Raw genomic sequence first — 57,671 nt, 5'->3', positions numbered from 1 at the left:
TCGATCATCGGCGAGCGAGAGGGTTCGCGCCCGGTGACCATGCTGCATACATACATGCCACGTGGGACCTCGCACCGGACGTCAATGTCTACATTGAGGCCTTGCATCGGCTCAGCGCCGTGGGAGCGCTCTTCACGTATGTGCTTAGGGGGTCTTCGCAAGGCGGGTTCAATGCCGAATGGCGAGAGATCGGACTAGTGACTGTCGAAGGGCAACTGATCAACCGCTTCGAACTCTTCGACGAGTCAGACCTCGACGCCGCACTCGCGCGTTTCGACGAGCTGCAGCCGCAACAGCCGCGGCTGCAGAATGCGGCAAGCCAAGTAAACGATCGCTATCTCAAACGACAGACGGCTCGTGACTGGGACGCCGCGGCGAAGATCCTGGCCGACGACTATTACACCGACGATCGCCGTCGTATGGTCGGCGGCGGGATTCATGGCCGCGATACCGAGATCGCCAACGGGCGGGCGGCAACCGCGCTAGGTGTCACCGACGCGACCTCGGATGCCATCGCGGTCCGTGGGGAGCGCCTCATGCTCACCCGTGTCCGCTATTGGGGCCGTGACCAACGGCAAGAGCTGTTGACAGCCATTCTCGCCGTTATCGAACTCAAAGCAGACGACCGGATCGCGGCTGCGATCGTATTTGATCCCGATGACGTCGACGCCGCCTTTGAGGAACTCGAAAGTCGGTACCGCGCAGGCGGAGCAGCAGCGCAGACGCATACGTGGGCGGTGCTTGCCGGAGCTTATGCAGCGCTCAACCGACATGAACTGCCTTCGACGACTCGAGACTGGGCGACTGTCGACCGCCGACGACTTGGCGTAATGAATGAGGGCGATACAGCTGCATTTATGCGCACCTGGTGGGATCAAGCCCCAGACATAAAGATCTTCATCCAAGCCGTACACCGGCTGAACAACCTTGGAGCAGTCATCACCACCGCGGCGCACGGGACAACCCAGGATGGCCTCGCTGCGGAGTGGAGAGATGTCGCCATCCTGATGGTCCAGGGTGACCAGCTCAGCCGCTGCGAACTTTTCGATGAAGCCGACCTCGACACCGCGCTGGCGCGGTTCGACGAGCTCAATCACCAAGTGCAGCAGCCCGACAACACCGCGATCCGCGCGTGGGCACGTGTCGTTGATGCAATCAACCGGCGAAACGTGGATGCCTTTCTTGCCGAAGCGGCGCCGAACGCGCGATATGAAGACCGTCGAAAGTTGTTGCGCAATGAGGGCCTTGCAGAGCCTGAGGTCGTGCGCGGTGTGTTCGACATGGCCGCGGGCTGGCGACTGGAGACAGAACCGGTTGCCGTCCGCGGTGACCACCTCTCTTTGACACGCGAGACGTACAGGGATACGAGCGACCCCGAGCACCCGATCACGTTGGAGAATCTGACGCTTTATGAGATCTGCGACGACAACATCGGACGCTACATGGTGCTGTTCGAACCTGATGACATCAACGGCGCGTTCGCCGAGTTGACATCACGCTGGATCGCGTCCGGCGAGGTAACCCATCCCGAGCCGGTTCAGTCGGTGCAGCGGGTGACGGAGGCCGTGAACCGTCATGACTGGGACGCGTACTCGTCGCTGACCTCCGGTGCCGCCTACCTCAGTCACCGGCAGCTGTCGAGCTCCAACATCCTCACGGCGGCCGATCAAGTGTCCTCAATGCAGGCGATGGTTTCGCTCGTACCGAACCTGTGGATTGAACAGACCGACATTCTTGCGCAATCGGCAAGGGGATTGGTGAGCCAGGCAATGCTGAGGGGGACAACAACCGACGGCTCCAACGTCGAGGTTCCGGTGGTTCAAATAAGCCTCTTCGACCGCGGGCACTGCACCCGTATGGAGGCTTTCGACCCGGACCAACGCGACGCCGCCCTTGCCAGATTCGATGAACTCAATCATCAAGTGCCACAGCTGGAAAACGCCGCGATTCGCGCCTGGGCGCGGGTCGTTGATGCGATCAATCGCCGCCACATCGACGACTTCCTAGCACAAGCTGCACCAGGCGCTCGTTTTGAGGACCGACGAAGAGGACTGCGTGACGAGCAATTTGCGCGACCAGAGGCCGTGCGCGCGCTCTTCGAAATGACGAAGGGTTGGCACTTAACTACGGAGCCCGTCGCCATCCGCGGGTCTCGACTTGCGCTGATTAGGAACACCTGGCGCGACACGAGTGATCCCGAGCGAGCGGTCACCATGGAGTTGTTGGCGTTTTATGAGGTCGGCGACAACAGCATCGGCAGCTACATGGTGCTGTTCGATCCTGAAGACATCAACGGCGCGTTCGCCGAGCTGACGTCACGTTGGATCGCGTCGGAAGAGGTCGAGCATCCAGGCGTCATCGAAGCGGCTACCCGTCACGCCGAGGCCGTCAACCGGCATGACTGGCAGGCATACGATGAAGCCACCCGCGACGCCACATACGTCAATCACCGACAGTTGCCGGCCGGCGGGAACTCGATAGCCGATCACAGGGCGTCGACCCGCATGATGGCGACACTCATTCCCGACATCCGCTTCGAATTCGCCGAGGTCCTCGCGGCAACACCCTTGGGCGTACTAGGCCATATCGCCATGAAGGGCACATCGGCTGAGGGTGCCGCAGTCGAGATTGGCGTCCTCAACCTCCTGCTCTTAGACGGCGACCGCATTACCCGCATCGAAACCTTTGACGAGGACCAACGCGACGAGGCACTCGCCCGCTTCCGAGATCTCAACGGCACCTAACCCCGGCCAATAGAACCGGCCAACGCGCCGTTTGCTGTGGCGGGTCACTTCCGGTCGCGTGGAGGACCGGTGGAGGATTTTGGCCGTGTCGATACCCCTTTGGGGTATACCAAAAACACCGAAGGTCAGGCAAACTCCGCCTGACCTCGGGTTTTGGAGAGTGCGCCGTCAGGGTTTCGAACCCCGGACCCGCTGATTAAGAGTCAGCTGCTCTACCAACTGAGCTAACGGCGCGCGTCAGCGACAATAACAGGCGGCGAGGCACAGGGTGAAATCTCTTTGGTCGACGGCTCCGTAGAGGGCTCTGTCAGCGCGTTCGCGCGAGGCAGCGGTTGCCCTTAGAATATTGCCAGAATTCTCAGAAGTCGGTTCTCCTACGAGTTGGAGCAAATTATGTGGCAGGTCAAAAAGTTGGCCCGTCCGCGCCGTTTTTATCTCTGGCTGACGGCCATCGCCGTCGTGCCGGCCCTTGTGGTCGGGCTCAGTGCCTGCGGCGGAAGCTCCCAGCCGGCTCAGCCTCAGACGATCACCGACAAGGGGACGCCCTTCGGTGACCTGCTGGTGCCCAAGCTCACCGCATCTGTGAAGGACGGCGCGGTCGGCGTCGCCGTGGACCAGCCCGTGACGGTAGCCGCCGAGGACGGCGTCCTCGGCGCGATCACGATGGTCAACGACGACGAGGGCACCCCGGTCGCCGGCGAGCTCAGCGCCGACGGTTTGACGTGGCGCACCACCGAGCCACTGGACTACAACACGCGCTACACGCTGAACGCGCAATCGCTGGGGCTCGGCGGTGCTGCCAATCAGCGAATGACATTCCAGACGCATTCGCCTGAGAACCTGACGGTGCCCTACGTGCTGCCGAACGACGGTGAGGTCGTCGGCATCGGGCAGCCCGTCGCCGTGCGCTTCGATGAGAACATTCCGAATCGGCTCGCGGCGCAGCAGGCGATCACGGTGAAAACCAACCCGCCTGTCGAAGGCGCTTTCTACTGGCTGAGTAATCGCGAAGTACGTTGGCGCCCAGCGCAATACTGGAAACCCGGCACGACCGTGGATGTGGCCGTCAACACCTACGGTGTCGATCTCGGGGACGGCCTGTTCGGCGCGCAGAACGTCACCACACACTTCACCATCGGTGACGAGGTGATCGCGACCGCTGACGACAACACGAAGACGTTGACGGTCCGGCGCAACGGCGAGGTCATCAAGACGATGCCGATCTCCATGGGCAAGAATAGTTCTCCGACGAACAACGGCATCTTCATCGTCGGTGACCGGTTCGGCCACATGGTGATGGATTCGTCGACCTATGGCGTTCCGTCGAACTCGCCCAACGGATATCGCACCGAGGTGGACTACGCCACCCAGATCTCCTACAGCGGCATCTTCGTGCACGCTGCGCCATGGTCGGTCGGAAGCCAGGGCTACAGCAATGTCAGCCATGGCTGCCTCAACGTCAGCACCAGCAATGCCGTTTGGTTCTTCGAGAACACCAAGCGTGGCGACATCGTCGAGATCTCCAATACCGTCGGCTCAGTGCTTCCCGGCACCGACGGCCTCGGCGACTGGAACATTCCGTGGGAACAGTGGCGGGAAGGTAACGCCAATATCTGACGGCGTAGCGGCCCGTCACTTCGTCATCGGGGTTGGCGTCGGCGGGATCGGTGTCAAACACACTGCGCGACTTGATGATCAGGGTCAGGGATAGAGTTTGAGGACCGGGGTTCTCATTCGCTAAAGGGGGTGCCCGGCGGGTGTGGACCAACTCAGCTGCAGAGCAACCTGACGGGCAAACGCGTCGGCCCACGCAGCGAGCTGTTGGTCGACCAAGTTGTGGGGCCGACGACGGTGATACGGGCGACGCGGTCGACGAGTTCACGCAGCACCGCCTGCGCCTCCATGCGTGCCAGAGGAGCGCCGACGCACATGTGTGCGCCATAGCCGAAACCGATATGCATGCGCGGGTTGCGGTCTGCGCGGTATTCGTCAGGATCGTCGAAGACGAGTGGGTCGCGGTTGGCTGCACCGAAGGACAGGAGCACGCGTGCGCCGGCGGGAATGGTTACCTCGCCGACCTGATAGTCCGCCCGCGTATAGCGGTAGAGGTTTTGGATAGGGCTGGAGATCCGCAGCTGTTCCTCGACGGCGATGGGAATGAGATCGGGGTTGGCGCGGATGAGATCGTACTGGTCGGGGTTGTGGGCCAAAGTTTCGAACATGCCACCGAGCAGGTTGGTAGTCGTCTCGTTACCGGCGATGAGCAGCAAGAGGGCAACGTAGAACAACTGATCGTCGCTGAGGTCGCCTTCGGTGTTGTGTTCCAGCAGCCGCCCAAGCATGGTGTCCGAATCTTTGAGCTCACCGGAGGCGAGGTGACGCAGGAAGTAGCGTCGTAGCGCGAGGACTGCGCGCATCGAGTTTGCGGTATCGACAACACCTTTGGGTGTCGGTGAGAAATCGATGATTCGAACACTGTTTTCCGACCATCGTCGAAAGTCGGCGACGTCGGTGTCTGGTACCCCAAGGATCGCTGCGATGATACGGATCGGCATCGGTATCGCAAGCCGTTCTACCACGTCGCAACCCGGCTCATTGATCACGTTTTCTACGAGTTCGGCTGCAAGCTTGTCTGTTATCTCCTGCCAGTTTTCCAGCGCGCGGCGGGTGAAGCCGGGCTGGACCTGCTTGCGTAGTCGGGCGTGCTGGTCGCCGTCGGTGAGCACTAGGAGGTCCGCCGCCATTCTGACCCGCGTTACCCCCCGGGCGCTGGTGACCTGATCCGTATCGCGTAACGCCGCACGGACGTCATTGAGTCGGCTGAGGATCCAGGTGGCGCGTTTAGGGTTGTAGTGCACGCGCCCGCTGCGATGAAGCGCTCGGTAGGCTTCGTGCGGCTGAGCCGCAGTGGCGGCGTCCAAGGGGTCGTAGTCGGTGTTGACCGCGCCGGTCCAACCTCGATAGCCCAGCCGGTGCGTGCGGATCGCCCCGGTGAGATTCATTTGGACAGCGCTGCCAAGCGGTTTGAGTAATGTAGCGATGCCGCGCGGGTTGTTCACCGCCATGACCATTGCACCTTTCGCCCGTTAGTAAAGGACGCAAAGGTCTCTCGGGCCGGCGAGGCGGCACCGTGCGGGTCGGGGTGGAAAGCGTTGTGCGCCAAAGCAAGCGTCTCCTCAAGCCGCCGATGGGCCGGCATGCAGGACGGGTGGGCGCATGCCGACCGCAGGTGATGGCGCTGCACCCTCATGCCCTCAGGTTCGGCGCTGGTGCACCTATCGTCAACGGTGCGACACGAAGTTGAAAGGCCCGTTCTGATGCTACGCAGGAAGCGTTTCGCACCAGAGCCGTCTGACCAGCGCGTTCTGCGATAGAATCCTGTCCAAAATTCTCACAACGATAAAGCCGTTTTGGCCTTGTCGCTGAGAACGGCCGCATGTGCACCAGCTTATTCTGCAGAACTCGGATCCCCGGGACGTGCCCTTGCCGAAGGGGTGTCGGGCTCGGTGTGCCCAGCCCTGAGCTCGTCTGATGTCGTCAATGCGTCGTGGGAACCGGTGAACATCACAGCCGTCAAGTGCGCGGGTCGAGGTCGCGGCACCCAGTGGCGGGGTAGTGTGATGACTTCTCACGACAGGCATGTGAGCCGGGTGAAGCACTCAAAATAATTCTCAACGCGAGAACGCGAATTTATCTGTCGGCTGGACGGGGACAAGGTGTGATGACACGTGAGGATTGGTTGGTCGGCCGCGACCGAAGCAGCGAAGCCGCCGACCGAATTTACGACGCGGCGGCAGAGCTGGTCTCGCGCAAAGGATTTGAGGCGTTCACGATTGAGGCACTGGCCGCCATAGTGCATTGTTCACCGGCAACGATCTATCGTCACGCCGGCGGCAAGGCCGCGATCCGTGAAGCCGTCACCATGCGCACCTCCGCACGAATCGTCGGGTTAGTGCGTGAGGCGATCAAGGACTTACACGGCACTGAGCGTGTAGTCACGGCGATCTTGGTTGCGCTAGAGCACATCCGCGCCGAGCCGCTCGGTGACCTGATGATGGGTTCGATCCGGCCGAGCCACGAAGGCGAATGGTTGACAGCATCGCCGGGCGTGGCCCGGCTGGCCCAGGAAGTGATCGGTTCCGACGACCCCCTGGCCGCGCAGTGGTTGCTGCGGGTAACCCTGGCGCTGTGGTACTGGCCAGCCGAGGACCGCGAAGTCGAGCACGCGCTCGTCAGACGCTTCGTCGGCCCATCGTTTAGCTAGCGCAAGCAGCTGCAATCGGGGTTCTTCGCGTTTCGCGCACTCGGTAGATCCAATTGCGTCTGCCAGTCCTAAACTTGCGTTTCGCAGCACGAGAGAAAACCATACGGATCTCTCACCCATCACTGCAGGTGCAGCCCGTACGAGCTGTCGGGCAGGTGGCTGACCGGGTTCGACCCCCCTTTCAACCTCGTGGCGCCTCGTTGACTGTGTCATCAGGTGTTCACCAAGCTGATCTGGTGATGACAGCGCAGCGTTCACGCGAAGCTGGCGCCGGCGGTCGGTGGCTGCCGTCGATCGTCGCAGTGGGTAGCTACGCCGTGACGACTCGACCGTGGCGGCAGAGTGGGCAGATAGACCTGCAGGCATCGGCCTGCCCGAGATCAGGGTCCCCGCTGTGGCTTTCGTGATCACCCAGAGATGCTGCAACGATGCCAGCTGCGTGTCGGTGTGCCCAGTCGATTGCATCCGCCCCTCGCCGGATGACCCCGAATTCAACACGGCCGAGATGCTGCACATCGATCCGGAAGCCTGCGTCGACTGCGGCGCATGCGTACCTGTCTGCCCGACCAGCGCGATCGACTACGAGGTCGATCTACCTGAACCGTTGAAACGATACAAAGACATCAACGCTGCCTACTTCGAGCGGCACCCGCTGCACGCAGATCCTCGACGATTAGACGAGCGGCCCTCACGTCCACCTAAGGAACTGGGGACTCTGCGGGTCGCGATCGTCGGCGGGGGGCCGGCCGCATGCTATGCCGCCGACGAGCTGTTGGCCCGCGCCGACGTCGAGATCGAGTTGCTGGACAGGCTGCCTACGCCCTACGGGCTAATTCGCGGCGGTGTGGCGCCGGATCACTCCGCGACCAAGGAGGTGGGCCTGACCTTCGGGGCGAGGTTCGTCACAGACGCTGTGGGTTTGCACCTCAACGTCGAAGTCGGTAAGCACATCACGCATGAAGAGCTGATGCGCCACCACCACGCCGTCATCTACGCCGTCGGCGCATTCGATGAGCGCCGGCTCGACATACCGGGTGAGGATCTGCCCGGAAGCCATCCCGCATCCGAGTTCGTCGCCTGGTACAACGGGCATCCCGATTACGCCGATATGACATTCGATCTGTCCGGACAGCGCGCCGTGGTGGTCGGAAACGGCAACGTCGCCTTGGATGTGGCGCGAATCTTGCTCCTCGACCCCAACGAATTGCAGAACACCGACATCGCAGAATATGCGCTGGAGAACCTACGGCGCAGCAACATTCGGGAGGTCGTGCTTCTGGGACGACGCGGGCCACTGCAGGCGGCCTACTCATCATCGGAGTTTCTGGCCTTCAACCACCTGCCGGGGGTGGACGTCGTGCTCGATGAGCGCGAGCTCAACCTCGACCCAACCAGCCGAGCCCAGATCGAAGATCCCGCGCTGGAACCGGCGCTCGCTCTAAAGGTGAGGCTTGCCGAGGAGTTCGCGCACCGTCCGCTGGACCCGCACAACAAGCGGGCCGTATTCCGCTACTGCGTTTCCCCGGTCGAAATTCAAGGGACCGACCGCGTTGAGGGGGTACGGATCACCGCCAACGAGCTCGTCGACATTGACGGCACAATCAAGGCCGTCGCGACCGACCAGACCGAGGATATCGAGGCATCATTGGTATTGCGCTCAGTGGGCTTCCGGGGCCGGCCACTGCCCGGCCTGCCGTTCGATGAGCATCGCGGAATCATCCCCAATGACCGCGGCCGGGTGATCGCCGAAGACGGGCAGCCGATCACAGGCGTCTACGTCGCCGGATGGATCAAGCGCGGAGCCAATGGCACGATCGGTACCAATAAGCACTGTGCCCGCGAGACGGTCGCAAACATCATGGAGGACTTCATCTCCGGCAGGCTCTGCCGCCCCGACGGAGATCGACCTTCGCTTGAGCGACTTCTCGCTGTTCGTCAGCCGGACCGAATTTCGGGCGACGGCTGGCACGCCATCGACCAAGCCGAACGCCAGCGTGGTCAATCCTTCGGACGTCCGCGGGTCAAGTTCACCGACCCAGCCAAGATGGTCGAAATCGCCAGGAAGGCTTACGCGCATGCGCGGAGTTGATTGGGCTGCGGGCGTCGTAGCGTCGATCGCCGTGTCGCAAGTGTGGTATCCGCGCCGTCGGCGCTCGCCACGGACTACGGAGTTGCGCTCAATGGCACTTAGCGGGTCTTCTCGAATGGCGAAGGGGCGCAAACCAGCTCGGTTCCGAACGGCGCGGGAGGCTGGGAACGGACTGAGAGCCCCAGTGGCGCATGCGGTTTCAGCAACCCGATTATCACCCAATTGCCAGTGCGATTGGAACTGATTGCCTAGCTGTCGTGACGTGACTAGATGCATGTCAGTCAGCGAGGTGGATGATTGGAGGTCGACCGCCGAGAGCGGAATGGCCTCGTCGAGTGTAGCGGCGAAGGAATTGGTCAAGATTGTGTCTGCGGAAGCTGTTGCTGGTTCGAGGGCGGACGTAGCCCTTTCGTCGAGCGCGGCCGAGGTCGGTATTGGTGCCCTGGAAAGTGTGATCACTCGTACCAACGCGTGGCCAAACCCGCTCCAGGCGTGCACAGCGGCGCGTCCGAGGAGCTGTCTACTCGTTTATGGCCGCGAAGCGAACACAGCCGGCCCCACCGAGGTTGGCAGCGGATCCAGAAGGCAGGACGGTGGCGATGATGACACCTGTAGCGGCTAATACGAAGGGCCAACGCATCCTGTTGTGGACGGTGCCGCCCGCCGGGGCGCTGTTCGCGCTGGCCTGTTTTCTGTTCCCGGTTTTCTCCCCACCACTGTCGCCGACAATGACACCCGAGCAGGTCGCGGCGTTCTTCGCCGAGAATGTGACGGGTATACTCGGCGTCGCGATACTCGGCAATCTCATTGCGTGCTCGCTGGTCCCGCTCTTCGCGGTGACCGCTGTACATATATCAAGAACCGCCACGTCGAGCAGTGTCTTCACCTATGCCTACATCCTCTGCGTTGGGGTGGGACTCACCGCGTTCATCCTCGCCGACTACTGCTGGGGGATTGCTGCCTTCCGACCCGAGCGTGACCCGCAACTGATCAGCCTGCTCAACGACATGGCGTGGTTCTTCTTCATCGCGCCGGTTGGCACGATCATCGTGCAGAATCTCTGCCTCGCCATCAGCATTTACCTCGACGCACGGTCAGACCCGATCTTTCGTCGCTGGGTGGCGCACTTCAACATCGTCATCGCGGCTCTGCTGATTCCGAGCGCGTTCTCGATCCTGCACAAGTCGGGGCCGCTAGCGTTCGATGGCGCCGTGTCATTCACACTGCGGCTCAGCGTTTTTGCAATCTACATCTCGGTGATGTTCGTTGTTCTTCTGGGCGTGGTCAATCGCCAGGGCAGCGAGGGGGAGGCCCTGGCATGACCGAGAGCGTGGCCCCGGCATCCGAATGCGCTACGACGCGTTCCCGACCGTGGCGCCAGTCCAGGAAGCTCGATCAGTGGATCGCGTTCTGGTCGGTGCCGTTCTTCTTCTCCGTGTTCGGGGTGGTTTTCGTCCCGCTGAGCTGGATGATGCCGCCGCGATCGCCGAGCACTGCGCAGGCGCAGATCGTCGATTTCATGCACTCGCACAACCTGCTGATCGCTTGCGCCGTCCTGACTTTGGCGTTCGGTCTGGGGCCGGTGTCCAACGCGGTTTACCTCATGCAGATCAAGCGGATGTCGGTCAGCCCGGTGTTTCGCTACACCGTGATGATGGGTGCGATCACCGGCACGATTGTCGGGATGCTGTTCCCGCTGTTCTGCTTTGGGTTGGGCGCCTTCCGCTCAGGCTACGACCCCGCGATCCTGGCGATGCTCTACGACTTCGGCTACCTGGCGTTCATCGGCTCGCTGGGATGCTTCTGCATCATGTGGATGGCCTTCGGTCTGGCCATCATCCTCGATGAGAACATCATTCTGCCGAAATGGCTCGGCTACTACACCGTCTGGCAGTACGTGAGCGAGCTGATCGCCGCACCGGTGTGGATCGCCAAGTCAGGTCCGTTCGCGTGGAACGGCCTGATGACGTTTTGGTTGGCGATGACGCTGTTCGTGTCATGGCAACTCATCGTCTACGCGTGCATCTTCCGGGCGATCAAGAACCAGCCCGACGACGAGCTTGAGCACAGTTGGATCGGGTCAAACGCCGCGTCAACCGGCACCGCGGCGAGGGCCAGCGCATGACCAAGGTCTCAGAGCAGTTCAGCGCCGCCACACACGATATCGAAGTCCGGAGACACGTCCCCGGTGATCCGAGCATGTGGTTTTTCGTCATCGGTGACCTGCTCATTTTCGGCGTCTACTTCGTGGGCTACATGTTCTATCGCGGCGGAGACCAGGCAGAATTTCTGCACAGCCAGGCACAGCTGAACCTCAACATAGGTGCCGTAAACACCTTCGTGCTGTTGACCAGTTCGCTATTCGTCGCCCTGGGCACGGCAGCGGCGCGCGCCGGAGAGACCGCGGATGCACTGCGGCTGTTCGGCGTCGCTTTGGCCTGCGGTGCGGCCTTTCCGTTGCTCAAGCTGTTCGAGTACATCCCGGAAATCACCGCCGGCATGACCCCGGGAACCAACCTGTTCTTCATGTACTACTACGTGATGACAGGACTGCACCTGTGCCACGTGCTCCTCGGCCTGGTGATCCTCTGCTTTGTCATCCGCAACCTGCGCGGACCAGCAAAACCCCGAATCTCATTCGTGGAAACCGGTGCCACCTATTGGCACATGGTCGACATCCTGTGGTTGATCCTGTTCGCGCTGCTGTATTTAACGAGGTGATAGGTGTGGCGACGTATCTGCGCAACTCGCTGATCTATGTGTGGGCACTGCTCACGGCGGTCACCGTCGTGTCGTGGCTGACCGCCCGCGACGGCGGCGGGACACACCACCTCAACGCCTCTGTCACCGTGGTCGTGCTGCTAATCGCGGCGGTGAAAACACAACTGGTGATCTGGTACTTCATGGAAGTCCAGCGGGCGCCTACGTGGCTTAAGGCGACGACAACGGCATGGCTGATCGCACTCTTCGGCTTCCTGTTGGGCCTCTACTTCGCCGCTCAGTAGATTAGATGTAACGGCGATGCCCTCGAATCTCAATGATCGGTGTTCGGATGATTAAAGGCCCCGGGAACTTTCAGCTTGCGAATGTCTTTCGCAGAACCTCGCACTGGCGGTCGAAGAATGCACGTGATACTCCGGCAGTTGGTGCGACAATGTCGAATCCGTGGAAAGCGCCGATAACGACGTCGATATCACATGGCACGCCAGCGCTTTCCAGGCGGCGTGCATACTCGACACTTTCGTCGTGCAGCGGATCCAGGGTGCCAACGCCGATCCACGCCGGCGGTAGGCCAGAGAGATCGATCTGCCGCGCGGGCACGGCGATTTGCGGATCGGCGCCGCGTAGATAAGCGGTCCATCCCAATCGATTGCTGTTGGGGCTCCAGAGCCGATAACGCCGATCTCTGATGCCGGGGCGATCGCTGGAGCGATCATCCACCATCGGATACACCAAGAGCTGAAATAGCGGCACCAATTCGCCGCGGTCGCGAGCCAGTAGCGCGAGCGCCGCCGTCAGGCCGCCGCCGGCACTTGCGCCGCCGATGGCGACCCGCGCGGGATCGATGCCGGGCAAGCGAGTCAGCCACGCAAACGCTTCATAGCAGTCCTCCAAGGCAGCCGGATAAGGGTGTCTAGGCGCGAGGCGGTAATCGACGGCGGCGACAGGGACGCCTAGCCGGTGCGCGAAGCGGCGGCACAGCCGGTCGTCCTGCGCTGCCGATCCGATGACGTATCCGCCACCGTGGATCCACAGCAGCGCGGCGTCCGTGCTGTCAGTGTTCTGAGGTCGGTGCAGACGAACATTGATCCCGCTGGGCAGGGCCACCACTTCGACATTCTTCGAGAAACGCAATCCCTGTAATCTCGTGAGCGTGCGAATAACGGGCAGAGTGCGGCGAGTGTAGGGTCCGCCGGGCAGCACACGCGAAATCCCCCGCAAGTCGGCATGAAACTCCTGGCTGTTCGGCATCAGACAGGATAGGTGACGCCGGTGAGTTCCTCAGCTACGGTCCACAGTCGCTTCTGGACGGCCTCGTCGCGGGCTTTGGCACTCGCTGTCACCAGCTTCGGATAGCCCTTGAGTTCAAATAGTCCGCGCGGACCCCAGTACTGACCCCCACGCACCTGAGGATCAGTGGCCGCCAACAACTGAGGCAGTGCCCCTTTCGCTGGATCCTGTCCCACAACTGGACCGAACAGCCTCATCAGCGGTACGACCGGTTTCCACACGTGGCGTATCAGCTCGGAATCGGTATACCCAGGATGGGCGGCAACCGCGATGGTGGGCACATCGGCGGCAGCCAACCGCCGCTGCAGTTCATAGCAGAACATCAGGTTGGCCAGCTTCGACTGAGCATAGGCGGCGCCGCGGTTGTACCGGTGCTCCCACTGCAGATCATCGAAATGTATTGCACCGCCGAGCTTGTGAGCATTGCTGCTGATGACGACGACCCGTGAACCATTGACCGGCACTACATTGTTTAGTAGAAGCCCGGTGAGGGCGAAATGACCGAGATAGTTTGTGCCGAACTGCAATTCGAAGCCATCCGGTGTCACCTGCTTCGGCGGAATCATCACCCCGGCGTTATTTATCAGCAGGTCGATGCGTGGGTATGCGGCCGACAACTCCTCAGCAGCGGCGCGCACAGATCGCAGGGAGCCCAGGTCAAGTCGCTGAACAGTAACTTCCGCACGCGGCGCTGTATCCAATATTCGGTCCCGTGCAGCTTTCCCCTTTTCTGTGTCGCGAACTGCGAGCACCACACAGGCTCCACGCTCAGCGAGAACTCGAGAGGTGTCGAAGCCCAGGCCGGTATTGGAGCCTGTGACGATCGCCACCCGCCCTGTCTGGTCGGGCACATCCGCCTCGGTCCACTTCCTTGCTGACATGGGAGATGATCGCTCTCTGTCGTTGAGAGGCAAATATCCTCGTCGTTGATGCTTTCCGATCGGCAGCAATGGACCGCCACCGCAGGTTTCAGGTTGGGGGGTGGCTTATTGCAACGTCAACGATGGGGCAGGAAGTTGAAAGGCCGGCTCAGACGCTGGCCAGGACTTCCTTCGCACGCAAGGCATTTGAACAGCCGGTTTGCCGAACAGTTGAGCCAGAAGTTTCTCATCGTGATAAGACGGGTTTGCAGAGAGCTCGAGAAGCGCTCACTTTGATAGGTGAAGACGGGAATGGTCGGCATTACGACGTAAGCATCTGACTTCCGTTGCAGCCGGCCCCATTCGAGTCTCCGGATTCATACCAAGGGTTAGTTGAATCAGCGCTGATTGTTCAAGCCTCGAGGAGTCGCGCGGGAATCGGGTTATCCAGATTAATCGCAACTACTTGATACTTTGCTGCGAAGAAGCGATGATTACGCGTCAGATGCAGGGCTGCCTGACAGCGACCGGCACGACGGCCAACGCCTCTGCCGCCCGTCGAGAGGTTTGCTTCCGCGCACAATTAGGAGTAGGTAACATGTTGCTACGTAACAACTCTCGGCTCGCCGCGATTCGATCCGATCGGCACTTACGCGGGAAGCCCACCCATCTGGCATCGTCTTCACCGTCGTGATCAGCCTGATAAGGGCGCTTGAGGGACCTCCGACTCTTCCCCCGGGCAGCACGGTCACTGTCGGGCGATCCAGGTTGGAACTTCCCGTCGGAACAGGGCACCTCGTACCTGCGAACTGGTACTTCCCGAGCGGACGCGAAACACCGTCTCGGCTGATCTATCTACAACACGGCTTCCTCGCCAGTGCCCCGCTCTACAGCTACACGGCGGCAGTGCTCGCCCAGCAGACCAATAGCGTCGTCATCACCCCGTCGTTGACGTCGAACCTCTTCGCCAGCGAGGCCGCCTGGTTGGGTGAGATGACGTTGCATCGCGCGGTAGCCGACCTGTTCGCGGGTTGCCGGGCGCCACTCACCGCCAGCGCGACCCTGGCGGCGGGCAGCTCCGTGACGCTGCCGCAACGCTTTGTGCTCGCCGGCCACTCCATGGGCGGTGGCCTCGTCGCAGCCGCCGCCGGGTTCTGCGTCGACAACGGAGCGGTCACGGATTTGGCCGGCGTGATGCTGTTCGACGCGGTCTCGCTTGATAACGCACTGCCGACGGCTCTGACAAAGCTCACTGGCGTCAACAACCGACCGGTGCTGCTGATTACCGAACCCAAGCACTTTTGGAACCAGCTCGGCGACGTCAGCGGCTACCTAGTCCATGCGCGACCCAACCAGTTCGTGGGAATTTCGCTAGTCGGGGGTTCCCACATAGATGCCATGCAAAGTGGAAACGTACTAATTCAGAAGGCAGCTCAACTGTTTACCGGCTTCTCGCTTCCGCAAAACGTCGAAGCAATACAGACAATCTCCGCCGGATGGATCAACGACATGTTCGCGGGCACCCGCGACGGCATCTACGGTGCGCCAGGGACGCCGATCCAGATTTCAACCAGTGCTGGGACTGCTACTGCCTTTGTACTTCCGGCGCCACCCAATCGCACGTCGCCGGCAAGTGTGCTGCTGGAAACACTCCTCGACGCCGCGCCCCGTGCGTTCTTCAGCTACGCGCCACGCCTACGGGCCTCTCGCCGGGATGCGGTGCCCCGCGCGACCAAGCGCGACTAGGGCGATACCACGGCCTCACCGCTGTCAGGCGGTCGCCGACGTCGCGACCCCTATCGCGAGGAGACCGGCGTCGCACTCCTCGACGCCGACGGGCGCGCCTCGCTTGTCGAGCAATTGAGCGGTAGTGGAACGACGTGATCGGCGTTCGTTGTTGGATGGTCCGTTTCATGGACCAGGAGAAGCACAGAGAAGCACACCGCCTCACCTACGGAATGCAGGTGAGGCGGTGTGATCCCTCGGGGTGGCTGACGGGACTCGAACCCGCGACAGCCAGGATCACAACCTGGTGCTCTACCAACTGAACTACAGCCACCATCGCCGCACTGCGGCGTCGTAGATACTAGCCGCTCCCGCGCTCGACAGCCGAATCCATTCCCTCGCCGTTGGTGCTCGCGGGTCCCAGCTCGGCGGCGACCGCGGCGATATCGCTGGTCGACGGCCCCGGCGGCGCCACGAACGCGGTGCGCCGGTAGTACTGCAGTTCGCGGATCGACTCGTGGATGTCGGCCAGCGCGCGATGCGCCAGCCCTTTGTCCGGCTGCCCGAAATAGATCCTCGGATACCAGCGCCGGCACAGCTCCTTGATGGAGCTGACGTCGATCATCCGATAATGCAGATAGTCGTCCAGGGCCGGCATGTCCCGGGCGATGAAGCCGCGGTCGGTGGCAATGGAATTACCGGCCAGCGGGGCCGTCTTCGCCTGCTTGACGTGGCCGCGGATGTAGTCGAGCACCAGCTCCTCGGCGGCGGGCACGTCGACGGTCGACGCCCGGACTTCCTCCGTCAGCCCGGACCGATCGTGCATCTGGGCAACCACGTCGATCATTGAAGACAACGCTTCGTCGGGAGCGTGGATGACCACGTCCATGCCCTCACCGAGGATGTTGAGGTCGGCGTCGGTGACCAGGACCGCGATCTCGATGAGCCGGTCGGATTTGAGGTCCAACCCGGTCATCTCGCAGTCGATCCATACCAATTCGTCACGCACAGCGATCAACAGTAGGCCCACGCCAGCCAATCCGCCGCAAGCGGGAGCACGACCGGTCCCACCGCACGCCTGCCGCGCAGGCGGGTGCCCCAGTAATGTTCGGCGCATGGCTAACGAGTCGACAGCTTCTCCTGCCCAGCAGATCGCAGCCGGATACACAGCCGTCGGCCAAGCACTGGAATTGGGCTCCGTCGTCGTTGACGGTGCCGTAGATTCCGCCGCGCGGGTGCGTATCCCGTTGGCCACCGTCAACCGCCACGGCCTGGTGGCCGGCGCAACCGGCACCGGTAAGACGAAATCGCTGCAGGTTATGGCCGAACAGCTCTCCGCCGCAGGCGTTCCGGTGCTCATGGCCGACGTCAAGGGCGATCTCTCGGGTCTCTCGCGTCCTGGCGAGGCGAACGACAAGACGCAGCAACGCGCCACCGACACCGGCGACGACTGGACGCCGACGGCCTTCCCGGTGGAGTTCCTGTCGCTGGGTACGTCGGGGATCGGGGTGCCCGTGCGCGCAACAATCTCCAGCTTCGGACCTATCCTGTTGTCAAAGGTATTGGGCCTCAACGCCACTCAGGAGTCGACACTCGGACTCATCTTCCACTGGGCCGACCAGAAGGGGCTCTCGCTGCTGGATGTCAAGGATCTGCGCGCGGTCATCCAGTACCTCACCAGCGACGAAGGCAAGCCCGAACTCAAGGCGCTCGGAGCGGTGTCGCCGACGACGGCGGGGGTCATCCTGCGCGCCCTGGTCAATCTGGAAGCCGAAGGCGCCGACACCTTCTTCGGCGAACCGGAACTCGAGCCCAAGGATCTGTTGCGCGTCGACGCGGGCCGCGGCGTCATCAGCCTGCTCGAGCTCGGCGATCAGGCCGCCCGCCCCGTCATGTTCTCCACATTCCTGATGTGGGTGCTGGCCGACCTGTTCACGACGCTGCCCGAGGTCGGCGACCTCGAGAAGCCCAAGCTCGTGTTCTTCTTCGACGAGGCTCATCTGCTGTTCACCGACGCCTCTAAGGCCTTCCTCGAGCAGGTGGAACAAACCGTCAAGCTGATCCGGTCCAAGGGCGTCGGCGTGTTCTTCTGCACCCAGCTGCCCACCGACGTGCCCAACGACGTGCTCAGCCAGCTCGGCGCTCGCATCCAGCACGCCCTGCGCGCCTTCACTCCCGACGACCAGAAGGCGCTCACCAAGACCGTCCGCACGTATCCGAAAACGACTGTTTACGACCTGGAGTCGGCGCTGACGTCGCTGGGCATCGGTGAAGCGGTTGTCACGGTGTTGTCCGAGAAAGGCGCACCGACGCCGGTGGCCTGGACCAGGATGCGCGCCCCGCGGTCGCTGATGGGCGCCATCGGACCCGACGCGATCAAGGCTGCGGCGCAGGCCAGCGCGCTGCAGGCGGAGTATGGCCAGACCGTCGACCGCGAATCTGCCTACGAACGGCTCAACGCCCGGCTCGCGCCGCCGGAGAAGGCGCCATCCGCCGAGTCCCCGCCGGTCGATGCGCCGGGGGAGGCCAGCGCCGAGGGTACGGCGACGGCGAAGAACGCCGCCGAACCCGGCATGTTCGAGAAGATGATGGCCAGCCCGGCGTTCAAGAGCGCCATGCGTTCAGCTGGCACGGTCATCGGCCGCGAGATCACCCGCAGCATCTTCGGCACCGGCCGCCGCCGCTGATCACGGCTGGACTCCGCGAAACGGAATTCCAGCACCGATAGTGCGAGTAGAGGCGTGCTGGAATTCCGTTTAGCGGGAAGAATTAGTCGCCGCCGAGTTTCTTGTAGACCGCGCCGACGATCGGGCTGACGATCGCGCGGGGTGCATAGCCGCTGGCCACCGACATCGCCTTCGATGTCACCCCGGGCACCACCCGCATCTTGTTGCGCTCCAACGCATCCAGCGACAGCTTCGCGGTGTATTCGGTCGAAATCCATAAGAAGTCGGGAATCAGCTTCTCCACCAAGGACTGTTCGTGCTCGGCGGGCAGCGTCTCGCGGACCGGGCCGGGCGCCAGCAGCGTGACGTTCACCCCAGCTTGCTTGAGCTCTCCACGCAGCGACTCGCTGAACGTATTGACGAACGCCTTCGTCGCCGCGTAGGTCGCGTTGTTGGGAATTGGCGAATTGCCTGCGGCCGAACCAGAAATCAGGATTCCGCCAGCCCCGCGCTGCACCATTCCCGGCAGCACCGCCAGGACCAGATCGTGCACACCGAGGACGTTGAGCTGCACCTGCGCCTTCTCATCCGCCGGATCCAATTTGGACACCGGCCCGAACGTCGCCGTTCCGGCGTTGGCGCACAGGATCGAGATGTCGCGGCCGGACAGTTCCTCGGCCAGCTTGGTCCGCTCGGTGGGGTCGGCGAGGTCGACCGGCCGCACCTCGACGACCACGCCGTAGGACTCCGTGAGCCGCTCGGCCAGCGCCCGCAGAACCTCCTCGCGCCGGGCCGTCACGATCAGGTGATGGCCGCGCGCCGCGAGTTCGGTGGCCAGCGCCTCGCCGATGTTCTGCGAAGCGCCGGTGACGACGGCACGGGCATCGGGGCTGGGAGCGGGGACTGCCATGGGCCGGACTATATCGTGGGCGATCGTGAGCGAAACGCGGCCGCCTGAGACCATTCGGCGGTCGCAGGTGCTGTCCTGGGCGCTGTGGGACGTCGGTGCGACGGGCGTCAACGCGGTTGTCGTGACCTTTGTCTTCTCTGTTTATCTGACCAACGCCGTCGGCGATGACCTGCCGAGCGCCACGACGCCGCAGAGCTGGCTGTTCCGGGCACTGGCGTTGTCGGGTCTGGTGGTGGCGTTCCTCGCGCCGGTCACCGGCATCTGGGTCGACGCGCCGTGGCGGCGACGGCGGGTGCTGGCGGCTCTGACCGGGCTAGTGGTGGTGGTGACCGCGGCGATGAGCCTTATCCGAGACGACTACCACTATCTGTGGCCGGGCCTGGCGCTGCTCGCGTTCGCCGCGGCCTGCAGCGAGCTTGCCACCGTGCCGTACAACGCGATGCTGCGGCAGCTGTCCACCCCGCAGACATCCGGCCGGATATCCGGATTCGGCCTGGGGATGGGTTATTTCGGCAGTGTGGCGCTGCTTCTCATCGTCTATCTGATGGTCATCTCAGGTGACGGCGATACCCGCGGGCTGCTCGGCCTGCCCGCGGCCGATGGCCAGAACGTACGCGCGGCGATGCTGATGGCCGCCGCGTGGTTCGTCTTGTTCGCGCTGCCGTTGTTCATCGTCGTGCACCCGACACCGCCGGCCGAGCGGCGCGACGCCATCGGCTTTTTCGGTGCATACCGCAAGTTGTGGGCGGAGGTCGTCGGCGAATGGCGGCGCGACCGCAACGTCGTCTACTACTTGATCGCCAGCGCGGTGTTTCGGGACGGCCTGACGGGTGTGTTCGCATTCGGCGCGGTCCTGGGGGTCAGCGTGTACGGCATCTCGGAGGCCGACGTGCTGCTGTTCGGTGTCAGCGCGAGCGTCATCGCCGCCCTCGGCGCCCTCCTCGGGGGGCTGCTTGACGACAGGTTCGGGTCTAAGCCTGTCATCGTGGGATCGCTGGCCTCGATGATCGCCGTTGCGCTGGTGCTCATGGCGCTGTCGGGCCCCGTCGCGTTCTGGGTCTGCGGGCTGGCCCTGTGCCTGTCGATCGGCCCGACGCTGTCGTCGGCGCGCACGCTCATGCTGCGCTTGTCCGTCGACGGCAAGGAGGGCATCGCCTTCGGCCTCTACACCACTACCGGCCGCGCGGTGTCGTTCCTTGCACCGTCGCTCATCTCACTGTTCATCGACTGGTTCGGCGCGGTGCGGGCCGGCACCGGCGGTCTGATCGTCGTCGTGAGCGTCGGTTTGGCGGCGATGGCGGCGGTGCACGCACCCCACCGGGCTTCAGCGCGTTAACGCGCCGCCGTGCAGATCGTCAGCCCGTTACCGGTGTTCGACTGCACCTGAACGCCGTTGACCGTCACTGTGCATGACACCGCCCTGCCGACGTTGACGATCGTGACGCTCGCTGAATCCTCGGCGGGACTAGGTAATTGCACTTCCTTGCGCCAGGGCAGCACGACGTTGAACTCGGTTTGCAGCAGGCTGCCGGTGTCGACGTAGGTGATGTTGATGGCCCTGCCCGTTCCGGTGACCTCGTACACCACCGACTCGGTGGTGCCGGGTGCGGCAGACGGGCTGGTCGGGCCGGTCGGGCTCGTCGTGGTGGTCGTGCGCGGAGTCGGCACCGGCACGACCGGGGTCAGCGGCCGTTGAGTTGTCGTGGTCGACGGAGTGCGGGTGGTTGTGGGTTCGGGCATCGGCGGCGGCGCCACGACCGTGTCCTGCTTCGAGCTGTTGACGACCACCAAGGCGATCACCAGGGCGACGACCAACAGGACAGCCAGCGCGGCGGCGATCCACAGCCAGCGCGGTGACTTGGGCGGTGGTGGTCCTTCGGGCGGTTCGCCGGGCGGATACGGGGGGCCGTATTGACCGCCCGGGTACTGACCGGTGCCGTAGGGGTCATAGCCGTACGGCGACACCGGCGGCAGTTGGCGGGTCGGGTCGGGCGGCGACTGGTACGCGGGCCCGTACGGGTTCTGGCCGCCGTACGCCGGATCGGGATACCCGGGATAGCTGGGGCCCAACGGCTGCGTCGGATCAGGCCCGTCGCCTCGTGGTGTATTCGTCATACCCACCTCATGGCTGCAGGGTACCTGCGCCGCCGGAGGTGACCCGCCGCCCAGCGGGTAAGCACATCGCTTACGTGCGGCGGCATGGCAAGCTGACGTTGATGAGCCAGATGGTGCGCACGAACTACGGGGCGTCGCTGTCGCCGGACGCGACGGCGTTCGCGCACCTGGTCGACGACGGCGGATATCCGCGGGCCGTTCAACGGTTTCTCCGCGGGTGGCGGGCGAGTTCGTCACGCGACGTCGAACTCCCGGTCGAGGGTCCGGTCTATCGGGTGATGCACTCCGCCGACGGCCACTGGCTGGCGTGCGAAGTGGCGCCCGAGGGCGGCAGCCGCAGTCAGCTATGGGTCGTCACGACCGACCCCGACGACCGCGCCGCCCGGCGCATCGACCGGTGGCCGGCCGGCTTTCCTGAAGGCACAGCGGAGCTGATCGGTTGGGACGGCACACAAGTCGCGGCGATCCTCACTGGCGACGACGGCGTCGGCAGTTCGTGCCTGATCGATCCCAGCGACGGCACGATAACGGTCCTGGACCGACGTTCGGGTGGCCGGCTGGTCGACGCGTGGGCGGGCGCCGCGCTGGTACGCGTGGGCCCGAGAGGGTACCGCGACCTGATCATGCTGCGCGGCCTGACCGAAACGGCGCTGCTGCCTTACGATCCGGGATCGACCACAGATACCGGTGTCATCCTCGACGACCAGCAGCCGCGACGGCTGCGATCCGGTCTGGAGGGGGAGCACTTCGAGCTGTATCACCCCGCAAAGACCTACGGACCCAACAGCACTGAGGGTTATGTGCGCGCGCTGATCCGCAGCGAGAACGGGGCTGAGCACGCCCGACTGCTGGAGGTCACCACGACCGCCGACGGCGTGCACTATCACGTCATCGCCGAACGACCGGGGTATGAGCTCGACGAGTTCGTCGTCAGCGACGACCTGTCCACCGTCGCGATGTTGTGGAACATCAACGGCGCCAGCGAGTTGCAAATCCTCGAATACGCCGACAACACGTTGCACGACCCCATTCCGCTGCCGGGCATGGTGGCCACCGAGCTGTCCATCAGCGCAGGCGGTTCGATGGTGGCGATGACGGTCGAGGGTCCCGACATGCCGCGCACGGTGGAGCTCGTCGACCCGCGTACCAGGGAATGGGAACGCATCGATCGCGAGCCAAGCAGCGGCCCGCTGTCGGCACCTCCCACGCTCGAGATCATCACCGCCCGTGACGGGTTGAAGTTCAGCGGCTGGCTCTTTCGTCCACCCGAGGGCGTCGCCTCGATCGGGGCGATGATGTTTCTCCACGGTGGACCCGAGGGTCAGGGCAGGCCGGGGTATAACGAGTTCTTCCCCGCGCTGCTGGAGTTGGGCATCACGGTCTTCCTGCCAAACGTCCGCGGCTCTGGGGGATTTGGGCGGCACTTCATGCACGCCGACGACCGGGAGAAGCGCTTCGCGGCCATCGATGACGTCGCCGACGCGGCGCTGTTCCTGGTCGACCGCGGGTTCGCGCCGCGCGACCGCATTGCATGCTGCGGCTGGTCGTATGGCGGGTACCTCACCCAGGCGGCGCTGACGTTCCATCCGCAACTGTTCGCCGCGGGTATCAGCATCTGCGGAATGAGCGACCTGAACACGTGGTATCACAACACCGAGCCGTGGATCGCCGCGGCGGCCTACCCGAAATACGGCCATCCGGTCAGCGACAGGGAGTTGCTCGACCAGCTATCGCCTTTGCTGCGGGCGCACGCCCTGACGGCGCCGCTGCTTCTGGTCCACGGCCTCAACGACACCAACGTGCCGCCCAGTGAGTCGCAGCAGATGTACGACGCTTTGCGGATATTGGGCCGCAACGTCGAGCAACTGCTGTTCGCCGATGACGGCCACGAGATCGACAAGCGGGAGAACCGAGCGGTGCTGGTCAAGGCCATGTGCGACTGGCTCACCACGGCGTTCGCCGACTTACAACAGTCCTGAACCGCTCAAGATCAGATTTGAGCGTTTACTGAAATTATCCGCGGGGTAAACCCTCCTGCGCCAACTGGGCGCTCGACAGGAGGAGGCCAGCATGCGTGGTGGCGGAATTCTCGGCGTAATCGTGTTGATTTGGTTGCTGATCGGCGTATTGGCGGCCTACCAGCGCGACTACTTCAAGACCGATTCAAACAACTGCGCCACAGCGGGCACCATCGCGTTGACGGTCGTTGCCGGGCCGTTGAACTACGCGGGGGCCAACCCGAAGGTGGCGGATTGCAACGTCAAACTGCCCGAGCCCAGTCAGTAGTCAACGGGCCCAAAGTAATTCACCGTACAAAGGAGTAGAGCAATGATCGTCCTCGGAGTGATCCTCTTGATACTGGGGATCCTGTTCAGCCTGTCGATCCTGACCTACATCGGTGTCGTACTGATCGTCATCGGCGCCGTGTTCTGGATCCTCGGCGCAACCGGTCGGGCCGTCGGCGGCCGAAAATACTGGTACTAGATACTGACGCCTAGGCGCCGCTTCGGCCGGTCAGGGACAGGGCCGCGATCGTCATCTCTCGCAAGATCGCCCGCGACCCGCGAACCGTTCCTTGGCTGGCCGATTTGGCCGTTGCGGGACGCACGCTGTGCGGCGTCGAGTTCAGCAGTCCGAAGACCGCATGCGCCATGAGCCGAGCGTCGGCGTCACTGTCCGCCCGGCCCAGGCGGAGAAGCACGTCGACCCAAATCTCGACATACTGCCGCTGGGCCTTGCGGACTTGACGTTTCGCTGGCTCGGGAAGGTGTCCGAGGTCGCGGTCCTGAATGCGGATCAGGTCGGACTCGTTGAGCGCGAAGTCGAGATGGAAATCGATGAGACCGTCCAACGCCGTTGCCGCGTCGGATGCCTCGGCGACGACCGATCTCGCTCCGGCGAGCAGTCTGGTACTGATGCCCACCAGCAACTCGACCAGTAGCGCTTCTTTGTTGGGAAAGTGCCGGTAGATCGCGGGGCCGCTGACGCCTGCCGCCGCCCCGATGTCCTCCAGTCGCACGGCGAGAAAGCCACGCTCGGCGACCAGTCTCTCGGCCGCGGCGATCAGCTTGTCGCGGCGATCCGATTTGGCCTTGCTGCGGCTTGTGACGGTGGAATTGGATGCCGGGACCGACAACCGTCACCCCCATCCCGTGGACAATTCGGTTAATCGTGACTAACATCCTACGAGTTAGTCGGCATTAACTCAACCGAAGTGGGCGTATCGATGACAGCAACGCTCCAGGGCAGTCGCGAGCAGCATCTCGCGCTGGTCGCACAGCTGCGGGAGAAGATGGCCGCGGCCGCGCTGGGCGGCCCTGCGAAATCACGCGAGCGCCACGTGGGCCGCGGAAAGCTACTGCCGCGCGACCGCGTCGACGGGTTGCTGGACCCGGGCAGCCCGCTGCTCGAGGTGGCGCCGCTGGCCGCTGATGGCATGTACGACGACGAGTGTCCCGGCGCGGGCATGATCGTCGGCATCGGGCGGGTGTCGGGACGCGAATGCATGATCGTCGCCAATGACGCCACTGTGAAAGGTGGTACTTACTACCCGATTACGGTCAAGAAGCACCTGCGCGCCCAGGAGATCGCGCTGCAGAATCGGCTGCCGTGCATCTATCTCGTCGACTCCGGCGGGGCGTTCCTGCCGCGCCAGGACGAGGTGTTCCCCGACCGCGAGCACTTCGGCCGCATCTTCTACAACCAGGCCACGATGAGCGCCAAGGGAATTCCGCAGATCGCCGCGGTGCTCGGTTCGTGTACGGCGGGCGGGGCGTATGTGCCCGCGATGAGCGACGAAGCCGTCATCGTCCGCAACCAGGGCACGATCTTCCTCGGCGGCCCACCGCTGGTGAAGGCCGCGACGGGTGAGGTGGTGACCGCAGAGGAACTCGGCGGCGGTGACCTTCATTCGAAGACGTCCGGTGTCACCGACCACTTGGCCAGCGACGACCGCGACGCCCTACGGATCGTGCGGCGTATCGTGTCGACGCTCGGGCCGCGCCTTGACCCGCCGTGGGACGTTGTCCCGACCGTCGACGCCGTGGCCGACCAGACCGAGCTCTATGACGTCGTGCCGGTCGATTCGCGGGTGCCCTACGACGTGCACGAGGTCATCACCCGAATCGTCGACGGCGGCTCGTTCGCCGAGTTCAAGGCCGACTACGGGGCCACGTTGGTCACCGGATTCGCCCGCATCCACGGCCATCCCGTCGGCATCGTCGCCAACAACGGCGTGCTGTTCTCCGAATCGGCGCTGAAAGGCGCGCATTTCATCGAGCTGTGCGACAAGCGCACGGTGCCGCTGTTGTTCCTACAGAACATCTCCGGGTTCATGGTCGGACGCGACTACGAGGCCGGCGGCATCGCCAAGCACGGCGCCAAGATGGTTACCGCCGTAGCGTGTGCGCGAGTGCCGAAGCTGACGGTCGTGATCGGCGGCTCGTACGGGGCCGGGAATTATTCGATGTGCGGACGCGCGTATTCGCCTCGCTTTTTATGGATGTGGCCCAACGCCAGGATCTCGGTGATGGGCGGCGAACAAGCGGCATCGGTACTGGCGACCGTTCGCGGTGACATGACGCCGGAACAGGAAGAGGAGTTCAAGGCGCCGATCCGCGCGCAGTACGAGCACCAGGGCAACCCCTTCTATTCCACCGCGCGGCTGTGGGACGACGGGGTGATCGACCCGGCCGACACCAGAACCGTGCTTGGGCTTGCGCTTTCGGTCGTCGGCCAGGCGCCCCTGGAACCGGTCTCCTACGGCGTCTTTCGGATGTGAGCATGACTTTCAACACTGTTCTGGTGGCCAACCGCGGCGAGATCGCCGTGCGGGTCATCCGCACGCTGCGTGAGATGGGTATCCGCTCGGTCGCCGTCTTCAGCGACGCCGACGCCAACGCCCGCCACGTTGCCGAGGCCGACATCGCGGTCGGCATCGGGCCGGCCCCGGCGCGGCAGAGCTACCTCAACATCGCCGCCGTCGTCGATGCCGCCCGCCGCACCGGCGCCCAGGCCGTCCACCCCGGATACGGCTTCCTCTCGGAGAACGCCGAATTCGCCGCCGCGCTGGACGCCGCGGGAGTCGCGTTCGTCGGTCCGCCGGTCAAGGCCATCCAGACGATGGGCGACAAGATCGCGGCCAAGACGACGGTGTCGGCGTTCGGGGTGCCTGTCGTCCCCGGCATAGCCCGGCCAGGACTGACCGACGACGAACTCGTCGCGGCGGCGGGGGATATCGGATACCCCGTGCTGGTCAAGCCCTCGGCCGGCGGCGGCGGCAAGGGCATGCGGGTCGTGCATCAACCATCTGAGTTGCCCGGCGCCCTGGCGAGCGCACGCCGAGAGGCGGGTGCGGCTTTCGGTGACGACACGCTTTTCCTCGAACGTTTCGTGCTGAACCCGCGCCACATCGAGGTGCAGGTGCTCGCCGACGGCTACGGCAACGTCGTGCACCTAGGCGAACGCGAATGCAGCCTGCAGCGGCGTCACCAGAAGGTGATCGAGGAAGCGCCATCCCCGCTGCTGGACGCCGCGACGCGGGCCCGGATCGGCGCGGCTGCATGTGATACCGCCCGCAGCGTCGACTACACCGGTGCGGGCACCGTCGAATTCATCGTGTCCGCCGACCGGCCCGACGAGTTCTTCTTCATGGAGATGAACACGCGCCTTCAGGTCGAGCACCCCGTCACCGAAATGGTCACCGGCATCGACCTCGTCGAGCAGCAGGTACGCGTCGCGGCGGGGGAGAAGCTGTCGATCTCGCAGGACGACATCACGATGACCGGACATGCCATCGAAGCACGGGTCTACGCCGAGGACCCCACGTTGGGCTTCCTGCCGACCGGCGGCGAGGTACTCGGTCTCGTCGAGCCGGAGGGCCGCGGCGTGCGGGTCGACTCCGGACTCGCCGAAGGCACCATTGTCGGCAGCGATTACGACCCGATGCTGGCCAAGGTCATCGCCCATGCCGGCGACCGGTCCGCGGCGCTGCGCACACTGGATCGCGCGTTGGTCGACACCGCAGTGCTGGGCGTGACCACCAACATCGAGTTCCTCCGCTTTCTGCTGGCCGACCCCGACGTCGTCGCCGGTCGACTCGACACAGGGTTGTTGGACCGCAGGACAACGGATTTCACCGCCGCCGAAACCGGCGACGATGAGCTGATCGCCGCGGCTGCATATAAATGGCTGCGCGGCTGGACGGCGCCGACGGGCAACCTCTGGGCGGTGCCGTCGGGCTGGCGCATCGGGACGCACGCTCCCACCGTGGTGCGCCTGCACGCGGGCGAGCGCACCGATCACGTGTACCTCACCGGCACACCAGAGGCGGCGACCGCTGTCGTCGAGGACGGTGAATCACACACGCTGACAGCGACACTCGACGCCGACCGGCTCATCGTGACGCTCGACTGCCTGCGCACCGACTACCTGGTCGCGGCCACCGACGGTCGGATCTGGCTGGCGTGCGCCGGGCACACGACGGCCATCGACGAGGTGCGCGAGGCGCCCGTGCGTCCCGACGACGAACACAGCGGCGACGCCGAACTCGTCAGCCCCATGCCCGGCGCCGTCGTCGCCGTCGGTGTCGAGAACGGCGCAACCGTCGAAGCGGGAGAGGTCGTTGTGGCGGTGGAGGCGATGAAGATGGAGCACGCCTTGACCGCACCGGTCGACGGCGTCGTACAACTACTCGTCGCCGTCGGCGATCAGGTCAAGGTAAGTCAACCGTTGGCCCTTATTACAGCAGTCGAGAAAGAGCAGTCATGAGTGATTTTCTGGCCACCGGCACCCTGCCGGACCACTATGAGCAGCTGGCCAAGACGGTGCGCGACTTTGCACAGAGTGTCGTGGCGCCGGTGGCCGCCAAGCACGACGAGGAGCATTCGTTCCCATACGAGGTGGTGTCGGGGATGGCCGACATGGGCCTGTTCGGTTTGCCGTTCCCCGAGGAGTACGGCGGCATGGGCGGCGACTACTTCGCGCTGTGCCTGGCGCTGGAAGAACTCGGCAAGGTCGACCAGAGCGTGGCGATCACGCTGGAGGCCGGAGTTTCCCTCGGGGCAATGCCGGTTTACCGGTTCGGCAACGAGGAGCAGAAGCGGGAATGGTTGCCGCTCTTGGCAAGCGGCAGGGCGCTCGGTGCCTTCGGCCTGACCGAGGCGGGCGGCGGAACCGACGCCGGCGCCACCAAGACCACAGCCAAGCTCGACGGCGATCACTGGATCATCAACGGCAGCAAGCAGTTCATCACCAACTCGGGTACCGACATCACCAAGCTGGTGACCGTCACCGCGGTCACCGGCGAAGCCAACGGCAAGAAGGAGATCTCGTCGATCCTGGTGCCGGTGCCCATCGAGGGCTTCACCGTCGAACCCGCGTACAACAAGGTGGGCTGGAACGCATCGGACACCCACCCGCTCAGCTTCGACGACGTGCGCGTGCCCGCCGAGAACCTGCTGGGTGAGCGCGGTCGCGGCTATGCCAACTTCCTGCGAATCCTCGATGAGGGTCGCATCGCGATCGCCGCGCTGTCGGTCGGCGCCGCGCAGGGCTGCGTCGACGAATGTGTGCGCTACGCCAAGGAACGTGAAGCGTTCGGCGCCGCGATCGGCACATACCAGGCCATCGCCTTCAAGATCGCGCGCATGGAGGCCCGTGCACATGTTGCGCGCACGGCCTACTACGACGCGGCCGCACTCATGTTGTCGGGCAAGCCGTTCAAGAAAGCCGCCGCCATCGCCAAGATGGTCGCCAGCGAGGCGGCAATGGACAACGCCCGCGACGCCACCCAGGTCTTCGGCGGATACGGCTTCATGAACGAATATCCGGTTGCGCGGCACTACCGCGACAGCAAGATCCTCGAAATCGGCGAAGGGACAACCGAAGTGCAGTTGATGCTGATCGCGCGGGAGTCGGGACTGTGAGTGCCGAAGGCGGTTCGCCGAAAGTCGTAGTTCAGCGGGGATTGTGGTACGAGGAGTTCGAAACCGGTGTGCGCTACCTTCACCGGCCCGGCCGCACCATCACCGAGGCGGACAACGTTCTGTTCACCACGCTGACCATGAACACCCAGGCGCTGCATCTCGACGCCGCCTTCTCCGACGCCTTGCCGCCGTTCAACCAGCGGCTGGTCAACTCGATGTTCACGCTGTCCACGCTCGTCGGCCTGTCGGTAGCCCAGCTGACCCAGGGCACGATCGTCGGCAACCTCGGCTTCGGCGAGGTGGCCTTCCCGAAGCCCCTGTTCCACGGCGACACGCTCTACGCCGAGACAGAAGTGATCGACAAGCGCGAGTCGAAGAGCCGCCCGGGCGAGGGCATCGTCACCTTCGCCCACACCGGCCGCAACCAACATGGCGACATCGTGGCGACGGCGTCACGAAAGACCATGGTGCGCAAGCGTCCTGAGGGAGATGCGCAGTGAGCCTCCAGCAGTCCGGGCCCGGGTGGCTGTTCTGCCCAGCTGACCGTCCGGAGCGATTCGATAAGGCCGCCGCGGCAGCCGACGTGGTGATCCTCGATCTGGAAGACGGTGTGGCAGCGAAGGACAGGGACGCTGCACGCGAGGCGCTTGTGCAGGCGCCGCTGGATCCCGACCGCACCGTGGTGCGAGTCAACCCCGCAGCCACCGACGACCATCAGGCCGACCTCGAGGCGCTGTCGAAGACCAAGTACACGACGGTGATGCTGGCGAAAACCGAGGACCCGCAGCAGATCCGCGACCTCGCACCGCTGGATGTCGTCGTGCTGATCGAGACACCGCTGGGCGCGGTGATGGTCAACGAGCTGGCCCGTATCGACAACGCGTACGCGCTGATGTGGGGTGCGGAGGACTTGTTCGCGGTGACGGGCGGGACGGCCAACCGATGGCCGGACGGCAGCTATCGCGACGTCGCCAAGCACGTCCGGTCACAGACCCTGCTGGCGGCCAAGGCGTATGGGCGGATGGCGCTCGATTCGGTGTACCTCGACATCAAGGATCTCGACGGGTTGCGGGTCGAGGCCGACGATGCGGTCGCCGTCGGATTCGACGCCAAGGTCGCCATCCATCCAACCCAGGTGGCGGTGATACGCGGCGCCTACGCGCCGACCGACGAGCAGGTGGACTGGGCACGGCGGGTGCTCGAGACGGCCCGCAGCGAGCGCGGCGTCTTCCAGTTCGAAGGGCTGATGGTCGATTCTCCCGTTCTTCGCCGGGCGGAGCGCATCATGGGGCTCGCCCCCACCAATCCGCTGTAAGAGATCACGCCTCTCGTGAACCGCCGCGTCGAACCCGTGCACACCTCCCGGGTCGCGGCATAATGGTGGATGCCCCAGTGCTGCGGCGAGCAGAGCGCATCGTCCAGCTGGCGCCTCACCCTGGCGCCTAGCCGGTGGCCCCTCACCAGGGGTTTGCTCTGACCGCCTCCGTGCTGAGCACCTCAGTCGCCTGACGGCGCGACCCGCCGTCAGTGACCCTAGGAGGCGGTATGGCAGGGTCCATTCAGGCACCCCTGGCGTCCTACGATGACGTCGGGCTGGAGCCGATTCAGCTGGTCGCGCCCGACGGGACGCCGACCGCCTCGCGATACCGCAGAGATCTTCCACCCGAGACACTCGCCTGGTTGTACGAGTCCATGGCCGTTACCCGGGCTCTGGACGCGGAGTTTGTCAACCTGCAGCGCCAGGGCGAATTGGCGCTGTTCGCGTCGTGTCGCGGACAGGAAGCCGCACAGGTCGGGTCGGCAGCGTGCCTACGCAAAACCGACTGGCTGTTCCCGCAGTACCGCGAGATCGGTGCATTTCTGTTGCGCGGCATCACCCCGGCGCAGATAGGCGCGGTCTGGCGGGGCCGGTGGCACGGTGGGCTCGGCTTCACCGACAAGCGCGTCGCTCCCATCGCGATTTCCATCGGCACGCACGGTTTGCATGCCGTCGGCGCGGCAATGGCCGCACAGCGCCTCGGCGAGGACTCCATCACGGTCGCGTATCTGGGTGACGGTGCCACCAGCGGGGGCGACGCCCACGAAGCGATGAATTTCGCCGCGGTGTACAAGGCGCCGTGCGTGTTCTTCGTGCAGAACAACCAGTGGGCGATCTCCGTTCCGGTCGGTCAACAGCATGCGGCGCCGTCGATCGCGCACCGGGCGATCGGCTACGGAATGCCCGGCATCCGGGTCGACGGCAACGACGTGCTGGCGTGCTACGCGGTGATGGCCGAGGCCGCAGACCGCGCCCGCGCCGGCGGCGGCCCCACGCTGATCGAAGCGGTGACCTACCGCATGGGTCCGCACACCACGTCCGATGACCCGACCCGCTACCGGTCACAAGACGAGGTCGACGCGTGGGCGGCACTGGACCCGATTTCGCGGTACCGCAACTATTTACAGAACGTCGACGCGTGGAGCGAACGGCTCGAACACCGCGTGCAGACGCGGTCTGCCCGCCTGTGCGCCGAGCTGCGCGACGCGATCATCACCACACCTGACATGGACGTCGGCGAGTTGTTCGACACCGTCTATGCGGAGATCACCCCGACGCTGCAAGCCCAGCGTGACCAGTTGGCGGCCGAGCTGGCGAAGGAGGCGGGGCAATGACACAAATCGTCGAGCGCCCAGCCGGTTTCGGGGACGACGCCCACGAACCGTCGCTGTTCACACCGGTACCCGTCGCCACGAGCCTGACCATGGTGGCGGCCATCAACCGGGCGCTGCACGACGCAATGGCCGCCGACGACCATGTGCTGGTCTTCGGTGAGGATGTCGCCAAGCTCGGCGGCGTCTTCCGCGTCACCGAGGGACTGGCCGAAACCTTCGGCGACGGGCGGTGTTTCGATACACCGCTGGCGGAGTCGGCGATCATCGGCATCGCGATCGGCTTCGCGATCCGCGGCTTTGTCCCGGTGCCCGAGATCCAGTTCGACGGGTTCTCCTACCCGGCCTTCGACCAGATGGTCAGCCACCTGGCGAAGTACCGGCTACGTACCCACGGTGAGGTCGACATGCCCGTCACGATCCGCATCCCGTCCTTCGGCGGAATCGGTGCGGTCGAACACCATTCGGAATCCACCGAAACATATTGGGCGCATACCGCCGGGCTGAAAGTCGTGGTGCCGTCGACGCCGTCGGACGCCTACTGGCTGCTGCGGCATTCGATCGCCAGCCGTGACCCGGTGGTGTTCCTGGAGCCCAAACGGCGGTACTGGCTGCGGGAAGACGTCGACATCAGCCGGCCGGGTCTGCCGATCGGCCGCGCCGCCGTGCGCCGTGTCGGCGACGACGTGACCGTGCTGACCTACGGCGGGCTGGTTCAGACCGCCTTGGCCGCAGCGGATGTCGCGTCGGAGCACTACGGCTGCAACATCGAGATCGTCGACCTACGCTCCCTGAACCCGCTGGATTTCGACACCATCGCGGCATCGGTGCGTAAGACGGGGCGCGCGGTGGTGGCGCATGAAGGAGCCCGCACGCTCGGGTTCGGCGCCGAGTTGGCGGCTCGGCTCCAGGAAGAGCTGTTCTACGACCTGGAGGCTCCGGTATTGAGGGCCACCGGATTCGACACCCCTTACCCGCCGGCGCGGCTGGAGAAATTGTGGCTGCCCGGCGTCGACCGGATCATCGATTGCGTCGAAAAGGCGATGCACGCATGACCGGGGAGGTGCGCGACTTCTTGGTACCCGACCTCGGCGAGGGTCTCGAGGACGCGACGATCACCGGCTGGAGCATCGCCGTCGGCGATGACGTCGCGCTCAACCAGACGCTGTGCAGCGTCGAGACCAATAAGGCCGAAGTCGAGATCCCGAGTCCCTATGCGGGTCGGATCGTGGAACTCGGTGGGGCAGAAGGTGAGACGCTGGCCGTCGGTGCGGTGTTGGTGCGCATCGCCACCGATGCGCCCGTTGCGACAAACGGTGCCAAGCCGACGCGAACGCCGGTGCTTGTGGGTTACGGCGCCGACGACGAGCTGGACCTCAGTCGGCGCGCACCGGCCGACGGGACCAGGCCGCGGGCCAAGCCGGCGGTGCGCAAGCTGGCCGCCGACCTGCACGTCGACCTGTCGTCGTTGATGCCAGGTTCCGGACCGGACGGAATCGTCACCCGAGAGGACGTGCTGGCAGCGGCAGGCAGCTCGGCGCCGGATTCCGGCACAGTCGATGTGCATGGTGTGCAGGCCACGATGGCACAACGGATGACATTGTCCCGAAACAAGATTCCGGATGCGCATGCCGGCGTTGTGGTCGACTGCTCGGCGCTATTGCGCGTACGCGACCGGCTTCGCGACGCCGTCGGCGACGAGGGACCGCCGATAACCCCATTTGTGTTGACGCTACGGCTGGTGACCACGGCGCTGACCCACCACCCGCTGTTCAACTCGACATGGGTGGATACCGCAGGCGGTGCGCACATCCACATTCACTCTGCCGTGCACCTCGGATTCGGTGTGGCCACACCGCGCGGGCTGCTCGTGCCCGTGGTCAAGGATGCGCAGGACAAGACGACCCGCGAGTTGGCGGCGACGGTGTCCCGTCTGGTCGACGAAGCGCGGGCGGGCACGGTGAAACCCGCTGAGCTGCAAGGTTCGACGTTCACCGTGTCGAACTTCGGCGCCCTCGGGCTGGACGAGGGCGTGCCCGTCATCAACTATCCCGAAGCCGCGATCCTGGGCATGGGCTCGTTGAAGCCGCGGCCCGTTGTCATCGATGACGCGGTGGTGGCACGCCCGACGATGACGTTGACATCCGCGTTCGATCACCGCATCGCCGACGGCGCGCAGGTGGCGTTGTTTCTTGGCGAACTGAAGCAGCTCATCGAGTCGCCGGAACTAGCGCTGCTCGACGGCTAGCTACTTGCGTTTGGCGGCCGCCAGGCGCTCGGCGAACTCCGGCGAAAGTATTGACGCCGCTTGGGGTTTGAGCTCGGTATCGACCGCGATGCGGTGCTGATCGATATCCAGGGCGCCGGGATTGGCGGTGGCCCGCATGGATGCCTTGGTGGCCAGCACGACGTCGCGGGGCGCCCCCGCCGGCCCGGCGGCCAGCTCCTTGGCGGCCGCGACGGGGTCGTCGGCGATCTCGAGGGCCAGGCCATAGCGCACCGCGGCCTCGGCGTCGAAGCGCATGCCGAACAGCAGCGACGCCCGTGCGGCCTGCACACCAACGGCGCGCTGCAGCATCCACGTCGCACCACCACCGGGATGGATACCGAGCTTCTGGAAGCGCGCATCGAACAGCGCTGCCGGGCCGGCGATGCGGACGTCGGCGGCCAGCGCGAGGTTGAGCCCCGCTCCGACCGCGGCGCCGTTGACCGCTGCGATCGTCGGCAAGAGGCAGTTGGCCACCGCGAGGAAGCCGTCGTAGATGGTGCGCAGCCCGTCCTCGGTGGCATCTCCGAGGGCGGTCAGGTCCGCGCCTGCGCAGAACGCCTTGCCTGCCCCCGTCACGATGAGGGCATGGACGTCGGTGTTGGCTTCGGCGGCGTCGACTGCCGCGCGCAGACCGGCCGAGATCTCGGCGGTGACGGCGTTGCGGCGATCGGGATCGTTGACGGTGATCAGCGCGACGCGGTTTTCGACCTCTACGAGGACACGATCGGACATCGCTTCAGGCTAGTGATCGCCTACAGGGTCGCGGTGACAGGCCCGAGGATCTGACAGTTGTCCGCGGGCAGCGTGGGAACGATGATGCCGCAGCCCCGACCACGCGATACATATGTCGCGCCCGGTTTGTACGGCCCGTTGAAATAGACCTGCGCGGTGTCGGTGCCCTGCATGCACGAGCCGCCGGGCTGGCCGGCGAGTTCCACGCACGCCACGCTCTGGTACGGGCTTGCCGCGATGCCGCAGACCGTGGACGTGACGGTGGCCGTCACCTTGCTGACACCGTCCACCTGGACGACCTGCGGCGGCGTGATCGTGAAGCCGCAGGGCGACGGTGGCCAGGGTTCGGCCTGCGCGACGCCGGCGTCGAATGTCAGCGACAGGGTCAATGCCGCCCACACAGCGACGACAAGGCGAATCATGTGTGAATCCTAGATCGCGGCGGCCCGTGAAGTCGCCAGAACTCTATTGCGGATGCGTGGCGAGATACTCGCTGACCGGAATCGGCGTATCCGAGGCGTACCCGATGGGCAGCAGCAGATCACCGGCGGTTGTCTTGAGGTAAACGTCCCACCGGTAGAACCCGGTGAACGCCGCCGGGTCCGCCGCGAGTATCGCCGCGTAATCGTTGACCGCCCGCACATAGGTCGCCGCGTGGTTGTACCGGAAGATCGCGTTATCGCGATCGGCGGCGAAATCGTTGGCGGCGAGATAGCGGCCCGCCGCCATGATGCTGTCGTGCGGAGAGTAGATGTCGCCGCCTTCGCCGTAGGCGGCGAACGTCGATGGCAGGAATTGCATGGGGCCTTGTGCGCCAGCGGAACTCGGCCCCACGACACTGCCCAGCCGCGTTTCGACCAAGTTGATCGCGGCCAGGTAGTTCCAGCCGACCCCGGACGCCGCCTCGGCGTCGCGGTAGTAGCCGAGCAGTTCATCGGCGGATGCGGGGGCCACGATGCGCCAGGCCGGGATCGTGTCCCTGACCTCCGCGAGCGCGGTGAGCTGGCGCCGCGCGTCGACGTTGAGGTCGTAGGACTGCAGCAGCTCCGGCGGGATCCGCGGACGAACGATCGCGTCCCAGTCACTGTGATAGCCGATGGCGCGGTAGGCCGCCTGCTGGCGGCGCGCCGCGGCCTGCAGCGCCGGTTCGGGCGTCGACGGGTCGCGCAGCGCGTGCTCGTCGGCGACGAGATCGTCGGCCAGCTGAGCCGGGTCCGACGCCAGGCGGGGTTGGGCGCCCTCGGGTTTGGCGTCCTCATTGTCGAGCATGGTCACGGTGGCTGGGGCCGATGCAGCCGGAGCGGGGCTCGGGGAAGCCGCAGGCGCCGACGGCGTGTCATGCGAGCAGGCGGCGACCGTGACGGCGATGCCGAGGGCTGCGACTACCCGCCAGTGATCCATCGCGACAAGAGTAAACCCCTAACCGCGGTACTGGTCGACAGCGGCGGCGTACTCGTCGAGCAACTTCAGCGATTCGTCGGTCGGAACGGTGGGCAGCAGCACCCCGACATGACCGAAGCCGAGGTCCTCGACGGCTTTCCAGTAGTCGGGCTTCACTGGTGCGCCGAACATGGCCAGCGGCACGTCGTGGTGGGCGCCGGCACGCATCTGACCGATACGTTTCTTCAGCGCTTCCACCGGACTCGGGTTCGAGATCCAGCCGGCCTTATGCCTGATCACCCGCTTGACGGTGGCGTCGGAGTCACCGCCGATGAGAATCGGCGGATGCGGTTTCTGCACGGGTTTGGGCCGCAGATATGACGGCTCGAAGTCGACGTAGCGGCCGTGGTACTCGGCGGGCTCCCGGGTCCACAGGGCCACGATGGCTTCGATGCGTTCGTCGAGAAGCGCGCCGCGAGTCTTCGGGTCGGTGCCGTGGTGGCGCAGCTCCTCGATGTTCCAGCCGGCGCCCACGCCGAACACGAACCGACCGCCCGAGATCAGGTCGATGCTGGCGGCCTCTTTTGCCGTGATGATGGGATCGCGCTGGATCAGCAGCGCGATGCCGGTGACGAGTTCGATCGTCGAGGTCACCGCAGCGGCGGCGGCGAGCGTGACGAACGGGTCGAGGGTTCGGTAGTAGTGCGGCGGCAGTTCGCCCCCCATGGGGTAGGGCGTTTGGCGGCTCGCCGGAATGTGCGTGTGCTCCGCGATCATCAGCGAGTCGAAGCCCCGTTCCTCGATTGCGCGTGCCAGCGTCACCGTGTCGATGGTGTCGTCGTTGACGAAGGTCGAGATGCCGAACTTCACTGTCGCCTCCAGGTTGTCGGTTCCTGCGACGTTCCGACGCCCGCGATGCCGTGGGTATTCCCATCGTCTGTCGAAGCGATGGGAGACTGGGCCGGTGGGGGATCGTGATCGCGACGAGTCGGGCAGGGCGCGCAACCTTCGACCCCGCGATGCGCTGGGGCGGCCGTTGCCGCACGGCAGTGCCGGGGTCAGCCGGATCCCCGACGATCTGATGCTCTCGGCCGCGGATTCGCTGCGCTACGCCCAGGAGCTTCTGGACGAGGGGTTGGCGTTCAATGCGCACGAGGTGTTGGAGGCGGCGTGGAAGAACGCGCCGCATGCCGAACGCGCGATGTGGCAAGCGTTGGCCCAGTTGGCAGTTGGCATCACCCACATCCAGCGCGGCAACAGCGCCGGCGCGCAATCGGTGCTGCGGAGGGCCGCCGACGGACTGATTAGCAGCCGCGAGAACAGCGCACACGGTGTCGACGTCGATGTCCTGGTCGTCCATGCCGAAACGCTGATCGCCGATCTGGTTCGCGGCGCGGACATTTCGCCGCAGCGGTTGCGGCCGCGGCTACACACGTCCCGCCCGTGATTGGCGCTCGCCGCGCTGCGACACTAGTTTTCTCGGGGTGATGTCCTCAGCTGCCGGTGCAGTCGCGCGATGGTGTGTCCCCTTCTTGACGGTTGCGGCCATTGCCGCCCTGGTTACGACCTCGGATGTTTCCAGCCCTGAGGTTCGCCTCGTCGACGAGGCCAATCCGCTGGCCGGACGCCCCCTCTACGTAGATCCCAACTCGGCGGCCATGCGCGCCGCGCGCAGTGCTGATCCACCGAGCCCCCAACTCGACGCGATCGCCAACACCCCGCAGGCCTGGTGGATCGACCAGGCGTTTTCTCCGTCCGCAGTCGCCGGTCGTGTGGCCGGGTATGCGGGCGCCGCGCAGGCGGCGGGAGCCATGCCGGTGTTCGCGCTGTATGCCATTCCGCATCGGGACTGCGGCAGCTATGCGGCGGGCGGATTCTCGTCGGGCGCCGAGTACAAGGCGTGGATCGACGGCGTCGCTAGCGGGCTGGGCTCCTCACCGGCGACGATCATCCTCGAGCCGGATGCGCTCGCGATGGCCGACTGCCTGTCGGCGGAGCAGCGCCAGGAGCGCTTCGATCTGATCAACTACGCGGTCGACGCGCTGACCCGCGACCCCGCCGCGGCCGTCTACATCGACGGCGGGCACTCGCGCTGGGTCGGCGCCGAGGACATGGCCGGGCGGCTCAACCAGGCCGGTATCGCCAAGGCCAGCGGTTTCAGCCTCAACACGTCGAATTTCTTCACCACAGAAGAGGAAATCGGTTACGGGGACACGATTTCTGGCCTCACCAACGGCGCGCATTACGTTATCGACACGTCCCGCAACGGCGCCGGTCCGGCCGACGATCCGCTGTACTGGTGCAATCCCAGCGGGCGCGCACTCGGTGCCGCGCCCACAACGGAGACGGCGAGCCCGAACGTCGACGCCTACCTCTGGGTCAAGCGTCCCGGCGATTCCGACGGTTCCTGCGGACGCGGAGAACCGGGGCCGGGCAACTTCATGAAACAGGCCGCGATCGAGCTGGCCCGCAACGCGGGGCGGTAGTCGGCGCTACCGCTGCGGCGGAGCCGGCGGCGGCCGATGGTGAACGGGGGCGGGCGCCCTGAACGGCCTCGTCGGCGCTGACGCCCATGCCGGCGCCGCGGGAGCGCGGAACCGAGTGGTGGGCGCGGTGGACAGCGTGGACATCGCCCCGAGCTTGAGGGGCCGTGGCCCGTCGCCGGTCTCGATGCGCTCCGCAAGCACCCCGCGGGCGACGCGCTCGAACGCGCCCTGCACCCGCATCCGGTCGGGCCGGGTCTCGAACTCGGGTTGTTCGGCGAGCGTATCGGCGATCCACTTCGAGATGACGCCGCGCGCGTGGTTGATCTCCGTCGCTCCTCTCGGTGTGAGCGTGAACAGATCGCCCGTTCGGGTGGCGTACCCGGTGGACACCAGGCGGTCGAAGGTGGGCTCGAGTACTTGGCGTGGGACGGAGCGGCCTTCGGCGATGTCGTCGAGGTTCGCCGTGCCCGTGACCGAGATATGTCGGTACACCAGCATCAGCGCCCACAGCCGGGCGGGATCGAGGTGGCTGGGTGTCGCCTGGGCGAGCGCGTCGAGATCGACGCCGCGGGTGCGTTGGAGCAGCCGGCCGACGGAGATCTCCAGCAGCTGCTCGGGCGACTGGTTGGTGGGCATGCCGAAGCCCTCACCGAGATCCATGCTGCCGCTAGCGGCTGCGTCGCGCAGCGGGACCTGCTTGAGGAACAGCGCGAGGACGAATCCGACGACGGCGAACGGAACCGCGCAGACGAACACTCGGCTCAGTGAGTCGGCGTAGGCGTCGATGATCGGTGCTGCGACCTCGGCGGGTAACCGGTGTAGTGCTTGGGGCGACGTGGCCGCTTCGGCAGGGGCCCGGCTGATCGTCATCGCGGCGGGCAGCCGGTCACTGAGAAAGTTGGTGAACAGCGAACCGAAGATCGCCGCCCCGAACGAACTGCCGATGGTGCGGAAGAACGTCACTCCGGAGGTGGCCACGCCCAGATCCTCGAAGTCCACGGTGTTCTGCACGACCAGCACGAGGACCTGCATGCTCAGACCGATTCCGGCGCCCAGTACTACCAGATACAGCGACTGCAGCAGGGTCGAGGTGTGGGAGCCCATCGTCGACAGCAGCAGAAAGCCGAGCGCCATCACGGCGGTGCCGGCGATCGGGAAGATCTTGTACCGGCCGGTGCGGCCGACGATCACACCGCTGCTCAGCGAGGTCGTCAGCAGCCCGAGCACCATCGGCAGCGTGCGCAGCCCCGACGCCGTTGCGGATACGCCGTCGACGAACTGCATATAGGTCGGCAGGAAGGTGAGCGCGCCGAGCATCGCGAAACCGACGACGAAGGACAGCACCGAACAGACGGCAAACACGGGGTTGGCGAACAGCCGGATGGGCAGGATCGGCTCAGCGGCGCGCCGCTCGACCATGACGAAGGCCGCCAACGCGGCCACCGACGCGACGAACAGCCCGATGATTAGCGGCGAGCCCCATGCATACGTGCTTCCGCCCCAGCTGGTGGCCAGCGTTAGACCCGCCGCGCCGAGCCCGACCAGGACGATGCCGCCGTAGTCGAGGACGGCCCGCGCGGTCCGTCCGAGTTCGGGGATGGCGGCGGCGGCGATGATGACGACCACGATGGCCACCGGCACGTTGATCCAGAACGCCCACCGCCAGCTCAGGTGGTCGGTGAAGAAGCCGCCGAGCAACGGGCCGATGACGGTGGTGACGCCGAACACCGCTCCGAGGGCGCCTTGGTAGCGGCCGCGTTCGCGGATAGGGATCACCTGCCCGATGACTGCGACTGCGGTCACGGTGATGGCTCCGCCGCCCATGCCTTGCAGGGCCCGCGATGCGACCAGCATGCCCATCGATTGGGACAGGCCGCAGAGCACAGAACCGGCCAGGAACAACAGGATGGCGACCTGGAATATCGCCTTGCGGCCAAAGGTGTCGCCGAGCTTGCCGACGATCACCGTCACGATCGTTGACGCCAGCAGATAACTGGTCACCACCCACGCCTGATGCCCTGCACCGCCGAGGTCAGCCACGACCGTTGGCAGCGCGGTCGCGACGATCGTCTGATCGAGGGCGGCAAGCAACATGCCCAGCACCACCGCAAGGAAGATGATGTTGCGCCGTTGTGGATCGACGTATGGCGGCTCAGCGTCCCGTGGTGGCTGCGCGACTGCCGCGCCATTGGGCCGTGTCACCGAAATCTGCGTCCTGTCCTGTAGGGGAAGTCGATCGTGGGCGTACCCGCGCGAGCGCTCGACGACACCGCGACCTATCGGATCGGCAGTCCGGTTACAGCCCGGGCGATCACCAGCCGCTGAATCTCGCTGGTGCCTTCGAAGATGGTGAAGATCTTCGCATCGCGGTGCATGCGCTCGACCGGGTAGTCGCGGGTGTAGCCGTTGCCGCCGAGAATCTGGATGGCCTCGTCGGTGACGTAAACCGCGGTTTCGCTGGCGACGAGTTTGGCCATCGAGCCCTCGGCCGCATCGAAGGCTTTGTTGTTGCGGGCCATCCATCCCGCCCGCCACACCAGCATGCGCGCTGCGTCGATCCGGCTCTTCATATCGGCGAGTTTGAATGCGACCGCCTGGAATTCGCCGATGCGGCGACCGAATTGTTCACGCTGACAGGCATAGTCGAGCGCGTACTCGTAGGCGGCGCGGGCGACACCGACGGCCATCGCACCGACCGTGGGCCGCGTCCGCTCGAAGGTCTTCATCGCGGCCTGCCCGCGCGTGGATGAGCCCGACTTGGCGCGGGCGATGCGCTGTTCGAATTTTTCCCGGCCGCCCAGAATCATGTCTTCGGGCAGGCGGACGTTCTCGAGTACCACTTCGGCGGTGTGCGAGGCGCGGATGCCGTGCTTTTTGAACTTCTGCCCTTGGGACAAGCCCGGGGTGTCAGCCGGGATGATGAACGTCGCCTGGCCACGTGAGCCGAGATCGGGGTACACCGATGCGACGACGACGTGCACGTTGGCGATGCCGCCATTGGTCGCCCACGTCTTCGTGCCGTTGAGGACCCATTCACCGGCGGCCTCGTCGTAGCGTGCCCGGGTGCGGATCGCGCCGACGTCGGATCCCGCGTCGGGCTCGGACGAGCAGAAGGCGCCCAGCTTCGGGTCAGCCGGCGTCCCGAACATCTCGGGAAGCCATTGACCGACCTGTTCGGGAGTTCCATTACCCGCCAACGCTGCCGCAGCGAGCCCGGTGCCCAAGATGGACAGTGCGATGCCGGCATCGCCCCAGAACAGCTCTTCGAACACAGTCAGCATGCCGAGCCCACTCGGTTCGGCGGCTTGTTGGGCGAACAGTTCCGGGGAGTAGAGGCCGACCTTGGCGGCTTCTTGGATGACGGGCCACGGCGTTTCCTCGCGTTCATCCCACTCCGCGGCGGCCGGGCGGACCACCTCGGCGGCGAACTGATGGACCCAGTCGCGTATCTCGATCACGTCGTCGCTTGGTTGCAGTGAGAAAGTCACGTCCGCTCCTTAGAGATGGTGAACGGCGCCTCCGGCAGGACTCGAACCTGCGACCGACCGCTTAGAAGGCGGTTGCTCTATCCGCTGAGCTACGGAGGCAGCGCGCGCGGAGAGTCTATCTTGCGGGCATAAAAGGTCCTCCGCGGCGAGTTGTGGCGGGCTAGCGTGGGTACTGCATGTGCGAATACGGGTGGGAGGAGCAGTGTCTATGGCGGGGTGGGCGCAGCCATGATTGATGTGCCTGAATCGGACTACAACGGACTGCCGGAAGAACTCAGCCCCGTCGACCAGATCCTGCATCGCGGCGAAGCGAACCCCCGCACCCGCTCGGGAATCATGACCGTCGAGGTCCTCGACACCACACCCGACTGGCAACGGCTGCGGACCCGCTTCGAGCACGCGTCACGCAAGGTGGTGCGGTTGCGTCAGAAGGTCGTCATGCCGACGCTGCCGACGGCGCCCGCTCGCTGGGTCATCGATCCGGATTTCAACCTCGACTTCCACGTCCGCCGCGTCCGCGCCGCAGAACCGGGCACCCTTCGAGAGGTGCTCGATCTCGCCGAGGTCGCGCTGCAGTCGCCGCTCGACATCTCGCGGCCGCTGTGGACCGCCACGCTCGTCGAGGGGCTGGCCGGTGGCCGGGCCGCCTTGATGATGCACTTCAGTCACGCCATCACCGACGGCGTCGGCGGCGTCGAGATGTTTGCCAACCTCTACGACCTCGAACGCGATCCCGAGCCCGAACCCGCACCACCCCTGCCGATCCCACAGGACCTGTCGCCGAACGACCTTATGCGCGAAGGATTCAACCGGCTTCCCGGCGCAATCGTCGGTGGGGTGGGAAAGGCGCTCGTCGGTGCCGCACAGGCCGTGGGCAGCGTGATCCGCTCACCGGTCTCATCGCTCGGCGGCGCCGTGGAATACGCGATCTCTGGGACCCGTGTCGTCACACCGGCGGCCGAACCGTCTCCGGTGCTGCGGCGCCGGAGCCTGTCGTCGCGCAGCGACGCCGTCGACATCGAGTTCGGTGACCTGCACCGGGCAGCCAAAGCCGCTGGTGGTTCGATCAACGACGCCTACCTGGCGGGACTGTGCGCTGCGTTGCGGCTTTACCACGAACACATGGGCGTACCCATCGACACCCTGCCGATGGCAATACCGGTCAACATGCGTTCAGACAACGACCCCGCGGGCGGAAACCGTTTCACCGGAGTCAATCTCGCCGCACCGATCGGCGTCGTCGACCCGGTGCGGCGGATCCAGAGCATCCGCTCCCAGATGACGCGTAAGCGGGAAGAACGCGCCGCCAACATGGTCGGCGTGATCGCACCGTTTATCAGCCTGCTGCCCGACACCGTGTTGGAGGGAATGGCCGGATCGATCGTGAACTCCGATGTGCAGGCCAGCAACGTGCCCGTCTACGCTGGCGATACCTTCATCGCGGGCGCGAAAATCCTGCGGCAGTACGGGCTTGGGCCGTTGCCCGGTATCGCGATGATGGTCGTGCTGATCTCGCGGGCCGGCTACATCACGGTGACCGCCCGTTACGATCGCGCCGCGGTCACGGACGGCGACTTCTTTGCCCGCTGCCTGCAGGCAGGGTTCGACGAAGTACTGGCTCTCGGCGGTGAAGTCCGTTCCGTCCCAGCCTCATTCACGGTTGACGAGGATGCACCACCACCGCCCTCACCGAACGGAAGCAGCGTTCGATGACCGCCGCCGACGGCCAGGCACCACGACGGGCCAACCCGCGGACATTGCGGCTGCCCGGATCGGTTGCCGAAATCCAGGCCAGCCCGGCGGGTCCTCACATCGGCGCGTTCTTCGACCTCGACGGCACCCTCGTCGCCGGGTTTACCGGTGTCATCATGACCCGAGATCGGTTGCGGCGCGGCCAGATGGGCGTCGGTGAGTTCATCGGTATGGTGCAGGCCGGGCTGAACCACCAGCTCGGCCGGTCGGAGTTTGAGGACCTCATCGGTAAGGGCGCCCGGATGTTGCGGGGCAGTTCGCTGGGCGACATCGACGAACTCGCCGAGCGGCTGTTCATGCAGAAGGTGATTGGCCGGATCTACCCCGAGATGCGCGATCTGGTGCGCGCGCACATGGAGCGCGGCCACACCGTCGTGCTCAGTTCGTCGGCGTTGACGGTTCAGGTGGAGCCCGTCGCGCGCTTCTTAGGCATCAAGAACGTGTTGAGCAACAAGTTCGAGACCGACGACAACGGCCTGATCACCGGTGAGGTGAAGCGGCCGATCATCTGGGGTCCGGGCAAGGCCAGGGCGGTGCAGAAGTTCGCCGCCGAACGCGATGTCGACCTGTCGAAGAGCTACTTCTACGCCGACGGCGACGAGGACGTCGCGCTGATGTATCTCGTCGGCAATCCGCGGCCCACCAACCCGGCGGGCAAGCTCGCCGCCGTGGCGGCCAAAAGGGGCTGGCCCGTATTGCGATTCAGCAGCCGCAGCGGCAGCAACCCGGTGTCGCAGCTGCGCACCGCGGCGGGCGTGGCATCCATGGTTCCCATCGCGGCGGGCGCGGTCGGGTTGGGTCTGCTGACGCGTAACAGGAGAACCGGAGTCAACTTCTTCACGTCGGCGTTCGGCCGCGCCCTGCTGACCGCCACCGGCGTCAACATCAACCTGCTGGGCAAGGAGAACCTGACCAAGAAACGGCCCGCGGTGTTCATCTTCAACCACCGCAACCAGGTGGACCCGGTCATCGCGGGCCGGCTTGTGGAGACCAACTTCACCTCCGTCGGCAAGAAGGAACTGGAGAACGACCCGATCGTCGGCACGCTGGGCAAGGTGATGGACGCCGCGTTCATCGATCGTGACAACCCGAAGGCCGCGATTGAGGGTCTCAAGAAGGTGGAATCGCTTGCCAAGAAGGGCATTTCGATCCTCATCGCGCCCGAGGGCACCCGCCTCGACACCACCGAGGTCGGTCCCTTCAAGAAGGGGCCCTTCCGTATCGCAATGTCCGCCGGAATCCCGATCGTGCCCATCGTCATCCGCAACGCCGAGGTCATCTCGGCGCGCGACTCCACGACCTTCAATCCCGGCACCGTCGACGTGCTGGTCTATCCACCGATCCCCACTGACGACTGGACCGTCGACAACCTGGCGGACAAAATCGAAGACGTGCGTCAGCTGTATCTCGACACGCTGAAAAGCTGGCCGTACGAATCAGTTCCGAAGATCGGGCCGTACGCGCGGGGCCGAAGTGCCAAGAAAGCACCTGCCAAGAAGGCCGAAAAGGCTGCGACGGCAAAGAAAACGGCCGCAAAGAAAACGACTGCGGTGAAGGCAACGGCGAAGAAGACGGCGGCCAAAAAGACACCCGCCAAGAAGACGCCGGCCAAAAAAGCCGCCGCCAAGAAGGGACGGCCGTGACCGTCGACCCGATGGCCTCGTTCACTCCCGACGGGGACGCGTTGGTGCTGGCCTCGGTGTCATCACCCGCCGAGCGGGAGATGTTGAGCGACTGGCTGCAAGAGCAACGACGTGAGCACCCCGAGTCGAAGGTGTCCGTGCTCGAGATACCGGCGGGCGACCCGCCGCCGAGCGTGCTGGCGCAACTGGTGCAGGAACTCGAGGCCGACGAAGACCGCACAGTGGTTCCGGTGCGGGTCTTCTGGGTGCCCGGTGGCCTGCCGACGCGGTCCAAGGTCGTCGCCCTGATTTCCGGTCGCGACACCTACCGGCCGCCGGAAGTCCTGCAACGCCGCATTCTCAAGAGAGACCCGTCACGCGCACGGGTGGTGGCGGGCGAGGCCGCCAAGGTCTCCGAGCTTCGCAAGCAGTGGAACGACAATACCGTTGCCGAAAATCCGCGTGAGCTGGCGCATTTCGTGCTGCGCCGGGCACGTCTGGCCATCGAGCGGGTCGAGCTGCGCCTCCTCGGGCCCGAATACAAATCTCCCCAGCTGATCAAGCCGGAGATCCTGGCGTCGTCGCGGTTCCGCAAGGGACTCGAAAAGATACCCGGCGCCACGCTGGAAGCAGCGGGAGAAATGCTCGACGAGCTGAGCACCGGTTGGAGCCGCTTCTCCGTCGACCTCATCCCGTCCCTGGGACGCGCGATCTTCAGCCGCGGGTTCGACCCCAACATCGACTACGACCGCGCTGAGATCGAGAACATGCGCCACGCCTTGGAGACTCATCCGGCGGTGCTGCTGTTCTCGCACAGGTCGTATCTCGACGGCGTCATCGTGCCGGTTGCCATGCAGGAGAACAGGTTACCGCCCGTCCACACCTTCGCGGGCGTCAACTTGTCGTTCGGGTTCATGGGGCCGTTGATGCGTCGCTCCGGCGTCATCTTCATCCGGCGTAAGCTCGACGACCCGCTGTACAAGTACGTGCTTCGGCAGTTCGTCGGCTACATCGTCGAAAAGCGGTTCAACCTCAGCTGGTCGATCGAGGGCACCCGCTCGCGGACCGGAAAGATGTTGCCGCCCAAGCTTGGTCTGATGAGCTATGTCGCCGATGCCTACCTCGAGGGGCGCAGCGACGACATCCTGTTGCAGCCAGTGTCAATCAGCTTCGATCAGCTGCACGAGACCGCCGAATACGCCGCCTACGCCCGCGGTGGGGAGAAGACGCCAGAGGGGCTGTCGTGGCTTTACAATTACATCAAGGCCCAGGGCGAACGCAGTTACGGCAAGATTTATGTCCGCTTTCCCGAAGCGGTGTCGATGCGCGACTATCTGGGCGAGCCCGGCGGTCCGATATCCCGCGATGATGACGCCAAACGCCTTGCTATGCAGAAGATGGCGATCGAAGTATCGTGGCGCATCCTGCGCGCCACACCCGTGAACGCGACTGGCTTGGTGTCGGCGTTGCTGCTGACCACTCGCGGCATCGCGTTGACGCTGGACCAGCTGCATCACACTCTGCAGGACTCGCTCGATTACCTGGAGCGCAAGCGAAATCCGGTGACCAACAGCGTGTTGCGGTTGCGGACCGCCGATGGAGTGCGCGCTGCTTTGGACGCGCTGTCCAACGGCCATCCGGTGACATGCGTCGAGGGTGGCCGCGAGCCGGTCTGGCGGATTGCGCCGGAGCAGGAGCATGAGGCGGCCTTCTACCGCAACACGATCATCGACGCGTTTCTGGAGACAGCGATCGTCGAGATGGCGCTGGTGTACTCCGCGCGCGCCGACGGAAATCGGTTGAAAGCGTTCTGGGATCAGGCGTTGCGGCTGCGGGATCTGTTGAAGTTCGACTTCTACTTCGCGGACTCGACGGCGTTTCGAGAGCACCTGGCCGAGGAGATGGCCTGGAACGACAACTGGGAGGACTGCGTCGCCGCCGGTGGCGAGAAGGTCTTCGCCTTGCTGCGGGCCAAGCGACCGTTGATCGCCCAGGCCGTGCTGCGCCCCTACTTCGAGGCATACGAGATCGTTGCCGATGTGTTGTGCGGCGAGCCAGCCGAAATCGACGAGAAGGAGCTCACGAAGAAGGCGCTGGGCCTCGGCAACCAGTACGTCGCGCAGAACCGCGTCCGCACCACCGAGTCGGCCTCGGCACTGCTGTTCGCGACTGCGCGCCAGGTTTTAGCCGACCAGCACCTGCTGGAGCCGGCCGCCGACCTCTACGAGCGCCGAACCGCCTTCCGCGATGAGCTGCGCGCCGTCTTGCGTGATCTCGACACCGTCGAGCAGCTCGCCCGCGAACAGTTCTACGCCCGCGAGGCCGAGCGTCGCGCCCTGCGCGAGGCAGCGGAGTAGCCAGCCATACGCTGGGTGCATGACGGTCACGTCGGCCCGGAGAGTGCGCGCGGTGTGGCCCGTGCTCGTCGGCGTCGCGCTGCTGAGCGGGGTCACGGCAGCGAGCCTGGCCGCGTTGACGCTGGCCGACGCGCTGACCGCGACGGGCCTGCCCGATCCGGGTCCGGTTACCACGTACGGGCTGCCGTTCGTGCGGGCGGCGGGGGAGATCGCCGCGGTTGTCGCGGCGGGATCGTTCATGTTCGCCGCGTTCATGGTGCCGCCGCAGCGCAGCGGCGTGCTGGACGTCGACGGCTACCGAGCGCTGCGGCTGGGCACCGTCGCGTCGGCCGTATGGACGGTGGCCGCGGTGCTGCTGGTGCCGCTGACCGTCTCTGACGTCACGGGTCAGCCGCTGGCGTCTCGGCTGCGTCCGTCGGATATCTGGTCGGTCGCTAGCCTGGTCGAGACCGCGGGGGCGTGGCGATGGACGGCGCTGCTGGCGGCGATCGTCACCGTCGCGAGCATCCCGGTGCTGCGCTGGTCGCCGGTGCCGCTGCTGTTCGCGGGCGCCTTGATCACACTGCTTCCGCTGGGGCTGACCGGACACTCCTCGACGGGCGGCTCGCACGACCTGGCCACCAACAGCCTGCTGATCCACTTGATCGCCGGCGCGGTGTGGGCCGGCGGCCTGCTGGCGCTGCTGGTGCATGCGCTGCGGGGCGGCGGGCACGCCGACCTTGCGGCGCGCCGATTCTCGGCCATTGCCGTGTGGTGCTTTGTGGCGATGGCGCTCAGCGGCGTGGTCAACGCGCTGGTACGGATGCGACCCGCCGAGTTGTTCGACGGTGGATACGGTCTGTTGGTCGTCGCCAAGGCCGTCGCGCTGTGCACGCTCGGCGCCATCGGGTGGCGTCAGCGGCGCAGCGGCGTCGCGGCGCTGCAGGCCGACTCGCAGGCCCGTGCCGCCCTGATTCGGCTGGCGATCGTCGAGGCCGTCGTCTTCGGCCTGACCTTCGGCGTCGCGGTGGCGTTGAGCCGCACCCCACCGCCGCCACCGCCGATCTTCAATCCCTCGATCCCGGCGATCGAGATCGGCTATGACTTCGCGGGGCCGCCGACGGTGGCGCGGGTGCTGTTGGACTGGCGCTTCGACCTGATTTTCGGGACCGCGGCGATCGTCTTGGCGCTGGTCTATCTGGCGGGGGTGCGACGGCTGCGACGGCGCGGCGACGCCTGGGCGACCGGACGGATCGTGGCGTGGCTGCTCGGCTGCGTGGTGTTGTTGTTCACCACGTCATCGGGTGTGGGCCGGTATATGCCTGCGATGTTCAGCATGCACATGGCCGCGCACATGCTGCTGTCGATGCTGACGCCGATCCTGCTGGTCCTCGGTGCGCCCGTGACGTTGGCGTTGCGGGCACTGCCGACGGCGGGGACGACGGAGCCGCCGGGTCCGCGCGAATGGCTTCTGGCGGCGCTGCATTCGCGTGTGTCGCGGTTCTTCACCAACCCGATCGTCGCGACGGTCATCTTCGTCGCCGGGTTCTACGGCCTGTATTTCGGCGGGATTTTCGACGCGGCGGTTGACAGCCATGCTGCACATGTCGCGATGAACCTGCATTTTCTGCTGAGCGGATACCTGTTCTATTGGGTGGTCATCGGCGTCGACCCCACGCCGCGGCCGATTCCGCCGCTGGGCAAGGTGGGCATGGTGTTCGCCTCGCTGCCGCTGCACGCGTTCTTCGGTGTGGTGCTGATGAGCACCAACAGCGTGCTGGGGGAGAGCTTCTACAAGTCTCTTCAATTGTATTGGCACACAGACCTTCTCGGCGATCAGAAGTTGGGCGGTGGAATCGCGTGGTCGGCCGGTGAAGTTCCGCTGGTCGTGGTGATGATCGCGTTGCTGGTGCAGTGGACGCGCAGTGACCGGCGCACGGCTAAACGGCTGGACCGGGCCGCCGACCGCGACGACGACGCCGAACTGGCCGCCTACAACGCGATGCTGGCCGAGCTGGCCAAGAGGGACGCTCGCTGAGTCTGCTTCGTCGCGAAACGGAATTCCTGCACTAAAAGTGCGAGTAGGGGCGTGCGGGAATTCCGTTTCGGCGATCAAGGCCTGATGCCCATCCACAGTCGGCGCTTCATCCACAGGTACTTGTCGACTGCCGGCCACATCGCAGCCGTTTGTCGGCGCCGAGCGGATGAATGGCCCGTGTAGGGCGAAAGCCACAGCACATCGAAAGGACAAGTCATGTTCGAGACACCGATCACCGTCGTCGGCAACATCATCACCGACCCGATCCTGCGCCGGGTCGGCGACCAGTCGGTCTACAAATTCCGGGTGGCCAGCAATTCACGCCGCCGCAGCGCCGATGGCACGTGGGAGCCCGGCAATTCCTTGTACGTCTCGGTCAACTGCTGGGGAAAGCTGGTCACCGGTGTCGGGGCTTCGCTTGTGAAGGGTGATCCCGTCATCGTGGTGGGATACGTGCACACCAGCGAGTACGACGACCGGGACGGGAACCGGCGTTCGTCGTTGGAACTGCGGGCCACGGCGGTCGGGCCCGACCTGTCGCGCTGCACCACCCGAATCGAGCGACAGAAGTCGGCTGGGAGCAGTGCCGATACCGCCGACAAGGACGACGACTCCGCAGATGACGACGAATCGGCTGAGTCCGACGAGACTGTCGCCGGGAGGGTGCTGCCCGTGTCGGCGTGAACAGCGCCGGCGCTGACGGCGAGGTCGGGGCGGCCAGCGTCCGCGCATAGGATGGTCCGCGAGCACCGAGACCAGAGAGGCGCGACAACTTCCATGGCCGATTTCATCTACACGATGCGGAAGGTCCGCAAGGCGCACGGCGACAAGGTCATCCTTGACGACGTCACCTTGAACTTCCTTCCCGGCGCGAAGATCGGCGTGGTCGGTCCGAACGGCGCGGGTAAGTCCAGCGTTCTGAAGATCATGGCCGGCCTCGACCAGCCCAACAACGGCGACGCGTTCCTGCAGCCGGGCGCCACCGTCGGCATCCTGCAGCAGGAGCCGCCGCTGAACGAGGAGAAGACCGTCCGCGGCAACGTCGAGGAGGGCCTGGGCGAGATCAAGGTCAAGCTCGACCGCTTCAACGAGGTGGCCGAGCTGATGGCCACCGACTACTCCGACGAGCTGATGGAGGAGATGGGCAAGCTGCAGGAGGAGTTGGATCACGCCGACGCATGGGACCTCGACTCGCAGCTCGAGCAGGCGATGGACGCGTTGCGCTGCCCACCGCCCGATGAGCCGGTCACCCACCTGTCCGGTGGCGAACGGCGCCGCGTCGCGCTGTGCAAGCTGCTGCTGTCCAAGCCCGACCTGCTGCTGCTCGACGAGCCGACCAACCACCTCGATGCCGAGAGCGTGCAGTGGCTCGAGCAGCACCTCGCCGACTACAACGGCGCCATCCTCGCCGTCACGCACGACCGGTACTTCCTGGACAACGTCGCCGAGTGGATCCTCGAACTCGACCGCGGCCGGGCCTACCCGTACGAGGGCAACTACTCCACGTATCTGGAGAAGAAGGCCGAGCGGGTCGCGGTGCAGGGCCGCAAAGACGCCAAGCTGCAGAAGCGCCTGCAGGAAGAGTTGGCGTGGGTGCGTTCGGGCGCCAAGGCCCGGCAGGCCAAGAGTAAGGCCCGGCTGCAGCGCTACGAGGAGATGGCGGCCGAAGCGGAGAAGACCCGCAAGCTGGATTTCGAGGAGATCCAGATCCCGACGGGCCCGCGGCTGGGCAGCGTCGTCGTGGAGGTCGAGCACTTGGACAAGGGCTTCGACGGCAGGCCGCTGATCAAGGATCTGTCGTTCACGCTGCCCCGCAACGGCATCGTCGGCGTCATCGGTCCCAACGGCGTCGGCAAGACCACGCTGTTCAAGACCATCGTCGGGCTCGAGCAGCCCGACAGCGGCACCGTCAAGATCGGCGAGACCGTCAAGCTCAGCTACGTCGACCAGAGCCGGTCGGGCATCGACCCGAAAAAGACAGTGTGGGAGGTGGTCTCCGATGGGCTCGACTACATCGAAGTCGGCCAGAACGAGATCCCGTCGCGCGCGTATGTGTCGGCGTTCGGCTTCAAGGGTCCCGATCAGCAGAAGCCGGCGGGTGTGCTGTCCGGCGGTGAACGCAACAGGCTCAACCTCGCGCTCACGCTGAAAGAGGGCGGCAACCTGATCTTGCTCGACGAGCCGACCAACGACCTCGACGTCGAGACGCTGAGCTCGCTGGAGAACGCTCTGGAGAAGTTCCCCGGCTGCGCAGTGGTCATCTCCCACGACCGCTGGTTCCTGGACCGCACCTGCACCCACATCCTGGCCTGGGAAGGCGACAGCGATAACGAGGCCAAATGGTTCTGGTTCGAGGGCAACTTCGCGGCCTACGAAGAGAACAAAGTGGAACGACTTGGTATCGAAGCTGCACGACCGCACAGGGTGACCCACCGCAGGCTCACACGCGACTAGTGTCGCCACTGGCGCAGCGGTGAGTCAGGAGCGAGCGGCATGACGGTCAATCCGGGGCCGGGGGCAATCGACGGCCCGACCCAACTCACGGTCGCGCCCGCGACGCTGGACAAACTCGCCCGGGCCTACATCGCCACCTACCACGGTCCGCACGGCGACGCGCCCGTCGCCGACGCCGTGACCGGCCCCATCGACATGTCGGCCGCGGGGAAGCTGATGTCGCCGAATCTGCTGGCCGCGCACTACCGGCTGGGGAGGCGGCGCCAACCCGGTCAGACGCTCGCAGAGGTATACGCCGACAACGAGGCCGGCTTCGGGTCGGCCATGCAGATCGTCACCGACTACGCCCCCATGCTGATGGATTCCGTGACGGTCCTGCTGCACCGGCTCGGCGTTGCGTACAAGGCGATCATGAACCCGATCCTGCGGGTACGGCGCGGCGCGAACGGCGAGCTGCTCGACATCCAGCCTGCCTCGGAGTCACCCAACTTCCGCGACGCCGTCGACGAGGCGTGGATCCACATCGAACTGAGCTCGTCCGCCGACCCTAAGGCACTCACCGAGGTCAAGCAGCTGCTGCCCAGCGTGCTCGCCGACGCGCGTCAGGTCTCGCTCGACTCACGCGCGCTGACCGGCACCCTGCTGGGCCTGGCCAATGAGATCGACAACGATCCGGAGGGACGGTTTCCCGGCGCCGACCGCAAGGACGTCGCCGCGTTGTTGCGCTGGCTCGCCGACGGACATTTCGTGCTGCTGGGGTATCAGCGGTGCCCGGTGCAGGACGGGCACGCCACGGTCGACCCCGGTAGTCGGCTCGGCGTCCTTCGGTTCAGGGAGGACGTCCTTCCCCAGCTCACCGACGGCGACGACCTGCTGGTGCTGGCGCAGGCCACCATTCCCAGCTTCCTGCGCTACGGCGCATACCCCTACATCGTCGTCGTGCGGGAGCATCCCGGGCATCAGGCCGTCGAACACCGCTTCGTCGGGCTGTTCACCGTCGCCGCCATGAACGCCAATGTGATGGACATACCGCTCATCTCGCGACGGGTGAGCGACGCGATCACCATGGCCCAACGCGACCCCAGCCACCCGGCCCAACTGCTGCTCGACATCATCCAGACCATTCCCCGCTCGGAGCTGTTCACGCTCAGCTCGCGCGAGCTGCTGGACTTGGCGATGGCCGTGGTCGACCTGGGCTCGCGGCGACGCACCTTGTTGTTCCTGCGCGCCGATCAGCTGGCTCACTTCGTCTCCTGCCTGGTCTACCTGCCGCGAGATCGCTACACCACTGTCGTCCGGCTGGAGATGCAGGACATCTTGGTGCGCGAGCTCGGCGGCGAAAGTATCGAATACACCGCTCGGGTCAGCGAATCACCATGGGCAGTAGTGCATTTCACCGTTCGTCTGCCCAAGGGGTCACACCCGCGCGACGTCGACGTATCGGTGCGGAACCAGACGCGTATTCAGGACCTGCTGACCGAGGCGGCGCGTACCTGGGGTGACCGGCTGCTCGGCGCAGTGAGATCCGGATCGATCGACCAGGCCATGGCCGAGCACTATGCGACGGCGTTCCCCGAGGTCTACAAGCAAGCCGTCGCGCCCGACGCCGCGATCAACGACATCGCGATAATCGAAGAGCTGCAAGACAATTCGGTGAAGCTGCTGTTCTCCGAAGGGGAGGACGGCGGCGGCTCTGCGCAGCTCACCTGGTATCTCGGCGGGCGGTCAGCGTCCCTAAGCCATCTGCTGCCGATGCTGCAATCCATGGGCGTCGTCGTGCTCGAAGAACGGCCGTTCACCGTGCGCCGACCTGACGGGCTGCCGGTGTGGATCTATCAGTTCAAGATCTCGGTGCTCAGCGACATCCCCGAGGAGTCCGACAGGCACGAGCGGAATGCCACCGCAGTACGTTTCGCCGACGCGGTGACCGCGATCTGGCACGGCTACGCCGAGATCGACCGGTTCAACGAACTGGTCCTGCGCGCGCGGCTGACCTGGCAGCAGGTCGTGATCCTGCGCACCTACGCGAAATATCTTCGGCAGGCCGGCTTTCCGTACAGCCAGGCCCATATCGAGAACGTCCTCAACGGCAACCCCCACACCTCGCGGGCGCTGGTGGAGTTGTTCGAGGCGATGTTCGACCCGACCGCTGATTCCGACCGCAAGGCCGCCCAGGCGGCCGCGGCATCGGTCTCGGCCGACATCGACGCGCTGACAAGCCTGGATACCGACCGCGTGCTGCGGGCCTTCGCGTCGATGATTCAGGCCACCTTGCGCACCAACTACTTCGTGCGCCGCGATGACTCGGCCCGTGCACAGAACGTGCTGTCGGTGAAGCTGAACTCACAACTGATCGACGAGCTCCCGCTGCCCCGGCCGATGTTCGAGATCTTCGTCTACTCACCCCGCGTTGAGGGTGTGCATCTTCGGTTCGGCTTCGTCGCCCGTGGCGGCCTGCGATGGTCGGATCGCAAGGAGGACTTCCGCACCGAGATCCTCGGCCTGGTCAAGGCGCAGGCGGTCAAGAACGCGGTCATCGTGCCCGTCGGCGCCAAGGGCGGTTTCGTCGTCAAGCAACCCCCGTCGTCAACCGGCGATGCGGCCGCCGACCGTGACTCGCAACGCAACGAGGGCATCGCCTGCTACAAGCTGTTCATCTCGGGCCTGCTCGACATCACCGACAACGTCGACCGGACCACCGGAAATGTCGTCACCCCAAGGGATGTGGTGCGCCGCGACGGCGACGACGCCTACCTCGTGGTGGCTGCCGACAAGGGCACGGCGACCTTCTCCGACATCGCCAACGAGGTCGCCAAGTCCTACGGGTTCTGGCTCGGTGACGCGTTCGCCTCCGGCGGCTCGGTCGGTTACGACCACAAGGCGATGGGTATCACCGCCAAGGGGGCATGGGAAAGCGTAAAACGCCATTTCCGCGAGATGGGCCACGACACCCAATCCGAGGACTTCACCGTCGTCGGCATCGGCGACATGAGCGGCGACGTGTTCGGCAACGGAATGCTGTTGTCCCAACATATTCGGCTTGTCGCGGCATTCGACCACCGCCACGTGTTCCTTGACCCGGACCCCGATGCGGCCAGGTCGTGGGAGGAACGCAAGCGTCTGTTCGAACTTCCGCGTTCCAGTTGGGAAGACTACGACAGATCGCTGATCGGCGAGGGTGGCGGCGTCTACAGCCGTGAACACAAGTCGATTCCGATCAGCCCGCAGGTCCGCGCGGCTCTCGGCATCAACGATGATGTGGAGGAACTGCCGCCACCCGACTTGCTGCGCTGCATCCTCAAGGCGCCGGTCGACCTGTTGTGGAACGGCGGCATCGGCACCTACGTCAAGGCCGAGACGGAATCCAACTCCGACGTCGGTGACCGGGCCAATGACATTATCCGGGTGAATGGAAACCAGGTGCGCGCCAAGGTGATCGGCGAAGGCGGCAATCTCGGTGTCACATCGCTGGGCCGGATCGAGTTCGACCTCACCGGCGGTCGGATCAACACCGACGCGCTGGACAACTCCGCCGGCGTGGACTGCTCCGACCACGAGGTCAACATCAAGATCTTGATCGACACCCTGGTTAGCAACGGGAAGGTGCCCGCAGACGACCGGACGAATCTGCTGCTGTCGATGACCGACGAAGTCTGCGAGTTGGTTCTCGGCGACAACAAGGACCAGAACGACTTGATGGGCACCAGCCGCGCGAACACCGCGAGCATGCTGCCCGTACACGCCCGCCAGATCAAGGACCTCGAAGCCGAGCGGGCGATGAACCGCGAGCTCGAGGCGCTGCCGTCGGACAAGGAGATCCGCCGCCGCACCGATGCCGGAATCGGTTTGACCTCACCGGAACTCGCCACGCTCATGGCACACGTGAAGCTCCACCTCAAGGATCAGATCCTGGACAGCGACCTGCCCGACCAGGAAGTGTTCGCCGCACGGCTGCCGCGCTACTTCCCGACCCAATTGCGGGACAAGTTTGGGGCCGAGATCCGCTCGCACCAGCTGCGTCGCGAGATCGTCACCACGATGCTGGTCAACGACATCGTCGATACCGCAGGCATCTCGTATGTGTACCGGGTGATGGAGGACGTCGGCGTCGGCCCGGTCGACGCGGTGCGGTCCTACGTCGCCACCGACGCTATCTTCCGGATCGAGGAAGTGTGGCGAGGGGTCCGCGCCACCGGCGCGGCCGTCAACATCACGGACCGCCTGACGCTGGACCTTCGCCGGCTGATCGACCGCGCCGGCCGCTGGCTGCTCAACTACCGCCCGCAGCCACTGGCCGTCGGCGCCGAAATCAACCGGTTCGCCAAGAAAGTGGCCGAGCTGACGCCGCGCATGCGGGAGTGGCTTCGTGGGGACGATAGGGCGATCGTCGAGAAGGAGGTCGAGCATTTCTCGTCGCACGGTGTGCCAGAGGGTCTTGCCTACACCGTGGCGTCGGGCCTGTATCAGTACAGCTTGCTCGACATTATCGACATCGCCGACATCGTCGACCGTGATCCGGCGGAGGTGGCCGACACCTACTTCGCGTTGATGGACTTCCTCGGCACCGACGGTCTGCTGACGGCCGTGTCGGAACTACCGCGCGATGATCGCTGGCATTCGTTGGCGCGGTTGGCGATTCGCGATGACATCTACGGGTCGTTGCGGTCGCTGTGCTTTGATGTGCTTGCCGTCGGCGAGCCAGAGGAGAGCGGCGAGGAGAAGATCGAGGAATGGTCGCTCACCAACGGCTCGCGTGTGCAGCGGGCGCGGCGAACGTTGAACGAGATCTACGAGTCCGGTGAGCGTGACCTCGCAACCCTTTCGGTGGCGGCGCGTCAAATCCGCAGCATGACACGAACGAGTGGAACGGGGAGTTCTGGGTGAGTGGGTTTACTGCGCCGGTGCATGTGCGCTGGTCGGACATCGACATGTACCAGCACATCAATCACGCCACCATGGTCACCATTCTCGAAGAGGCGCGAATCCCGTTCCTGCGTGAGCCTTTCGAAGACGTCATCGATGAGACCGGGCTGCTCATCCACGAGGTCAAGATCCTCTACAAGGGCCAGCTGCGGTTGAGGGATTCGCCACTGCAGGTGACCATGTGGTCGAAGCGGGTGCGCGCCGTCGACTTCACGATCGGGTATGAGGTGCGG

The 57,671-nt window shown here is 65.0% G+C and carries 45 protein-coding genes and 3 tRNA genes (1 of these 48 running past the window's edge); 32 read left to right on the top strand and 16 right to left on the bottom strand.

From position 1 onward, the window contains the following. Positions 1-2,744, top strand: partial view of a BTAD domain-containing putative transcriptional regulator gene (locus A5651_RS24500; RefSeq protein WP_066987436.1) — the end only. The gene continues 12,064 nt to the left of window position 1, outside the view; the window shows 2,744 of its 14,808 coding nt (coding positions 12,065-14,808); its start codon lies off the left edge, out of view; its stop codon occupies positions 2,742-2,744. A 161-nt stretch (positions 2,745-2,905) separates the two neighbouring features. Here A5651_RS24500 and A5651_RS24495 read toward each other — a convergent pair. Beyond that, positions 2,906-2,978: transfer RNA gene (locus tag A5651_RS24495), tRNA-Lys, on the bottom strand. Positions 2,979-3,137: 159 nt separating this feature from the next. On the opposite strand from A5651_RS24495, the gene A5651_RS24490 reads away from it, so the two are divergent. Next, a complete protein-coding gene (locus A5651_RS24490) occupies positions 3,138-4,361 on the top strand; it encodes an Ig-like domain-containing protein (protein WP_066987433.1) in 1,224 nt (407 codons plus the stop codon). Positions 4,362-4,513: 152 nt separating this feature from the next. On the opposite strand, the gene A5651_RS24485 is transcribed toward A5651_RS24490, so the two are convergent. Beyond that, positions 4,514-5,809, bottom strand: coding sequence for a cytochrome P450 (locus A5651_RS24485; protein WP_066987553.1), 1,296 nt, complete (start codon positions 5,807-5,809; stop codon positions 4,514-4,516). 656 nt (positions 5,810-6,465) lie between these two features. On the opposite strand from A5651_RS24485, the gene A5651_RS24480 reads away from it, so the two are divergent. From A5651_RS24480 to A5651_RS24455, 6 genes are all read left to right on the top strand, one after another. Further along, positions 6,466-7,008, top strand: a complete 543-nt coding sequence (locus tag A5651_RS24480) for a TetR/AcrR family transcriptional regulator (RefSeq protein ID WP_066987430.1) — start codon at positions 6,466-6,468, stop codon at positions 7,006-7,008. 394 nt (positions 7,009-7,402) lie between these two features. After that, positions 7,403-9,097 carry an FAD-dependent oxidoreductase gene (locus A5651_RS24475; protein WP_066987427.1) on the top strand — a complete coding sequence of 565 codons (1,695 nt, stop codon included), beginning with the start codon at positions 7,403-7,405 and terminating at the stop codon, positions 9,095-9,097. A 599-nt stretch (positions 9,098-9,696) separates the two neighbouring features. Next, entirely contained in the window at positions 9,697-10,419 is a 723-nt protein-coding gene (locus tag A5651_RS24470) for a hypothetical protein (protein ID WP_066987550.1), read from the top strand. Further along, positions 10,416-11,222 (top strand): hypothetical protein, encoded by an 807-nt coding sequence (locus A5651_RS24465; protein WP_066987424.1) that lies wholly within the window; start codon positions 10,416-10,418, stop codon positions 11,220-11,222. Before A5651_RS24470 ends, A5651_RS24465 begins: the two co-directional genes overlap by 4 nt. After that, positions 11,219-11,818, top strand: a complete 600-nt coding sequence (locus A5651_RS24460) for a cytochrome c oxidase subunit 3 family protein (RefSeq protein ID WP_066987421.1) — start codon at positions 11,219-11,221, stop codon at positions 11,816-11,818. Before A5651_RS24465 ends, A5651_RS24460 begins: the two co-directional genes overlap by 4 nt. Before the next feature lie 5 nt (positions 11,819-11,823). Further along, the gene (locus A5651_RS24455) at positions 11,824-12,102 is read left to right on the top strand and encodes a cytochrome C oxidase subunit IV family protein (RefSeq protein WP_066987548.1); all 279 of its coding nucleotides are present in this window, start codon (positions 11,824-11,826) and stop codon (positions 12,100-12,102) included. 70 nt (positions 12,103-12,172) lie between these two features. On the opposite strand, the gene A5651_RS24450 is transcribed toward A5651_RS24455, so the two are convergent. Continuing rightward, positions 12,173-13,069 (bottom strand): alpha/beta hydrolase, encoded by an 897-nt coding sequence (locus tag A5651_RS24450; RefSeq protein ID WP_066987417.1) that lies wholly within the window; start codon positions 13,067-13,069, stop codon positions 12,173-12,175. After that, positions 13,069-13,989 (bottom strand): SDR family NAD(P)-dependent oxidoreductase, encoded by a 921-nt coding sequence (locus A5651_RS24445; RefSeq protein ID WP_066987413.1) that lies wholly within the window; start codon positions 13,987-13,989, stop codon positions 13,069-13,071. The genes A5651_RS24450 and A5651_RS24445 overlap by 1 nt, the downstream gene beginning before the upstream one ends. 885 nt (positions 13,990-14,874) lie before the next feature. Between A5651_RS24445 and A5651_RS24440 the strand changes: the two genes are divergently transcribed. Continuing rightward, on the top strand, positions 14,875-15,714 hold the full coding sequence (locus A5651_RS24440) for a hypothetical protein (RefSeq protein ID WP_231988814.1): 840 nt from the start codon (positions 14,875-14,877) through the stop codon (positions 15,712-15,714). Between the two features lie 240 nt (positions 15,715-15,954). Here the strand turns inward: A5651_RS24440 and A5651_RS24435 are convergent. Together A5651_RS24435 and orn are read right to left on the bottom strand one after the other, a co-directional pair. Further along, positions 15,955-16,027: transfer RNA gene (locus tag A5651_RS24435), tRNA-His, on the bottom strand. 27 nt (positions 16,028-16,054) lie between these two features. Then, positions 16,055-16,702: an oligoribonuclease gene (orn, locus tag A5651_RS24430; protein ID WP_066987545.1), complete on the bottom strand. Its 648-nt coding sequence runs from the start codon at positions 16,700-16,702 to the stop codon at positions 16,055-16,057. 106 nt (positions 16,703-16,808) lie between these two features. Between orn and A5651_RS24425 the strand changes: the two genes are divergently transcribed. Next, the gene (locus A5651_RS24425; protein ID WP_066987407.1) at positions 16,809-18,380 is read left to right on the top strand and encodes a helicase HerA-like domain-containing protein; all 1,572 of its coding nucleotides are present in this window, start codon (positions 16,809-16,811) and stop codon (positions 18,378-18,380) included. An 82-nt stretch (positions 18,381-18,462) separates the two neighbouring features. On the opposite strand, the gene cmrA is transcribed toward A5651_RS24425, so the two are convergent. Beyond that, positions 18,463-19,269: a mycolate reductase gene (gene cmrA / locus A5651_RS24420; protein ID WP_066987404.1), complete on the bottom strand. Its 807-nt coding sequence runs from the start codon at positions 19,267-19,269 to the stop codon at positions 18,463-18,465. Between cmrA and A5651_RS24415 the strand changes: the two genes are divergently transcribed. Next, positions 19,268-20,605, top strand: a complete 1,338-nt coding sequence (locus tag A5651_RS24415) for an MFS transporter (protein ID WP_066987401.1) — start codon at positions 19,268-19,270, stop codon at positions 20,603-20,605. The genes cmrA and A5651_RS24415 overlap by 2 nt on opposite strands. On the opposite strand, the gene A5651_RS24410 is transcribed toward A5651_RS24415, so the two are convergent. After that, positions 20,602-21,384, bottom strand: a complete 783-nt coding sequence (locus A5651_RS24410; protein ID WP_066987397.1) for an MmpS family transport accessory protein — start codon at positions 21,382-21,384, stop codon at positions 20,602-20,604. The two genes, A5651_RS24415 and A5651_RS24410, sit on opposite strands and share 4 nt — an antisense overlap. A 101-nt stretch (positions 21,385-21,485) precedes the next feature. On the opposite strand from A5651_RS24410, the gene A5651_RS24405 reads away from it, so the two are divergent. From A5651_RS24405 to A5651_RS25780, 3 genes are all read left to right on the top strand, one after another. After that, positions 21,486-23,363: a S9 family peptidase gene (locus A5651_RS24405; protein WP_082943961.1), complete on the top strand. Its 1,878-nt coding sequence runs from the start codon at positions 21,486-21,488 to the stop codon at positions 23,361-23,363. A gap of 91 nt (positions 23,364-23,454) precedes the next feature. After that, positions 23,455-23,670, top strand: a complete 216-nt coding sequence (locus A5651_RS24400; RefSeq protein ID WP_066987391.1) for a hypothetical protein — start codon at positions 23,455-23,457, stop codon at positions 23,668-23,670. 42 nt (positions 23,671-23,712) lie between these two features. Further along, complete coding sequence (locus A5651_RS25780) at positions 23,713-23,868, top strand: DUF6131 family protein (protein ID WP_197496756.1); 156 nt, start codon at positions 23,713-23,715, stop codon at positions 23,866-23,868. Between the two features lie 10 nt (positions 23,869-23,878). Here A5651_RS25780 and A5651_RS24395 read toward each other — a convergent pair whose 3' ends face one another. Further along, positions 23,879-24,520, bottom strand: a complete 642-nt coding sequence (locus tag A5651_RS24395) for a TetR/AcrR family transcriptional regulator (protein WP_066987388.1) — start codon at positions 24,518-24,520, stop codon at positions 23,879-23,881. Between the two features lie 90 nt (positions 24,521-24,610). On the opposite strand from A5651_RS24395, the gene A5651_RS24390 reads away from it, so the two are divergent. From A5651_RS24390 to A5651_RS24355, 8 genes are all read left to right on the top strand, one after another. Then, positions 24,611-26,164 carry a carboxyl transferase domain-containing protein gene (locus A5651_RS24390; protein ID WP_066987385.1) on the top strand — a complete coding sequence of 518 codons (1,554 nt, stop codon included), beginning with the start codon at positions 24,611-24,613 and terminating at the stop codon, positions 26,162-26,164. Between the two features lie 2 nt (positions 26,165-26,166). Then, a complete protein-coding gene (locus tag A5651_RS24385) occupies positions 26,167-28,152 on the top strand; it encodes an acetyl-CoA carboxylase biotin carboxylase subunit (RefSeq protein WP_066987382.1) in 1,986 nt (661 codons plus the stop codon). Next, entirely contained in the window at positions 28,149-29,309 is a 1,161-nt protein-coding gene (locus A5651_RS24380; protein ID WP_066987379.1) for an acyl-CoA dehydrogenase family protein, read from the top strand. The genes A5651_RS24385 and A5651_RS24380 overlap by 4 nt, the downstream gene beginning before the upstream one ends. After that, positions 29,306-29,809: a MaoC family dehydratase gene (locus A5651_RS24375; protein WP_066987375.1), complete on the top strand. Its 504-nt coding sequence runs from the start codon at positions 29,306-29,308 to the stop codon at positions 29,807-29,809. The genes A5651_RS24380 and A5651_RS24375 overlap by 4 nt, the downstream gene beginning before the upstream one ends. Further along, positions 29,806-30,624: a CoA ester lyase gene (locus A5651_RS24370; RefSeq protein ID WP_066987372.1), complete on the top strand. Its 819-nt coding sequence runs from the start codon at positions 29,806-29,808 to the stop codon at positions 30,622-30,624. Before A5651_RS24375 ends, A5651_RS24370 begins: the two co-directional genes overlap by 4 nt. Before the next feature lie 230 nt (positions 30,625-30,854). Further along, positions 30,855-31,961, top strand: a complete 1,107-nt coding sequence (pdhA, locus tag A5651_RS24365; protein ID WP_066987370.1) for a pyruvate dehydrogenase (acetyl-transferring) E1 component subunit alpha — start codon at positions 30,855-30,857, stop codon at positions 31,959-31,961. After that, the gene (locus tag A5651_RS24360; RefSeq protein WP_066987367.1) at positions 31,958-33,013 is read left to right on the top strand and encodes an alpha-ketoacid dehydrogenase subunit beta; all 1,056 of its coding nucleotides are present in this window, start codon (positions 31,958-31,960) and stop codon (positions 33,011-33,013) included. Before pdhA ends, A5651_RS24360 begins: the two co-directional genes overlap by 4 nt. Then, positions 33,010-34,206 carry a dihydrolipoamide acetyltransferase family protein gene (locus A5651_RS24355; protein WP_066987364.1) on the top strand — a complete coding sequence of 399 codons (1,197 nt, stop codon included), beginning with the start codon at positions 33,010-33,012 and terminating at the stop codon, positions 34,204-34,206. Before A5651_RS24360 ends, A5651_RS24355 begins: the two co-directional genes overlap by 4 nt. Here the strand turns inward: A5651_RS24355 and A5651_RS24350 are convergent, their stop codons facing one another. Genes A5651_RS24350 through A5651_RS24335 form a run of 4 tightly spaced genes read right to left on the bottom strand, consistent with a single transcriptional unit; the run spans position 34,207 to position 37,209 of the window. Continuing rightward, positions 34,207-34,959, bottom strand: coding sequence for an enoyl-CoA hydratase (locus tag A5651_RS24350; RefSeq protein ID WP_066987361.1), 753 nt, complete (start codon positions 34,957-34,959; stop codon positions 34,207-34,209). A 20-nt stretch (positions 34,960-34,979) separates the two neighbouring features. After that, positions 34,980-35,381 (bottom strand): hypothetical protein, encoded by a 402-nt coding sequence (locus A5651_RS24345; RefSeq protein WP_066987358.1) that lies wholly within the window; start codon positions 35,379-35,381, stop codon positions 34,980-34,982. Positions 35,382-35,424: 43 nt separating this feature from the next. Continuing rightward, positions 35,425-36,360, bottom strand: coding sequence for a transglycosylase SLT domain-containing protein (locus A5651_RS24340; RefSeq protein ID WP_066987355.1), 936 nt, complete (start codon positions 36,358-36,360; stop codon positions 35,425-35,427). A gap of 18 nt (positions 36,361-36,378) precedes the next feature. Further along, positions 36,379-37,209, bottom strand: a complete 831-nt coding sequence (locus tag A5651_RS24335; protein WP_066987352.1) for an LLM class F420-dependent oxidoreductase — start codon at positions 37,207-37,209, stop codon at positions 36,379-36,381. Between the two features lie 94 nt (positions 37,210-37,303). Here A5651_RS24335 and A5651_RS24330 point away from each other — a divergent pair, with 94 nt between their 5' ends. Both A5651_RS24330 and A5651_RS24325 read left to right on the top strand, forming a co-directional pair. After that, entirely contained in the window at positions 37,304-37,786 is a 483-nt protein-coding gene (locus A5651_RS24330) for a DUF309 domain-containing protein (protein WP_066987349.1), read from the top strand. Positions 37,787-37,826: 40 nt separating this feature from the next. Then, entirely contained in the window at positions 37,827-38,825 is a 999-nt protein-coding gene (locus tag A5651_RS24325) for a glycoside hydrolase family 6 protein (RefSeq protein WP_082943960.1), read from the top strand. Positions 38,826-38,831: 6 nt separating this feature from the next. Here the strand turns inward: A5651_RS24325 and A5651_RS24320 are convergent, their stop codons facing one another. From A5651_RS24320 to A5651_RS24310, 3 genes are all read right to left on the bottom strand, one after another. Beyond that, positions 38,832-41,027 carry an MDR family MFS transporter gene (locus A5651_RS24320; RefSeq protein WP_066987343.1) on the bottom strand — a complete coding sequence of 732 codons (2,196 nt, stop codon included), beginning with the start codon at positions 41,025-41,027 and terminating at the stop codon, positions 38,832-38,834. A 74-nt stretch (positions 41,028-41,101) separates the two neighbouring features. Then, positions 41,102-42,313, bottom strand: coding sequence for an acyl-CoA dehydrogenase family protein (locus tag A5651_RS24315; RefSeq protein ID WP_066987340.1), 1,212 nt, complete (start codon positions 42,311-42,313; stop codon positions 41,102-41,104). A gap of 26 nt (positions 42,314-42,339) precedes the next feature. After that, a tRNA-Arg gene (locus A5651_RS24310) sits at positions 42,340-42,412 on the bottom strand. A 129-nt stretch (positions 42,413-42,541) separates the two neighbouring features. Between A5651_RS24310 and A5651_RS24305 the strand changes: the two genes are divergently transcribed. From A5651_RS24305 to A5651_RS24270, 8 genes are all read left to right on the top strand, one after another. Continuing rightward, the gene (locus A5651_RS24305) at positions 42,542-44,026 is read left to right on the top strand and encodes a wax ester/triacylglycerol synthase family O-acyltransferase (protein WP_066987539.1); all 1,485 of its coding nucleotides are present in this window, start codon (positions 42,542-42,544) and stop codon (positions 44,024-44,026) included. Then, positions 44,023-45,708 (top strand): HAD-IB family hydrolase/lysophospholipid acyltransferase family protein, encoded by a 1,686-nt coding sequence (locus A5651_RS24300; RefSeq protein ID WP_066987337.1) that lies wholly within the window; start codon positions 44,023-44,025, stop codon positions 45,706-45,708. Before A5651_RS24305 ends, A5651_RS24300 begins: the two co-directional genes overlap by 4 nt. A gap of 11 nt (positions 45,709-45,719) precedes the next feature. Next, positions 45,720-48,044 carry a glycerol-3-phosphate 1-O-acyltransferase gene (locus A5651_RS24295; protein WP_066987542.1) on the top strand — a complete coding sequence of 775 codons (2,325 nt, stop codon included), beginning with the start codon at positions 45,720-45,722 and terminating at the stop codon, positions 48,042-48,044. 19 nt (positions 48,045-48,063) lie between these two features. After that, complete coding sequence (locus A5651_RS24290; RefSeq protein ID WP_066987333.1) at positions 48,064-50,061, top strand: cytochrome c oxidase assembly protein; 1,998 nt, start codon at positions 48,064-48,066, stop codon at positions 50,059-50,061. A 216-nt stretch (positions 50,062-50,277) separates the two neighbouring features. Further along, positions 50,278-50,745: a single-stranded DNA-binding protein gene (gene ssb, locus A5651_RS24285; RefSeq protein ID WP_066987330.1), complete on the top strand. Its 468-nt coding sequence runs from the start codon at positions 50,278-50,280 to the stop codon at positions 50,743-50,745. Positions 50,746-50,838: 93 nt separating this feature from the next. Continuing rightward, positions 50,839-52,515, top strand: a complete 1,677-nt coding sequence (gene ettA / locus A5651_RS24280) for an energy-dependent translational throttle protein EttA (RefSeq protein ID WP_066987325.1) — start codon at positions 50,839-50,841, stop codon at positions 52,513-52,515. 39 nt (positions 52,516-52,554) lie between these two features. Then, positions 52,555-57,399: an NAD-glutamate dehydrogenase gene (locus A5651_RS24275; RefSeq protein ID WP_066987322.1), complete on the top strand. Its 4,845-nt coding sequence runs from the start codon at positions 52,555-52,557 to the stop codon at positions 57,397-57,399. 44 nt (positions 57,400-57,443) lie between these two features. Next, positions 57,444-57,671, top strand: a 228-nt coding sequence (locus tag A5651_RS24270) for an acyl-CoA thioesterase (RefSeq protein WP_369804001.1), incomplete at its 3' end; no start/stop codon positions are given.

The sequence above is a fragment of the Mycobacterium sp. 1274761.0 genome, from assembly GCF_001668615.1.
In the GTDB taxonomy this organism is placed as follows: Bacteria; Actinomycetota; Actinomycetes; order Mycobacteriales; family Mycobacteriaceae; genus Mycobacterium.
The sequence above is the reverse complement of the archived record's forward strand: the minus strand, read 5'-3'. Positions and strand labels throughout refer to the sequence as shown.

What these genes read in the sequence shown, in the direction of transcription:
- A5651_RS25780 (WP_197496756.1), top strand. Translation starts at nt 23,713, where the DNA reads ATGATCGTCCTCGGAGTGATCCTCTTGATACTGGGGATCCTGTTCAGC.
- A5651_RS24485 (WP_066987553.1), bottom strand. Translation starts at nt 5,809, where the DNA reads ATGGCGGTGAACAACCCGCGCGGCATCGCTACATTACTCAAACCGCTT.
- A5651_RS24470 (WP_066987550.1), top strand. Translation starts at nt 9,697, where the DNA reads ATGATGACACCTGTAGCGGCTAATACGAAGGGCCAACGCATCCTGTTG.
- A5651_RS24340 (WP_066987355.1), bottom strand. Translation starts at nt 36,360, where the DNA reads ATGGATCACTGGCGGGTAGTCGCAGCCCTCGGCATCGCCGTCACGGTC.
- A5651_RS24425 (WP_066987407.1), top strand. Translation starts at nt 16,809, where the DNA reads ATGGCTAACGAGTCGACAGCTTCTCCTGCCCAGCAGATCGCAGCCGGA.
- A5651_RS24380 (WP_066987379.1), top strand. Translation starts at nt 28,149, where the DNA reads ATGAGTGATTTTCTGGCCACCGGCACCCTGCCGGACCACTATGAGCAG.
- A5651_RS24410 (WP_066987397.1), bottom strand. Translation starts at nt 21,384, where the DNA reads ATGACGAATACACCACGAGGCGACGGGCCTGATCCGACGCAGCCGTTG.
- A5651_RS24325 (WP_082943960.1), top strand. Translation starts at nt 37,827, where the DNA reads ATGTCCTCAGCTGCCGGTGCAGTCGCGCGATGGTGTGTCCCCTTCTTG.
- A5651_RS24360 (WP_066987367.1), top strand. Translation starts at nt 31,958, where the DNA reads ATGACACAAATCGTCGAGCGCCCAGCCGGTTTCGGGGACGACGCCCAC.
- A5651_RS24405 (WP_082943961.1), top strand. Translation starts at nt 21,486, where the DNA reads ATGAGCCAGATGGTGCGCACGAACTACGGGGCGTCGCTGTCGCCGGAC.
- A5651_RS24275 (WP_066987322.1), top strand. Translation starts at nt 52,555, where the DNA reads ATGACGGTCAATCCGGGGCCGGGGGCAATCGACGGCCCGACCCAACTC.
- pdhA (WP_066987370.1), top strand. Translation starts at nt 30,855, where the DNA reads ATGGCAGGGTCCATTCAGGCACCCCTGGCGTCCTACGATGACGTCGGG.
- A5651_RS24295 (WP_066987542.1), top strand. Translation starts at nt 45,720, where the DNA reads ATGGCCTCGTTCACTCCCGACGGGGACGCGTTGGTGCTGGCCTCGGTG.
- A5651_RS24480 (WP_066987430.1), top strand. Translation starts at nt 6,466, where the DNA reads ATGACACGTGAGGATTGGTTGGTCGGCCGCGACCGAAGCAGCGAAGCC.
- A5651_RS24355 (WP_066987364.1), top strand. Translation starts at nt 33,010, where the DNA reads ATGACCGGGGAGGTGCGCGACTTCTTGGTACCCGACCTCGGCGAGGGT.
- A5651_RS24465 (WP_066987424.1), top strand. Translation starts at nt 10,416, where the DNA reads ATGACCGAGAGCGTGGCCCCGGCATCCGAATGCGCTACGACGCGTTCC.
- A5651_RS24345 (WP_066987358.1), bottom strand. Translation starts at nt 35,381, where the DNA reads ATGATTCGCCTTGTCGTCGCTGTGTGGGCGGCATTGACCCTGTCGCTG.
- A5651_RS24390 (WP_066987385.1), top strand. Translation starts at nt 24,611, where the DNA reads ATGACAGCAACGCTCCAGGGCAGTCGCGAGCAGCATCTCGCGCTGGTC.
- A5651_RS24400 (WP_066987391.1), top strand. Translation starts at nt 23,455, where the DNA reads ATGCGTGGTGGCGGAATTCTCGGCGTAATCGTGTTGATTTGGTTGCTG.
- A5651_RS24450 (WP_066987417.1), bottom strand. Translation starts at nt 13,069, where the DNA reads ATGCCGAACAGCCAGGAGTTTCATGCCGACTTGCGGGGGATTTCGCGT.
- A5651_RS24385 (WP_066987382.1), top strand. Translation starts at nt 26,167, where the DNA reads ATGACTTTCAACACTGTTCTGGTGGCCAACCGCGGCGAGATCGCCGTG.
- A5651_RS24415 (WP_066987401.1), top strand. Translation starts at nt 19,268, where the DNA reads ATGGGCCGGACTATATCGTGGGCGATCGTGAGCGAAACGCGGCCGCCT.
- A5651_RS24305 (WP_066987539.1), top strand. Translation starts at nt 42,542, where the DNA reads ATGATTGATGTGCCTGAATCGGACTACAACGGACTGCCGGAAGAACTC.
- A5651_RS24350 (WP_066987361.1), bottom strand. Translation starts at nt 34,959, where the DNA reads ATGTCCGATCGTGTCCTCGTAGAGGTCGAAAACCGCGTCGCGCTGATC.
- A5651_RS24290 (WP_066987333.1), top strand. Translation starts at nt 48,064, where the DNA reads ATGACGGTCACGTCGGCCCGGAGAGTGCGCGCGGTGTGGCCCGTGCTC.
- ettA (WP_066987325.1), top strand. Translation starts at nt 50,839, where the DNA reads ATGGCCGATTTCATCTACACGATGCGGAAGGTCCGCAAGGCGCACGGC.
- cmrA (WP_066987404.1), bottom strand. Translation starts at nt 19,269, where the DNA reads ATGGCAGTCCCCGCTCCCAGCCCCGATGCCCGTGCCGTCGTCACCGGC.
- A5651_RS24460 (WP_066987421.1), top strand. Translation starts at nt 11,219, where the DNA reads ATGACCAAGGTCTCAGAGCAGTTCAGCGCCGCCACACACGATATCGAA.
- A5651_RS24490 (WP_066987433.1), top strand. Translation starts at nt 3,138, where the DNA reads ATGTGGCAGGTCAAAAAGTTGGCCCGTCCGCGCCGTTTTTATCTCTGG.
- A5651_RS24300 (WP_066987337.1), top strand. Translation starts at nt 44,023, where the DNA reads ATGACCGCCGCCGACGGCCAGGCACCACGACGGGCCAACCCGCGGACA.
- ssb (WP_066987330.1), top strand. Translation starts at nt 50,278, where the DNA reads ATGTTCGAGACACCGATCACCGTCGTCGGCAACATCATCACCGACCCG.
- A5651_RS24445 (WP_066987413.1), bottom strand. Translation starts at nt 13,989, where the DNA reads ATGTCAGCAAGGAAGTGGACCGAGGCGGATGTGCCCGACCAGACAGGG.